The sequence below is a fragment of the Streptomyces sp. NPDC047981 genome, assembly GCF_040653315.1.
In the GTDB taxonomy this organism is placed as follows: domain Bacteria; phylum Actinomycetota; class Actinomycetes; order Streptomycetales; family Streptomycetaceae; genus Streptomyces.
In genome coordinates, this window is sequence record NZ_JBEZNQ010000039.1 from 1 (window position 1) to 57117 (window position 57117).

The 57117-nt window shown below is 70.8% G+C and carries 50 protein-coding genes and 1 tRNA gene (1 of these 51 only partly in view); 17 read left to right on the forward strand and 34 right to left on the reverse strand.

All coding sequences use genetic code 11. From position 1 onward, the window contains the following. Nucleotides 1-91: 91 nt before the first annotated feature. The 8 genes from AB0E14_RS22975 to AB0E14_RS23010 all read right to left on the reverse strand — a co-directional run bounded on the left by AB0E14_RS22975 (nt 92) and on the right by AB0E14_RS23010 (nt 6909). Complete coding sequence (locus AB0E14_RS22975; protein ID WP_362421091.1) at nt 92-289, reverse strand: hypothetical protein; 198 nt, start codon at nt 287-289, stop codon at nt 92-94. 35 nt (nt 290-324) lie between these two features. Then, nucleotides 325-588, reverse strand: a complete 264-nt coding sequence (locus AB0E14_RS22980) for a hypothetical protein (RefSeq protein ID WP_362421094.1) — start codon at nt 586-588, stop codon at nt 325-327. Between the two features lie 32 nt (nt 589-620). Then, the gene (locus AB0E14_RS22985) at nt 621-1577 is read right to left on the reverse strand and encodes a WYL domain-containing protein (RefSeq protein WP_362421097.1); all 957 of its coding nucleotides are present in this window, start codon (nt 1575-1577) and stop codon (nt 621-623) included. 17 nt (nt 1578-1594) lie between these two features. After that, complete coding sequence (locus AB0E14_RS22990) at nt 1595-2551, reverse strand: WYL domain-containing protein (RefSeq protein WP_362421100.1); 957 nt, start codon at nt 2549-2551, stop codon at nt 1595-1597. A 153-nt stretch (nt 2552-2704) separates the two neighbouring features. Further along, a complete protein-coding gene (locus AB0E14_RS22995; protein ID WP_362421103.1) occupies nt 2705-3085 on the reverse strand; it encodes an FKBP-type peptidyl-prolyl cis-trans isomerase in 381 nt (126 codons plus the stop codon). 61 nt (nt 3086-3146) lie between these two features. After that, nucleotides 3147-4085, reverse strand: coding sequence for an FKBP-type peptidyl-prolyl cis-trans isomerase (locus AB0E14_RS23000; protein WP_362421106.1), 939 nt, complete (start codon nt 4083-4085; stop codon nt 3147-3149). Between the two features lie 130 nt (nt 4086-4215). Further along, complete coding sequence (gene pafA, locus AB0E14_RS23005; RefSeq protein ID WP_137990376.1) at nt 4216-5577, reverse strand: Pup--protein ligase; 1362 nt, start codon at nt 5575-5577, stop codon at nt 4216-4218. A 9-nt stretch (nt 5578-5586) separates the two neighbouring features. Further along, nucleotides 5587-6909 (reverse strand): MFS transporter, encoded by a 1323-nt coding sequence (locus AB0E14_RS23010; protein ID WP_362421109.1) that lies wholly within the window; start codon nt 6907-6909, stop codon nt 5587-5589. 126 nt (nt 6910-7035) lie between these two features. Here AB0E14_RS23010 and AB0E14_RS23015 point away from each other — a divergent pair, with 126 nt between their 5' ends. After that, nucleotides 7036-8052 carry a LacI family DNA-binding transcriptional regulator gene (locus AB0E14_RS23015; protein ID WP_362421113.1) on the forward strand — a complete coding sequence of 339 codons (1017 nt, stop codon included), beginning with the start codon at nt 7036-7038 and terminating at the stop codon, nt 8050-8052. Between the two features lie 77 nt (nt 8053-8129). On the opposite strand, the gene prcA is transcribed toward AB0E14_RS23015, so the two are convergent. The 5 genes from prcA to arc all read right to left on the reverse strand — a co-directional run bounded on the left by prcA (nt 8130) and on the right by arc (nt 13867). Further along, on the reverse strand, nt 8130-8891 hold the full coding sequence (gene prcA, locus AB0E14_RS23020; protein WP_362421116.1) for a proteasome subunit alpha: 762 nt from the start codon (nt 8889-8891) through the stop codon (nt 8130-8132). 45 nt (nt 8892-8936) lie between these two features. Then, nucleotides 8937-9776, reverse strand: coding sequence for a proteasome subunit beta (gene prcB / locus AB0E14_RS23025; protein ID WP_362421119.1), 840 nt, complete (start codon nt 9774-9776; stop codon nt 8937-8939). A gap of 275 nt (nt 9777-10051) precedes the next feature. Then, nucleotides 10052-10264: a ubiquitin-like protein Pup gene (locus AB0E14_RS23030; RefSeq protein WP_175439096.1), complete on the reverse strand. Its 213-nt coding sequence runs from the start codon at nt 10262-10264 to the stop codon at nt 10052-10054. A 147-nt stretch (nt 10265-10411) separates the two neighbouring features. Then, nucleotides 10412-11923 carry a depupylase/deamidase Dop gene (gene dop / locus AB0E14_RS23035; protein WP_362421122.1) on the reverse strand — a complete coding sequence of 504 codons (1512 nt, stop codon included), beginning with the start codon at nt 11921-11923 and terminating at the stop codon, nt 10412-10414. Between the two features lie 177 nt (nt 11924-12100). After that, nucleotides 12101-13867 carry a proteasome ATPase gene (arc, locus tag AB0E14_RS23040; protein ID WP_362421124.1) on the reverse strand — a complete coding sequence of 589 codons (1767 nt, stop codon included), beginning with the start codon at nt 13865-13867 and terminating at the stop codon, nt 12101-12103. Between the two features lie 255 nt (nt 13868-14122). Between arc and AB0E14_RS23045 the strand changes: the two genes are divergently transcribed. Further along, nucleotides 14123-14434 (forward strand): ferredoxin, encoded by a 312-nt coding sequence (locus tag AB0E14_RS23045; protein WP_362421127.1) that lies wholly within the window; start codon nt 14123-14125, stop codon nt 14432-14434. A gap of 4 nt (nt 14435-14438) precedes the next feature. Here AB0E14_RS23045 and AB0E14_RS23050 read toward each other — a convergent pair whose 3' ends face one another. From AB0E14_RS23050 to AB0E14_RS23060, 3 genes are all read right to left on the reverse strand, one after another. Continuing rightward, nucleotides 14439-15011, reverse strand: coding sequence for a hypothetical protein (locus tag AB0E14_RS23050; RefSeq protein WP_362421129.1), 573 nt, complete (start codon nt 15009-15011; stop codon nt 14439-14441). Between the two features lie 200 nt (nt 15012-15211). Continuing rightward, nucleotides 15212-16099: a tRNA (adenine-N1)-methyltransferase gene (locus AB0E14_RS23055; RefSeq protein ID WP_019884997.1), complete on the reverse strand. Its 888-nt coding sequence runs from the start codon at nt 16097-16099 to the stop codon at nt 15212-15214. Nucleotides 16100-16117: 18 nt separating this feature from the next. Further along, nucleotides 16118-17368 (reverse strand): site-2 protease family protein, encoded by a 1251-nt coding sequence (locus AB0E14_RS23060; protein WP_362421131.1) that lies wholly within the window; start codon nt 17366-17368, stop codon nt 16118-16120. A 124-nt stretch (nt 17369-17492) separates the two neighbouring features. Between AB0E14_RS23060 and AB0E14_RS23065 the strand changes: the two genes are divergently transcribed. Then, complete coding sequence (locus AB0E14_RS23065; protein ID WP_362421133.1) at nt 17493-18419, forward strand: RecB family exonuclease; 927 nt, start codon at nt 17493-17495, stop codon at nt 18417-18419. A gap of 11 nt (nt 18420-18430) precedes the next feature. Then, a complete protein-coding gene (locus AB0E14_RS23070; protein WP_362421135.1) occupies nt 18431-19102 on the forward strand; it encodes a response regulator transcription factor in 672 nt (223 codons plus the stop codon). 113 nt (nt 19103-19215) lie between these two features. On the opposite strand, the gene AB0E14_RS23075 is transcribed toward AB0E14_RS23070, so the two are convergent. The 4 genes from AB0E14_RS23075 to metH all read right to left on the reverse strand — a co-directional run bounded on the left by AB0E14_RS23075 (nt 19216) and on the right by metH (nt 27258). After that, the gene (locus tag AB0E14_RS23075; RefSeq protein ID WP_362421137.1) at nt 19216-20796 is read right to left on the reverse strand and encodes an ABC transporter substrate-binding protein; all 1581 of its coding nucleotides are present in this window, start codon (nt 20794-20796) and stop codon (nt 19216-19218) included. Between the two features lie 74 nt (nt 20797-20870). After that, nucleotides 20871-22460, reverse strand: coding sequence for an ABC transporter substrate-binding protein (locus AB0E14_RS23080; RefSeq protein WP_362421139.1), 1590 nt, complete (start codon nt 22458-22460; stop codon nt 20871-20873). A gap of 442 nt (nt 22461-22902) precedes the next feature. Next, nucleotides 22903-23601 carry an HAD family phosphatase gene (locus AB0E14_RS23085; protein ID WP_362421141.1) on the reverse strand — a complete coding sequence of 233 codons (699 nt, stop codon included), beginning with the start codon at nt 23599-23601 and terminating at the stop codon, nt 22903-22905. A gap of 147 nt (nt 23602-23748) precedes the next feature. Continuing rightward, a complete protein-coding gene (gene metH / locus AB0E14_RS23090) occupies nt 23749-27258 on the reverse strand; it encodes a methionine synthase (RefSeq protein WP_362421143.1) in 3510 nt (1169 codons plus the stop codon). Between the two features lie 302 nt (nt 27259-27560). Here metH and AB0E14_RS23095 point away from each other — a divergent pair, with 302 nt between their 5' ends. From AB0E14_RS23095 to AB0E14_RS23115, 5 genes are all read left to right on the forward strand, one after another. Continuing rightward, nucleotides 27561-28328 carry an IclR family transcriptional regulator gene (locus AB0E14_RS23095; protein WP_362421250.1) on the forward strand — a complete coding sequence of 256 codons (768 nt, stop codon included), beginning with the start codon at nt 27561-27563 and terminating at the stop codon, nt 28326-28328. A gap of 276 nt (nt 28329-28604) precedes the next feature. After that, complete coding sequence (locus AB0E14_RS23100; protein ID WP_362421145.1) at nt 28605-29390, forward strand: MIP/aquaporin family protein; 786 nt, start codon at nt 28605-28607, stop codon at nt 29388-29390. Nucleotides 29391-29427: 37 nt separating this feature from the next. Next, on the forward strand, nt 29428-30954 hold the full coding sequence (gene glpK, locus AB0E14_RS23105) for a glycerol kinase GlpK (RefSeq protein WP_362421147.1): 1527 nt from the start codon (nt 29428-29430) through the stop codon (nt 30952-30954). A 6-nt stretch (nt 30955-30960) separates the two neighbouring features. Then, complete coding sequence (locus AB0E14_RS23110) at nt 30961-32565, forward strand: glycerol-3-phosphate dehydrogenase/oxidase (protein WP_362421149.1); 1605 nt, start codon at nt 30961-30963, stop codon at nt 32563-32565. 211 nt (nt 32566-32776) lie between these two features. Beyond that, entirely contained in the window at nt 32777-33850 is a 1074-nt protein-coding gene (locus AB0E14_RS23115; RefSeq protein WP_362421152.1) for a PAC2 family protein, read from the forward strand. A 64-nt stretch (nt 33851-33914) separates the two neighbouring features. On the opposite strand, the gene AB0E14_RS23120 is transcribed toward AB0E14_RS23115, so the two are convergent. The 5 genes from AB0E14_RS23120 to AB0E14_RS23140 all read right to left on the reverse strand — a co-directional run bounded on the left by AB0E14_RS23120 (nt 33915) and on the right by AB0E14_RS23140 (nt 40635). Continuing rightward, complete coding sequence (locus AB0E14_RS23120; RefSeq protein ID WP_362421154.1) at nt 33915-36986, reverse strand: NPCBM/NEW2 domain-containing protein; 3072 nt, start codon at nt 36984-36986, stop codon at nt 33915-33917. Between the two features lie 113 nt (nt 36987-37099). Beyond that, complete coding sequence (gene mshC, locus AB0E14_RS23125) at nt 37100-38329, reverse strand: cysteine--1-D-myo-inosityl 2-amino-2-deoxy-alpha-D-glucopyranoside ligase (RefSeq protein WP_362421156.1); 1230 nt, start codon at nt 38327-38329, stop codon at nt 37100-37102. Nucleotides 38330-38477: 148 nt separating this feature from the next. Further along, nucleotides 38478-39314, reverse strand: a complete 837-nt coding sequence (locus AB0E14_RS23130; protein ID WP_362421254.1) for an SCO1664 family protein — start codon at nt 39312-39314, stop codon at nt 38478-38480. Further along, on the reverse strand, nt 39278-39868 hold the full coding sequence (locus tag AB0E14_RS23135; RefSeq protein ID WP_362421159.1) for a DUF3090 domain-containing protein: 591 nt from the start codon (nt 39866-39868) through the stop codon (nt 39278-39280). The genes AB0E14_RS23130 and AB0E14_RS23135 overlap by 37 nt, the downstream gene beginning before the upstream one ends. 77 nt (nt 39869-39945) lie before the next feature. Further along, complete coding sequence (locus AB0E14_RS23140) at nt 39946-40635, reverse strand: histidine phosphatase family protein (RefSeq protein ID WP_362421160.1); 690 nt, start codon at nt 40633-40635, stop codon at nt 39946-39948. A 268-nt stretch (nt 40636-40903) separates the two neighbouring features. On the opposite strand from AB0E14_RS23140, the gene AB0E14_RS23145 reads away from it, so the two are divergent. Beyond that, nucleotides 40904-41896 carry a magnesium and cobalt transport protein CorA gene (locus AB0E14_RS23145; protein ID WP_362421162.1) on the forward strand — a complete coding sequence of 331 codons (993 nt, stop codon included), beginning with the start codon at nt 40904-40906 and terminating at the stop codon, nt 41894-41896. 27 nt (nt 41897-41923) lie between these two features. Here AB0E14_RS23145 and AB0E14_RS23150 read toward each other — a convergent pair whose 3' ends face one another. Both AB0E14_RS23150 and AB0E14_RS23155 read right to left on the reverse strand, forming a co-directional pair. Further along, the gene (locus AB0E14_RS23150) at nt 41924-42709 is read right to left on the reverse strand and encodes a ferritin-like domain-containing protein (RefSeq protein WP_362421257.1); all 786 of its coding nucleotides are present in this window, start codon (nt 42707-42709) and stop codon (nt 41924-41926) included. 211 nt (nt 42710-42920) lie between these two features. Then, nucleotides 42921-43970 carry an LLM class F420-dependent oxidoreductase gene (locus AB0E14_RS23155; RefSeq protein WP_362421164.1) on the reverse strand — a complete coding sequence of 350 codons (1050 nt, stop codon included), beginning with the start codon at nt 43968-43970 and terminating at the stop codon, nt 42921-42923. Between the two features lie 129 nt (nt 43971-44099). Here AB0E14_RS23155 and AB0E14_RS23160 point away from each other — a divergent pair, with 129 nt between their 5' ends. Both AB0E14_RS23160 and AB0E14_RS23165 read left to right on the forward strand, forming a co-directional pair. Continuing rightward, entirely contained in the window at nt 44100-45086 is a 987-nt protein-coding gene (locus AB0E14_RS23160) for an aldo/keto reductase (RefSeq protein WP_362421167.1), read from the forward strand. Beyond that, nucleotides 45083-47272, forward strand: coding sequence for a helix-hairpin-helix domain-containing protein (locus AB0E14_RS23165; protein WP_362421169.1), 2190 nt, complete (start codon nt 45083-45085; stop codon nt 47270-47272). Before AB0E14_RS23160 ends, AB0E14_RS23165 begins: the two co-directional genes overlap by 4 nt. 80 nt (nt 47273-47352) lie before the next feature. Here AB0E14_RS23165 and AB0E14_RS23170 read toward each other — a convergent pair whose 3' ends face one another. Next, nucleotides 47353-48000 carry a hypothetical protein gene (locus AB0E14_RS23170; RefSeq protein ID WP_362421171.1) on the reverse strand — a complete coding sequence of 216 codons (648 nt, stop codon included), beginning with the start codon at nt 47998-48000 and terminating at the stop codon, nt 47353-47355. Between the two features lie 47 nt (nt 48001-48047). On the opposite strand from AB0E14_RS23170, the gene AB0E14_RS23175 reads away from it, so the two are divergent. Further along, nucleotides 48048-48236 carry a DUF5703 family protein gene (locus AB0E14_RS23175; protein ID WP_005319466.1) on the forward strand — a complete coding sequence of 63 codons (189 nt, stop codon included), beginning with the start codon at nt 48048-48050 and terminating at the stop codon, nt 48234-48236. 50 nt (nt 48237-48286) lie between these two features. Here AB0E14_RS23175 and AB0E14_RS23180 read toward each other — a convergent pair whose 3' ends face one another. The 3 genes from AB0E14_RS23180 to AB0E14_RS23190 form a co-directional block, all read right to left on the reverse strand. Then, a complete protein-coding gene (locus AB0E14_RS23180) occupies nt 48287-49132 on the reverse strand; it encodes a chaplin (RefSeq protein WP_362421174.1) in 846 nt (281 codons plus the stop codon). 155 nt (nt 49133-49287) lie between these two features. Continuing rightward, the gene (gene chpH, locus AB0E14_RS23185; RefSeq protein WP_362004389.1) at nt 49288-49521 is read right to left on the reverse strand and encodes a chaplin ChpH; all 234 of its coding nucleotides are present in this window, start codon (nt 49519-49521) and stop codon (nt 49288-49290) included. A 154-nt stretch (nt 49522-49675) separates the two neighbouring features. Then, the gene (locus AB0E14_RS23190) at nt 49676-51001 is read right to left on the reverse strand and encodes a M20/M25/M40 family metallo-hydrolase (RefSeq protein ID WP_362421177.1); all 1326 of its coding nucleotides are present in this window, start codon (nt 50999-51001) and stop codon (nt 49676-49678) included. A gap of 208 nt (nt 51002-51209) precedes the next feature. Here AB0E14_RS23190 and AB0E14_RS23195 point away from each other — a divergent pair. Then, nucleotides 51210-51297, forward strand: a tRNA-Leu gene (locus AB0E14_RS23195). Between the two features lie 70 nt (nt 51298-51367). Next, nucleotides 51368-52300 (forward strand): RluA family pseudouridine synthase, encoded by a 933-nt coding sequence (locus AB0E14_RS23200; protein WP_362421179.1) that lies wholly within the window; start codon nt 51368-51370, stop codon nt 52298-52300. 63 nt (nt 52301-52363) lie between these two features. On the opposite strand, the gene AB0E14_RS23205 is transcribed toward AB0E14_RS23200, so the two are convergent. Beyond that, the gene (locus AB0E14_RS23205; protein ID WP_362421181.1) at nt 52364-53836 is read right to left on the reverse strand and encodes an amino acid permease; all 1473 of its coding nucleotides are present in this window, start codon (nt 53834-53836) and stop codon (nt 52364-52366) included. 194 nt (nt 53837-54030) lie between these two features. Further along, the gene (locus AB0E14_RS23210) at nt 54031-54732 is read right to left on the reverse strand and encodes an FCD domain-containing protein (RefSeq protein WP_362421185.1); all 702 of its coding nucleotides are present in this window, start codon (nt 54730-54732) and stop codon (nt 54031-54033) included. A gap of 137 nt (nt 54733-54869) precedes the next feature. On the opposite strand from AB0E14_RS23210, the gene AB0E14_RS23215 reads away from it, so the two are divergent. Next, nucleotides 54870-55394: a gluconokinase gene (locus tag AB0E14_RS23215; RefSeq protein WP_362421188.1), complete on the forward strand. Its 525-nt coding sequence runs from the start codon at nt 54870-54872 to the stop codon at nt 55392-55394. A gap of 176 nt (nt 55395-55570) precedes the next feature. After that, complete coding sequence (locus AB0E14_RS23220; protein WP_362421191.1) at nt 55571-56968, forward strand: gluconate:H+ symporter; 1398 nt, start codon at nt 55571-55573, stop codon at nt 56966-56968. A gap of 43 nt (nt 56969-57011) precedes the next feature. Here the strand turns inward: AB0E14_RS23220 and AB0E14_RS23225 are convergent, their stop codons facing one another. After that, nucleotides 57012-57117, reverse strand: the end of a protein-coding gene (locus AB0E14_RS23225; RefSeq protein ID WP_362421194.1) for a TIGR03619 family F420-dependent LLM class oxidoreductase. Its footprint extends 782 nt past the window's final position; only the last 106 of its 888 coding nucleotides appear in the window; its start codon lies beyond the right edge, outside the window — the gene reads right to left on this strand; it ends in the stop codon at nt 57012-57014.

Below are 57117 nucleotides of genomic sequence, written 5' to 3' on the forward strand. Positions count from 1 at the left end.
TCTCGATAGCGGAGCTATCGGGGCGTTTCGGCAACGCGGCGAGGTGCCGTGCCAGGCGCCGCGGCCCCGGTCATGATCCGCCGGACAGGCCCTAGCGCAGCGCCCCGCCGGTCCGGGTCAGGTCCGCGGCGGCCCGCTCCAGCTCCTCGGCGGCGCGGTTGATGCGCTCCGTGGTGTGGGTCACCTGGCGGCCGAGCCGCTGGGCTTCGATGAAGACCTTGATACCGAGGACGCCGAGGACGGCGATGCCGAGGAATCCGAGGGCGATGGCGAGCATGGGCCAGAACATGGGGTGAGCCTAGAGGGTGGGCCCCTGTCGGGGCGTCAGACGGTGGAGTGCAGGCGCAGCGTGCGGACGCCGCCGCCGGTGAGGAGTTCGACGATCCGCTCACCGGCGGGCTTGCGGACCGCGCTGCCGCACTCGGGGCAGGTGAACGAGTAGAAGGTCGTACGGCTGCTGGCGCCGATGGCCAGCCGCAGGGAACCCGCGGAGAGCTCGAAGCGGGCGCGGCACTCGGGGCAGGCGGCCTTGAAGAAGACCGGCGCGATCGAAGCAGTCATTCCGTGCATCACGGACATTTCCCTCATCTCTCTCCCCTGTCCCGTGTCCCCGCCGTGCCTCACGCCTGGCTCTCGTAGGCCGAGAGCGCCGCGGCCGCCGCCTCCCGCGCACTGTCGGCGAGCTCTTGCGGAGCCACGATCCGACCGTCGCTCCCCAGCCGCAGCGCCAGCCGGCGCAGCGAGGCCGGGGCGGGTGTCCGCAGCGTGATCCGCAGGCCCCCGTCGGGCAGCTCGTCGGCCCGGTCGTGCGGGTAGTACTCGGCGACCCAGCGGCCGCCGGGACCCACCTCGACGACGACCTCGGGATCCTCGGCGGACGGCTGCACCAGACCCTCCGACAGGTCCCGCAGCTCGATCTCCGGCGGCGCGGAGTGCTCGTCCAGGATCCGGATCTCGGCGACCCGGTCCAGACGGAACGTGCGGCGCGCCTCCGAGAGCCGGCACCACGCCTCCATGTACGTGTGCCCGACGGCGAACAGCCTGATCGGGTCCACCTCGCGCTCGGTCAGCTCGTCGCGGGCGGGCGAGTAGTACCGCACCCACAGCCGCCTGCGCTCCGAGATCGCGCGGTCCACCTCCGCGAAGACCCCGCCCTCGGACTCGAAGGTCACCGAGAGCCGCGCGCTCGCACCGGCGACCTCGCCGGCCGCCGTCTCCAGCTTCGCGGTGGCCCGCAGCAGGGCCTCCCGGTCGCCTTCCCGCAGCCCGGGCAGCGTCGCCACGGCCCGCGCGGCGACCAGCAGGGCCGTCGCCTCGTCGGCGGCGAGCCGCAGCGGCTCCGCGACGTCGTCCGGGTTGTGCCACCAGATCCGGTCACCGTCGGTGTCGATGTCGAGCAGGTCGCCACCGCGGAAGCTCGTGCCGCACATCGGCAGCACGTCGAGGTCCGAGATCAGCTCGTCCTCGGTGATCCCGAAGGCGCGGGCGACATCGGCGACATGCGCGCCGGGGCGTTCCCGCAGATACGTGACGAGGGAGAGCATCCGCCTCGTCTGGTCGATCGCGTTCGCAGCCATGCTGTACGTCTCCCCCTTCAGCCCTTGGCCACGGCGCGCAGCCGGTCCACCACGTCGGCCCGCAGGTCCGCGGGCTCGATCACCACGACATCGGGACCGAACTCCACGAGCCAGGCGTCCAGGCCGTGCCCGTACGGAATCTCCAGCTCGTCCCAGCCGTCGGCACCCTCCCGCACGGACTGGGCGCGGGCCCGCAGCGGGTAGCCGCTGCCGGCGCGCAGCCGGATGCGGGCGGACCGGGTGGCGGTCTCCCCCGCCCAGCTCTCCACGGTCTCCCGGACGGTGACGACGTCGGGCACGGGCGCGGTGAACGCACCGGCCCGGGAGCGGACCTTGCCGGTGATGCGGGAGAGCCGGAAGACGCGTTCGGCGCCCCGGTCGCGGTCCCAGCCCGCGAGATACCAGTGACCGCGCCAGCACTCCAGGGTCCACGGCTCGACCTGGCGCGTCTCGGGACGGGCCGCCGTCGCCTTGCGGTAGTCGAAGACGACCGGGCGACGGTCGCGGCAGGCCAGCATCAGGGGCTCGAAGGCCGCCTCGTGCACGGGGATGCGCGGTTCGAGGGCGCTGTGCTGAGCGTCGTACGCGTCCTCTGCCTCGGGCATGCCTGCGGCGCGGAGCTTCTGCAGGGCGCCGCTGGCGGCTCCGGCGAGCCTCGCCTGCTGCCAGACCTTGGCGGCCAGGCCGAGCGCCGCGGCCTCCTCGGCGTCCAGGGTGATGGGCGGAAGGCGGTTGGAGTCGCGGCGGGCCAGATAGCCCGTCTCGCCCTCCAGGTTCTCGACGGTCTCGATGACCAGGCCGAGTTCGCGCAGATCGTCCTTGTCCCGCTCGAACATCCGGTTGAAGGAGTCGTCCGTGCCGGCTTCCATGTAGGCCTCGATGGAGCCGCGCAGCTCACGCTTGCTGAGCGGTCTGCGGGTCCCGAGCAGACAGAGGGCCAGATTCATCAGCCGCTCGGCCTTGGCAATCGCCATCGACGCCCTGCACCTCTTCTGCCGGATTGACTTCGGGGACATCCGACCGTACCGCCCCGGGGTGTCGTGGCAAAAGCCGAGGGCCCGCGCCTGGACAGGCACGGGCCCTCGTTCGAGCAGATCCGGTCAGCGCGTACGCCGAACCGATCGGGTTCAGCGCTTCTTGACGCCGACCAGGTCGCAGACGAAGATCAGCGTCTCGCCGGGGGCGATGGCGCTGCCCGCGCCACGGTCGCCGTAGGCGAGGTGGGCGGGGATGACCAGCTGGCGGCGGCCGCCGACCTTCATGCCCTGCACACCCTGGTCCCAGCCCGCGATGACCTGGCCGACACCGAGCTGGAAGCCCAGCGCGCTGCCACGGTTCCAGGAGGCGTCGAACTCCTCACCGGTGGAGAAGGCCACACCCACGTAGTGGACCTGGACGGCGTCGCCGGCCTCGGCCACCTCGCCGTCGCCCTCCCAGATGTCCTTGATCTCCAGGTCCTTCGGCGGCTCGCCGCCGGGGAAGTCGACCTCGGGCTTCTCGATGCTCACTGCAGTGTGCTCCTCAGAACTCAGCAACCGCGCAATGGTGAACTGCGCGACGGGGACAGTCTTACATCTTCGCCAGAATGTCGACGGCGAACACCAGCGTGGAGTTCTTCGGGATGCCCTGCTGCTCCTTGTCGCCGAACGCCTCGGACGGCGGGGCGACGATCAGGACGCGGCTGCCGACCTTCTTGCCGGTGAGACCGTCCTTGAGACCCTTCAGGGTCAGCTGGGCCAGCGGGAAGTTCGCCGGCTTGCCCGTCTGGTACGTCGAGTCGAAGACCTTGCCGTCCTTCCACAGCGCGGCGACGTAGTTCACCACGACCGTGTCGGTGGCGGCGACGGTCGCGCCCTTGGACTCCAGGATGTAGTTGGAGACCAGCTTGGTCGGCGGATCGACCTTCGGCACGGTCAGCGAGGGGGCCTTGCCGTCGGTGTTCGTACCGACCTTGGGCAGGTCCTTGTTGTCCTGGGCGACCTCGGTGCCCTCGGCGGACTTCGGGATCGTCGTCGCCTTCAGGATGTCCACGACGAAGACGAGGGTGGCGTTCGGCTTGATGTCGCCCTGGCCCTGCTCGCCGTAACCGAGCTCCGGCGGAATGCCGATCTCGATACGGCTGCCGACCTTCTGGCCCTCCAGGCCCTGGTCCCAGCCCTTGATGACCTGGCCGGCGCCGAGCGTCAGGTCGAAGGGCTGCCCGCGGTCGAAGCTGTTGTCGAACGGCGTGGTGGAGTCCCAGGCCTGGCCCAGGTAGTTCACCTGGAGCGCGTCGCCCTTCTTCGTGACCGCGCCGTCGCCCTCGCTGATCACATTGACCTTGAGTTCCTTCGGCGGATCACCCTCACCCTTGGCGAGGGTGGGCTTCTCCCCGAACTTCTCGCCCGCGGTGATGGCGGGCAGTCCGTTCTTCATCGAGGCGTTATCGGAGCCCTTGTCGTCGCTGCCGCACGCCGCTGTCGACAGCAGCAGCAGTGGGACGACCAGTAGGCCGGCAAGTCGGCGCACGTGTTCCTCAGATCTCAGACGGCACAGTAGTTGCCCGACACTCTAGGGCCTTTCGCTGGGATCAGACCGGGCAGGCCAAGGGCCCCGCACGTCATACGCACGGGGCCCTGGCGCTTCGTACAGCGTCGTCCTACATTCCGGCGATCAGCTTTTCCACCCGGTCGTCGACCGACCGGAACGGGTCCTTGCACAACACGGTGCGCTGCGCCTGATCGTTGAGCTTGAGGTGGACCCAGTCGACGGTGAAGTCCCGCCGCTGCTCCTGCGCACGGCGGATGAAGTCGCCGCGCAACCGTGCCCGGGTGGTCTGCGGGGGCACCGACTTGCCCTCGAAGATCTTCAGGTCGTTGCAGATCCGGGCGGCCTGCCCCTTCCGCTCCAGGAGGTAGTACAGCCCCCGGCGACGGTGGATGTCGTGGTACGCGAGGTCTATCTGCGCGACCCTGGGGTGCGACATGGTCATGTTGTTCTTCGCCCGGTACCGCTCGATGAGCTTGTACTTCATGACCCAGTCGATCTCGGTGCCGATGCGGTCCAGGTCCTCGGCCTCGATCGCGTCGAGCGTGCGGCCCCACAGCTCCAGGACCTGGGCGACCGTGCCCGTACGGATGCCGCGGCGGTCGACGAAGTCGGCGGCCTTCTCGTAGTACTCCCGCTGGACCTCGAGGGCCGAGGCCTCACGGCCGCTGGCGAGCCGGACCTTGCGCTGGCCCGTGATGTCGTGACTGACCTCGCGGATCGCCCGGATCGGGTTCTCCAGTGTCAGATCGCGCATCACCGTGCCCGCCTCGATCATGCGCAGCACGAGGTCGGTCGCCCCGACCTTCAGCAGCATGGTCGTCTCGGACATGTTCGAGTCGCCGACGATGACGTGCAGTCGGCGGTAGCGCTCGGCGTCCGCGTGCGGCTCGTCACGGGTGTTGATGATGGGTCGGGAACGGGTCGTCGCCGAACTGACGCCCTCCCAGATGTGCTCGGCCCGCTGCGAGACGCAGTAGACCGCGCCCCGCGGCGTCTGGAGCACCTTTCCGGCGCCGCAGATCAGCTGCCGGGTGACCAGGAAGGGAATGAGGATGTCCGCGAGCCGCGAGAACTCCCCGTGCCGGGCCACCAGATAGTTCTCGTGGCAGCCGTAGGAGTTTCCGGCCGAGTCGGTGTTGTTCTTGAAGAGATAGACGTCGCCGGCGATTCCCTCCTCGTGCAGGCGGCGTTCGGCGTCGACGAGCAGACCTTCGAGAATGCGCTCGCCTGCCTTGTCGTGCGTGACCAGTTCGGTCACGTTGTCGCATTCGGGTGTTGCGTATTCCGGATGCGAACCCACGTCCAGGTACAGGCGGGCGCCGTTCCGCAGGAAGACATTGCTGCTGCGGCCCCATGACACGACACGGCGGAAGAGGTAGCGCGCCACTTCGTCAGGTGACAGTCGGCGCTGTCCCCTGAACGTGCACGTGACGCCGTACTCGTTCTCCAGCCCGAAAATGCGGCGGTCCATGTCTGAACATTACGCCTGACGGCCTGTGCTGAAACCGGGTTCGACAGCCCCGTTTCGATCATTTTCCGATGAGTGCGCGTTCCTTTCGGCGTGTCCGGCCTCACCGGCGCCCCCGCCGACGGCGTGTCGCACGGTGCGGCCCGGCACCCGCAGCACCCTGCCGGTCGCCAGGAGGACCAGGAGGGCCACCAGACCGCCGCCGCCCGCGACGGCGAAGCCCGCGGTCGTCCCGGCCAGTTCGACCGCCGGGCCCGCGACGGCGGAGCCGAGCGCGGCTCCCACGCCGAAGGTCGTGACGAGCCAGGAGAAGGCCTCGGTGACGGTACCGGTGGGCGCGTGCCGGTCGACCACGATGAAGCCGCAGGCGAGCGCCGGGGCGAGGAAGACGCCCGAGAGCGCGGCGAGGGCCGTCATCGGCAGCACACCGGGCGTGAGCATGAGGGGCAGGTAGCCGAGGGCCAGCAGGCCGACGATGACCGTGAGACGGCGCTCGGGCGGGCCCGACCAGCGGCGGGCGCCGTAGGCGACACCACCGATCAGCGCTCCGAGGCCCAGCGCGGCCATCAGCCAGCCGTACGCCGCCTCATGGCCCCGCTCGTCGGCGTAGGCGAGGGCCGAGACCGTGATCGAGCCGAGGGCGAGCCCGACGAAGAAGAAGGAGCCCAGCAGCGCCAGCAGGCCCGGCGAGCGCAGCGCCCCCAACCAGTGCGCCTCCCGGTGCGCCGACCGCCACGTGCGCGAGGGCTCGGACAGGACGACGGACAGGGCTCCGAGGACGCCGAGGACGTTGATGACCAGCAGGGCCGCGGCCGGCGACCACAGGGCCACGAACAGCGTCACCAGGAGCGGGCCGACCGTGAACATGACCTCCTGGGCCACCGCGTCCAGGGCGTACGCCCGGTGGACCCGGTCCTCGCGGCCCAGGACACTCGGCCACAGGGCGCGCAGCCCGCCTTCGAGGGGCGGGGTGAACAGCCCGGCGACGACGACCGCCGCGTAGGCGAGCACGAGGGGGCTGATTCCGGCCACGGCCAGGACGATCATGCCGAGGGCGGAGATCAGCGCGGCGGGCAGCTGGACCCGCGGTTGGCCCTTGAGGTCGACGGCGCGGCCGAGCAAGGGCTGGCCGATGGCGGTCGCGATGCCGTACGCGGCGGTGAGGCCGCCCGCCAGGCTGAAGCTGCCGCCCTCGGAACGGACGAAGATGACCAGGGCGATGGGCCCGGTGCCGTTGGGGAGCCGGCCGACCAGGGTGCCGGTGAGCAGTCGCAGGGCGTGCGGAGCCCTGAGTATGTCGAGATAGCCGCCGCTCTCCTTGGCCTCGGTGGCCATGTCCGTCTCCCTTCCCCCGGTACCCACCCCCGAGGTTTTACGTATAACTGCAGGCGTCATACGTACCATGGCCGCAACCCGCGGGTCCACCCCCGCGAACGGCGACCACCTCTCACGGAGGCACCAGTGCAGACCCCAGACTCCCCCGGAGCGGCCAGGCCCACCAGCCGGGACGTCGCCCGCACCGCCGGGGTGTCGCAGGCCACCGTCTCCCTCGTGCTCGGCGACAAGTGGCGCGGCAGGGTCTCCGAGCGCACCGCCGACACGGTGCGCGAGGCCGCCCGGACGCTCGGATACCGGCCGAATCTCGCCGCCCGCAATCTCCGCCTCGGCCACACGCGCACCGCGCTCCTCGTCGTGCCCGCCCTCACCAACGAGTTCTTCGCCCGCGTCTACACCGGCGCCGCCACCGTCGCGGCCCGTCACGGCTTCGGCGTCGTCCTCTACCCGTCCCCCGACGGCGTCGGCCCCGCCAAGGACCCCTTCGCCTCCGCCCGGGCAGCCCTCGACGGCATCATCGCCTCCTCCATGGCGACCGACGCCCTCAAGGCCTTCCACGGCACCGACCTGCCGCTCGTCATGCTGGACAGCGACCCCTCCGACACCGGGGCCGCGGCCCACGTGAACCTCGACATCGCCGACGGCATGCGCCAGGTCACCGCCCACCTGCTCGGCCATGGCCACCGCCGCTTCGTCCACCTCGCCTCGGCCGTGCCGTCCTGGACCTTCGACGTCCGCGCGGCGGCGCTCGCCGAAGCCCTCCGCGGCGTCGACGTGCGGACCGTCCGGGCACCCCTGGACGTCGACGGCGCCCGCGCGGCCGCCGAGGCCGCCCTCACCGGCCCCGGCCCCCGCCCCACCGCGCTCGTCTGCGACGACGACATCCTCGCCGCCGGCGCCTGCAAGGCCGCCCGCCGCCTCGGACTGCGCGTCCCCGAGGACGTCTCCGTCACCGGCTTCGACGACCTCGCCCTGGCCACCGCCGTCGAACCGGAACTCAGTACCGTCCGGCTCCCCGCCGAGCGGATCGGCGAGCGCGGCATGGACGCCCTCCTGGCCGTCCTCGCCGGCCGCACTCCCGAACCCGGCGACCTGCCCGTCACGCTCATGCCGCGCGACTCCTCCGGCCCCGCCCCCGCCTGACCGGGCACGACGAAGGCCCCGGTCCACCGCGATGGACCGGGGCCTTCAGGAAACGTTCTCGGCGGGGCTTGCTCGGACTACTCCTCCGAGTCCTCCGCGATCTCGTCGGACGGCTCGTCCGTCTTCGCGATCGCCGCGTTGTCCGCCTCGAGCAGACGCACCAGCTGACGGCCGACGATCCGCTTGAACTTGCGCTGCTGCGGACGCGTACGGTCCAGGACCGCCACCTCGAGCCGCTCCGCGGGAATCTCCCGCTCGCTGCCGTTGGTGTCCCGCGACAGCGCCTGCACGGCCAGCTTCAGCGCCTCGGCCAGGGACATCCCGTCACGGTGCCGCTGGTCCAGGAAGCCGCTGATCTGCTCGGCGTTGCCGCCGACCGCGACCGAGCCGTGCTCGTCCACGATCGACCCGTCGTGCGGCAGCCGGTAGATCTGGTCGCCCTCGGGCTCCGCGCCCACCTCGGCCACGACCAGCTCCACCTCGTACGGCTTCTCACCCGCACTGGAGAAGATCGTGCCCAGCGTCTGCGCGTACACGTTCGCCAGGCCCCGGGCCGTCACGTCGTCCCGGTCGTAGGTGTAACCCCGGAGGTCGGCGTAGCGCACGCCGCCGATCCTGAGGTTCTCGTACTCGTTGTACTTGCCGGCCGCCGCGAACCCGATCCGGTCATAGATCTCGCTGAACTTGTGCAGCGCCCGGGACGGGTTCTCACCGACGAAGACGATGCCGTCGGTGTACTGCAGGACGACCAGACTGCGGCCGCGGGCGATGCCCTTGCGGGCGTACTCCGCCCGGTCGGCCATGGCCTGCTGGGGTGAGACATAGAACGGAGTCGACACCGGCTACCCGTCCCTTTCTTCTGGGGAACTACGGACGACGAGGGATCAGAGCAGGGCCGCGCGCGGACCGTCGGGCTGCTCCAGGCGCCGATCGGTGACCGTACGGGCGAGCGCCGAGGACTCCTCCTCGGTGAGCCTGCGGAAGCCCTCGTCGGTGATGACGGTGACGATGGGATAGATGTGTCGGTACAGGTCGGGACCGCCGGTCGCCGAGTCGTCGTCGGCGGCGTCGTAGAGGGCCTGCACGACCAGCGTCGTCGCCTGCTCCTCCGTCAGATCCGGTCGGTACAGCTTCTTCATGGAACCCCGGGCGAAGACCGAACCCGAACCCGTCGCGGCGAAGCCGTGCTCCTCGGAGCGGCCACCGGTGACGTCGTAGGAGAAGATCCGGCCCTTCTCCTTGCCCTCGTCCCAGCCGGCGAACAGCGGCACCACGGCCAGGCCCTGCATGGCCATGCCGAGATTGCCGCGGATCATCGTGGACAGGCGGTTCGCCTTGCCCTCCAGGGAGAGCGTCGCGCCCTCCACCTTCTCGAAGTGCTCCAGCTCCAACTGGAACAGCTTGACCATCTCGACGGCGAGACCGGCCGTACCGGCGATGCCCACCGCCGAGTACTCGTCGGCGGGGAACACCTTCTCGATGTCGCGCTGCGCGATCATGTTCCCCATGGTCGCCCGCCGGTCACCGGCGAGCACGACACCGTCCGGGAACGTGACCGCGACGATCGTGGTGCCGTGCGGCGCCTCCACGACCCCCTCCGGCAGCTTCCGGTTCCCCGGGAGCAGCTCGGGCGAGTGGGCGGACAGGAAGTCCAGGAACGAGGACGACCCCGGCGTCAGGAAGGCCGCTGGTAGACGCCCGGTGCTACGAGTGTTGGCTTCCACGCGTGTCCCTCCAAGTATTGAGATGGCCGGACGCGGGCCACCGGGGTCGTCCCCCGGCAGCCCGTCGGCCTTGGCCGCATTGCGGTTGAAGCACGGTACGTCACGGACCCTACCCGGCTCGTGACGGTGATCCACATCGGCTTCGGGGACAGCGGCAGGACCTGCCGGCACCCGGCGTGACGCAGGAGACCGGACGGTGCGGACCACAGCGGCCCGCACCCGTCCAGTGACCTTTCACCACCCGCCCCCACCTTCGATTCGAAGGTCAAGCGACCTTACTGGCCACCCTTTTGCACGAAGGACCGCACGAAGTCCTCGGCGTTCTCCTCGAGGACGTCGTCGATCTCGTCCAGGACGGAGTCCACGTCGTCGCTGAGCTTCTCCTGGCGTTCCTTGAGGTCGGAGCTCGCCTCCGCGGTCGTCTCCTCGACCTCCTCCGTGGAACGCGTCGCCTTCTGCTGTCCGCCGCCGGTGTCCTTGGTCGCCATATCCCTCACCCCGCTCGAATCGGCCCGCTCGGTTGGGTCTCTCAAGATCAGACCCTACAAGCCAGGTCTGACTTCGGCCCCGCAGTTTGGTACAACGTCCGGGCACTAGTCCCATGATTCCCAGTGCCCGGGCATTTCAGGCGCGCCTCAGCCGCCGGAAAGGACGCGGACCAGTTCCTCCGCGGTCCTGCAGCGGTCCAGGAGTTCCTTGACGTGGTTCCTGGTGCCCCGCAGGGGTTCCAGGGTCGGTACGCGCTGGAGGGAGTCGCGGCCCGGGAGGTCGAAGATGACCGAGTCCCAGGACGCGGCGGCCACGTCGTCGGCGTACTGCTCCAGACAGCGGCCGCGGAAGTAGGCCCTGGTGTCCTCCGGCGGCTTCGTCTCGGCCCTCTCGACCTCGGACTCGTCCAGGAGCCGCTTCATGCGTCCCCGGGCCACCAGGCGGTTGTACAGGCCCTTCTCGGGGCGTACGTCCGCGTACTGGAGGTCCACGAGGTGGAGGCGGGCGGCGTCCCAGTCGAGGCCGTCGCGGCGCCGGTAGCCCTCCATCAGCTCCCGCTTGGCGATCCAGTCCAGCTCGCCGGCGAGGCTCATCGGGTCGTTCTCGAGCCGGTTGAGGGTGTCCTCCCAGCGGATCAGGACGTCCTTCGTCTGCTCGTCGGCGTCCACGCCGTAGCGCTCCTCCACGTACTTCCTGGCCAGCTCGAAGTACTCCATCTGGAGCTGGACCGCGGTGAGTGTGCGGCCGCTGCGGAGCGTGACGAGGTGCTGGAGGCCGGGGTCGTGGGAGACCTGGTGGAGGGTGCGGACGGGCTGGTCGACGGCGAGGTCGACGTTGATGAAGGAGTCCTCGATCATCGACAGGACCAGCGCGGTCGTGCCCAGCTTGAGGTAGGTGGAGATCTCCGAGAGGTTGGCGTCGCCGATGATCACGTGCAGGCGGCGGTACTTCTCGGCGTCGGCGTGCGGCTCGTCGCGGGTGTTGATGATGGGCCGCTTGAGGGTGGTCTCCAGGCCGACCTCGACCTCGAAGTAGTCGGCGCGCTGGCTGATCTGGAAGCCGTGCTCACGGCCGTCCTGGCCGATGCCGACGCGCCCGGCGCCGGTGACGACCTGGCGGGAGACGAAGAACGGGGTGAGGTGGCGGACGATGTCCGAGAAGGGCGTCTCCCGCTTCATCAGGTAGTTCTCGTGGGTGCCGTAGGAGGCACCCTTGTTGTCGGTGTTGTTCTTGTACAGGTGGATGGGCTGGGCGCCGGGCAGCTGGGCGGCCCGCTCGGCGGCCTCGGCCATGATCCGTTCGCCGGCCTTGTCCCAGAGCACGGCGTCGCGCGGGTTGGTGACCTCGGGAGCGCTGTACTCGGGGTGGGCGTGGTCGACGTAGAGCCTGGCTCCGTTGGTGAGGATCACGTTGGCCAGGCCGATGTCCTCGTCGGTGAGCTGGCTGGAGTCGGCGGCCTCACGGGCGAGGTCGAAGCCGCGGGCGTCCCGCAGCGGGTTCTCCTCCTCGAAGTCCCAGCGGGCGCGGCGCGCCCGGTGCATCGCCGCCGCGTAGGCGTTGACGATCTGGGACGAGGTGAGCATGGCATTGGCGTTGGGGTGGCCCGGAACGGAGATCCCGTACTCCGTTTCGATGCCCATTACTCGCCGTACGGTCATGCGGCCCTCCTTGCCCGGCGGCGCTCCCCATCGGGTGCGGCGCTGCGAGTACCGACGAGCCTAGAGCGACTCCGCGCCGGTGGGGAGATCGATTGCGTCATTCCCGCGGTGAGTCGCGGGGAAAAGCGGCCGGCTGCGGAGGTCCGTGGGTCCGGACCTCCGCAGCCGGTGTGCGACCTACAGGTACTGACCGGTGTTGGCCACCGTGTCGATGGAGCGTCCGGTGTCCGCGCCCTGCTTTCCGGTGACGAGGGTGCGGATGAAGACGATCCGCTCGCCCTTCTTGCCGGAGATCCGGGCCCAGTCGTCGGGGTTGGTGGTGTTGGGCAGGTCCTCGTTCTCCTTGAACTCGTCCACGCAGGCCTGGAGGAGGTGGGAGACGCGGATGCCCTTCTGGTTGTGGTCGAGGAAGGCCTTGATGGCCATCTTCTTGGCCCGGTCGACGATGTTCTGGATCATCGCTCCGGAGTTGAAGTCCTTGAAGTACAGGACTTCCTTGTCACCGTTGGCGTACGTGACCTCGAGGAAGCGGTTCTCCTCGGTTTCGGCGTACATCTGCTCGACCACGGACTGGATCATTCCGTGGGCCGCGGCCTCCTTGGAGCCCTGGTGCTCCGAGAGGTCGTCGGAGTGCAGCGGCAGGGTGGCGGTGAGGTACTTCGCGAAGATGTCCTTGGCGGCTTCGGCGTCCGGGCGCTCGATCTTGATCTTGACGTCGAGCCGGCCGGGCCGGAGGATCGCCGGGTCGATCATGTCCTCGCGGTTGGAGGCGCCGATGACGATGACGTTCTCCAGGCCCTCCACACCGTCGATCTCGGCGAGCAGCTGGGGGACGATCGTGTTCTCGACGTCCGAGCTGACACCGGATCCGCGGGTGCGGAAGAGGGACTCCATCTCGTCGAAGAAGACGATGACGGGGGTGCCCTCGCTCGCCTTCTCGCGGGCACGCTGGAAGACGAGGCGGATGTGCCGCTCGGTCTCGCCGACGTACTTGTTGAGGAGTTCGGGGCCCTTGATGTTCAGGAAGTAGGACTTCCCGGCGGGCTGTCCGGTCACCTCGGCGACCTTCTTGGCAAGGGAGTTGGCGACGGCCTTCGCGATCAGCGTCTTGCCGCAGCCGGGCGGACCGTAGAGCAGGATGCCCTTCGGCGGCCGCAGCTCGTGCTCCTTGAAGAGGTCGGGGTAGAGGTACGGGAGCTCGACGGCGTCGCGGATCATCTCGATCTGGCCGCCGAGGCCACCGATCTTGTCGTAGTCGACATCGGGGACCTCTTCGAGGACCAGCTCCTCGACCTCGCTCTTCGGCACGACCTCGTAGACGTAGCCGGAGCGGGGTTCGAGCAGGAGGGCGTCGCCGGGGCGGATGGTGATGTCCAGGAGCGGCTCGGCGAGCCTCACCACCCGTTCCTCGTCGGTGTGCCCGACCACCAGGGCACGCTCGCCGTCCTCGAGGATCTCCTTGAGGGTGACGATGTCCCCGGCACGCTCGAACTCCATGGCCTCGACCACGTTGAGCGCTTCGTTGAGCATGACTTCCTGGCCGCGCCGGAGCTCGTCGAGCTCGACGCTGGGGCTGACGTTCACCCGGAGCTTGCGGCCCCCGGTGAAGATGTCGCAGGTACCGTCCTCATTGGCCTGCAGGAAGACTCCGAAGCCGGCCGGCGGCTGGGCGAGCCGGTCGACTTCCTCCTTGAGGGCCACGATCTGGTCGCGGGCCTCACGGAGTGTGTTGGCGAGCCGCTCGTTCTGCGCGGACACGCCGGCCAGGTTTGTCTGCAGCTCGACGATCCGCTCTTCGAGAATCCTCGTGTGTCGCGGAGAGTCGGCGAGCTTGCGGCGCAGGACGGCGATTTCCTGCTCGAGATAGGCAACCTGGCCGGCAGGGTCTTCAGACCCCCGCCCCGGCCGGATGCCGCGGTTGATGTCGTCGTCGTGGGCTGCCACGGTCCTCACCTCCTCCAAGGGGAGCTGGACGCTTCCTGACCCTACCTGCGTGGGTGTCGATTGAAACCCCTAGATCACAAAGACTGTCGGGGTGTGTCCGATCTTCACCCTTGCGCTTCCCCTCACGCCAGGTGAATACCCACCCATCAACATCGGAAAGCGGGCGGTTGTATCGTCGTCAGTGGTCAACACCCGTCAGGCTTGACCGGACTTAGAAAAACGATCTTTTTTCGACGCTCAGGAACGGCAGGAGACATGACGGTGCAGAACGAGGCCCCGACGGACGGCGCCGGCGAGGCGCTGGAGGTCTGGATCGACCAGGATCTCTGCACCGGGGACGGGATCTGCGCGCAGTACGCTCCGGAGGTCTTCGAGCTGGACATCGACGGCCTCGCGTACGTGAAGAGCGCGGACGACGAACTGCTGCAGGAGGTGGGGGCGACGACTCCGGTGCCGTTGCCGCTGCTGCAGGACGTGGTGGACTCCGCGAAGGAGTGCCCGGGCGACTGCATCCACGTGCGCCGCGTTTCGGACAGGGTCGAGGTCTACGGCCCTGACGCGGAGTGACTGATCACACACTCCGCGCGTCGGCCTGGGCGGTGCGGACGAAGCTTCCGCTCTGCCAGCGCCAGCTCACGTCGTCCCGCTGGTCGGGACAGCAACTCGGTACGTCGGGGGACGAGTAGCCGAGCAGGGTGGCGGTGACCGCGCGGTCGCGCACGGCGAGACCGGTGACGTTCTTCTGCTGACCGGGTTCGACGAGAGTGGCGACCACGCGCGCGTGGTCGCCCTTCTTGTCGTGGGTGAGGACGTAGACGGCGTGCGGGGGTGTGCCGGAGCCGGCTTCGCAGTGTACGACTGCGACGGTTTCGGGGTTCCCGTCGCCGTCGAGGTCGCCCGAGGCGCTCTGGGCGACCTTGGTGGGGGCTCCTCCGCAGTCCAGGGGGTAGTCGGCCGTACCGGCGTCGGGCGCGGGGCGCGTGGTGGCCGGTTCGCCGCCGGGGGCGGCGGTGGTGGCGGTGGCCGGGCCGGGTTGCAGCAGGCCTGCGGCGGCGATGACGGCGGCCATGGCGGTCGCGGTGGCCAGCCAGTGCACCGGCCGGGCGTGGGTGTGCGCGAGGTCCGGGACGGCGGGGTGCTGCACGCGGGATGTCTCCTGTGAGGGTGGTGCGGAAGGAGTTGCGGGCATCGTGCCACACGTCACAGGCGGGTGGAACAGGTGGGGGTGGGGGCTCCGCGCAAAGATGCCGAACGTGAAGGTGCCGCCGTCGAGTTCCCTGCCCTGAGGGCGGAACTCGGCGGCGGCACGCGTCCGTTGTCGGGGCGTCAGCCCGCAGGTGGCGGTCAGCCCTTGTTGGGGCCTTCGTAGTCCTCGCCGTAGGCGCCCTTGGCGGGGCGACGGCGGCGCATCGGGGGCTCGACGCCGTCGGCGAGGCGCCGGGCGGTGACGAGGAAGCCGGTGTGCCCGATCATGCGGTGGTCGGGGCGGACGGCGAGGCCTTCGACGTGCCAGTTGCGGATCATGGATTCCCAGGGCTGCGGTTCGGCGTAGCAGCCGAATTCGCGGATGGACTCCACGGTGCGCGCGAGCTGGGTCGTGGTGGCGACGTAGCAGCAGAGGATGCCGCCGGGCACGAGGGCCTTGGAGACGGCCTCCAGGCACTCCCAGGGCGCGAGCATGTCGAGGATGACCCGGTCGACGTCGGTGTCGGACAGATTGTCCTGGAGGTCGCCGACGGTCAGCTGCCAGGCGGGGTGAGGCCCGCCGAAGTAGCGCTCGACGTTGCCCTTGGCGATCTCGGCGAAGTCCTCACGGCGCTCGTAGGAGTGCAGCATGCCGCTGTCTCCGATGGCGCGCAGGAGGAAGCTGCTGAGAGAGCCCGATCCGACGCCGGCTTCCACGACGCGGGCGCCGGGGAAGATGTCGGCGAAGGCCAGGATCTGCCCCGCGTCCTTGGGGTAGACCACGGCGGCGCCGCGGGGCATGGACAGGACGTAGTCGGGGAGCAGGGGGCGCAGCGCGAGGTAGGCGACGTTTCCCGTGGTACGGACAACACTGCCCTCGGGAGCACCGATCAGCTCGTCGTGGGGGAAGGAACCCTTGTGGGTGTGGAAGTTCTTCCCGGCCTCGAGCGTGAACGTGTAGTGGCGTCCCTTGGGGTCGGTGAGCTGGACCTGGTCCCCGACCTTGAAGGGCCCGCGACGGCGGGCGGCACCGGTCGGTTCGGACATGTGACCAGAGTACCGGGGTTATGCGGAGGGTCTTGCCATGGCCTTGACGAAGGCGCGTTCCACGTCGGCGGTGGAGAGGACTCCGTAGATCTCGCCGGTCTCCTCGACGACGAGGTACTCGGTGGCGGGGCTGGCGCGGAGGTGGTCGAGGAGGGGCTGGCCGGCGAGTTCGGCGGGGACCCGCATGCCGTCGGTGAGGTCCTGGGCGAGGGTGCTGATGGCGACCCAGGGGCGGCGGTGCTGGGGGACGCCGGCGATGGCGGTCTCCCGGACGAGGCCGGTGGGGTTGCCCTGGCCGTCGACGACGACGAGGGCGCGGGCCCCGGCTTCGTTGGCGCGGCGGAGGGCCTCGGAGAGGGGCGTGGCGGGCTCGACGGGGATGGCGCGCCGGGTGAGCGTGCGGGCCCGCAGTTCGGGAAGGTGCTCGCGGAGGCGGGCCATGCGGAGGCTGTTGCCCGCGCCGGTCCAGATGATGGCGGCCAGGATGGCGGCGAGCAGGGCGTCGGTGACCGTGTCCATGCCGCTGATCTCGTCGGTGGAGTTGCCGAGGAGGCCGGTACGGGTGAGCAGCGGGAGCCCGATGAGGACGGCGACGGCGAGGGCGCGGCCGACCCAGGCGGCGGCGACGGTGCCGGCCATGGGCTTGCCGGTGATCTTCCAGACGACGGCGCGCAGCATCCGGCCGCCGTCAAGCGGGAGGCCGGGCAGCAGGTTGAAGATCGCGACGATGAGGTTGGAGATCATCAGGCCCGCGAGGAGGACACCGGGGACCGTGCCGGGTTCGACGGCGTACATCGTGAGGTAGAAGACGCCGGCGAGGACGAGGGAGAGCAGGGGGCCGACGAAGGCGAGGACGAACTCGCGGCCGGGGGTCTCGGTCTCCTTCTCGATCTCGGAGACTCCGCCGAAGAACTGGAGCTGGATGCGGCGCACCGGGAGCTTGAAGCGGAGCGCGGCGATGGTGTGGGCCAGCTCGTGGACCAGGACGGAGGCGTAGAAGGCGATCGCGAAGAAGAGGGAGACGAGGTAGCGGGCGGCGCCGAGGTCGGGCAGGACGCGCTGGATCTGGTCTCCGAAGACCCAGGTGATGAGGGCGGCGACCAGGAACCAGCTGGGGGCGACGTAGACGGGCACGCCGAAGGGGCGGCCCATGAGGATGCCTCCGCCGGGTTCCTCCCCGCGCCGGGCGCGCGGGTCGGAGCCGGCCGGCGCTTCCGGGTCGCCGGACCGCGGCCGCTGGTTCTCGCCGCGCTCGTCGTCCTGGTTCACGGGTTCCTCTCGTCGCCTTCCGCTCGACCCCTGTCGTGCGTCACTCTTCGATCATGCAGCGTGACGGGGTCCGGCGTCGATGGTATTCGGCTCGCTGTCGGTGGCGGGTCGTAGGGTCTGTGTCATGAGTACGAGCGAGCAGCCGCCGGTGGGGCCCAGGGCGCCCATGTCGTTGTCGCCCTCGCGGGCGAGCGACTTCATGCAGTGTCCCCTGCTGTACCGGTTCCGAGTGATCGACAGGCTGCCCGAGAAGCCGAGCGAGGCGGCGACCCGGGGGACGCTGGTGCACGCGGTGCTCGAGCGGCTCTTCGACGCTCCGGCCGTGGAGCGGACGGCCCCGCGGGCGAAGGCGCTGATCCCGGGGCAGTGGGACCGGCTTCTGGAGTCGAAGCCGGAGCTGGCCGAACTGTTCGCGGAGGACGCGGACGGGGAGCGGCTTGCGGGCTGGCTGGTCCAGGCCGAGCAGCTGGTGGAGCGCTGGTTCACGCTGGAGGATCCGACGCGTCTGGAGCCGGCGGAGCGCGAGCTGTTCGTGGAGACGGAGCTGGATTCGGGGCTGCGGCTGCGCGGGGTGATCGACCGGGTGGATGTGGCGCCGACGGGCGAGGTGCGGATCGTCGACTACAAGACGGGCAAGGCGCCGCGGCCGGAGTACAGCGAGGGCGCGCTGTTCCAGATGAAGTTCTACGCCCTTTTGGTGTGGCGGCTGAAGCAGGTCGTGCCGCGGCGGCTGCAGCTGGTCTATCTGGGCAGCGGCGATGTACTGACGTACGACCCGGTGGAGGCGGACCTGCTGCGGGTGGAGCGGAAGCTGCTCGCGCTGTGGGAGGCGATCCGGCTGGCGACGGAGACGGGCGACTGGCGCCCGCGCCCGACGAAGCTGTGCGGCTGGTGCGATCACCAGGCGGTGTGCCCGGAGTTCGGCGGGACTCCCCCGGTGTATCCGCTGGAGATCCGCCCGGAGCTCCGGGCGGAGATCGTTTCCGCGCGCCCGCCGGAGTCGGACGATTCGGGGCAGGGCAGAATGGGGCCGGTCCAGCCCGCGCCGTGAAGGAGTTCTCCGTGGCTATCCGCGTCCTACTGGTCGACGACCAGCCGCTGCTGCGCACCGGTTTCCGGATGATCCTGGAGGCGGAGCAGGACATCGCGGTCGTCGGCGAGGCCGGGGACGGCCTGCAGGCGCTGGAGCAGGTACGGGCTCTGCAGCCCGACGTGGTGCTGATGGACATCCGGATGCCCCGGATGGACGGGGTCGAGGCGACGCGGCAGATCACGGGTCCGGGCCGGGACGGTCCGGCGAAGGTCCTGGTGCTGACGACGTTCGATCTGGACGAGTACGTGGTGGAGGCGCTGCGGGCGGGGGCCAGCGGCTTTCTCCTGAAGGACGCGCCGGCGAACGAGCTGGTGCAGGCGATCCGGGTGGTGGCGGCCGGTGAGGCGATGCTGGCGCCGTCGATCACGCGCCGTCTGCTGGACAAGTACTCGGCGCATCTGCCGTCGGGCGACGAGCAGGTGCCGGACACCCTGAACACCTTGACCGAGCGCGAGGTCGAGGTGCTGAAGCTGGTGGCGCGCGGTCTGTCGAACGCGGAGATCGCGGCGGATCTGTTCGTCAGCGAGACGACGGTGAAGACGCATGTGGGGCATGTGCTGACGAAGCTGGGGCTGCGGGACCGCGTGCAGGCGGCGGTGTACGCCTACGAGAGCGGTCTGGTGCGCCCCGGGGCGCAGTAGGCCCGCGGGTACCGGTCTCCGGCCTTCCGAGCAGCCCGCAGGGGCCCGGCGCGCGTGTCGCGTGCCGGGCCCCTTCGTCATGTGCCGGGCCCCCGTGGGGCGTGGTCGGCCCGTCAGCTCTTCTTGAGCTCCCAGAAGCGGAAGACGGTCGAGGCGTCGAGGGTCCATTCGAGGCCGGTGACACCGTCGTGGGCGACGGCGTACTGCTTGCCCTGCCACAGCGGCAGGAGCGGCAGCTCCTCGGCGACCAGGTCCTGGAGCTTGCCGAAGTCCTGGTCGGTGCCGGTGCGGTCGGCGGCGGCCGAGGTCTTGGGCAGGAGGGTGCCGGTGATGGTGGCGTTGGTGTAGTTGTTGCCGAGGACGTTGCCCTCACCGAAGAAGGGGGCGGTGAAGTTGTCGGCGTCGGGGTAGTCGGGGACCCAGCCCTTGACGTACACGCCGTACTTGCCGGCCGCGATGTCCTTCTCGTACTGCTCGAACTCGACGGACTTCACGTCGGCGTCGAACAGGCCGCTGGTGTTGAGCTGCTCGGCTATCGCCTTGAGCTCCTGGTCGGTGGAGGGGCCGTAACGGCTGGGGGTGGACCAGAGGGTGAGCTTCACCTTGTCGGTGATGCCGGCCTTGCGGAGCGCCTTCTTGGCCTTGGCGGCGTCCGGGCGGTCGCCGTAGGTGTCGACGAAGGCCGTGTTGTGGCCGGCGATGCCCGCGGGGACGATCGAGTACAGCGGCGTGGCGGTCGACTTGTAGACGTCCTGGACGAGCGCCTCGCGGTCCACGAGGTGGGCGATGGCCTGGCGGACGCCGAGCTTGCCGACGACGGGGTCCTTGACGTTGAAGACGAGGTGCTGGACCTCGGCGCTGGTGCCCTGGATGACGTCGACGCCCTTGTCGTCGGTGGTCGCGGCGGTTTCCAGGGCGGCGATGTCGTCGGCGGCGAGGCCTCGGTAGGCGATGTCGACGTCGCCGGCGGCGAAGGCCTTGGAGAGGGCGGCGCGGTCGCCGCCGTACAGCTTGAGGGTGACGCCACCGTTCTGCGGCTTGGCGCCGCCGGTGTAGCCGCCGTTGACGGAGAAGACGGCCTCGGTCTCACTGAGGGACTCGAGCTTGTACGGGCCGGAGCCGACGGCCTTGCCGTCGGTGCGCAGCGCGTCCTCGGAGTACTCGCGGTGGTCGACGATGGAGCCGGCGCCGGAGGCGATCTTGCTGGGGAAGGTGGCGTCGGGGGTCTTCAGCCGGAAGACGACGGTCTTGTCGTCGGGGGTCTCGATGGACTTGATCGAGGACAGCAGCGGCGCCGGGCCGGCCGGGTCGGCGATCTTCAGCGCGCGGTCGAAGGAGAACTTGACGTCCTTGGAGGTCAGCGGGTTCCCGTTGGAGAACTTCAGACCGTCGCGCAGGGTGCACCGGTAGACCGTGCTGCCGCCTTCGAAGTCGCACTTCTCGGCGGCCTCGGGCTGGGGTTCGGTGCCGCCCTTGGGGAAGGCGAGCAGGGACTGGAAGACGTTGTTGAACAGCAGCCAGGAGCCGGGGTCGTAGCCGGCGGCCGGGTCGGTCGCCAGGACCTCGTCGGACATGCCGACGACGACGTTGTCGCCGGAGCCGGCGCCGCCACCCTGCTGGGTGCCGCAGCCGCTGAGCAGGGCGGCGGACAGGCCCGCGGCGAGGGGTGCCGTCAGCCACTTGTTGTGCTTCACAGAACGTGCCTCTTGATCTCTTGCCGGACCGTCGCGCGCGGTGCGCGGCCGGTGGAGCCGAACTGGTGGAGGGGTCAGGCGTTCCTGCGGGCCAGCTCCCACAGGAGCAGGTCGGAGGAGGTGTTCAGCGCCCATTCGACGCCGGTCACGTCGTCGCGGGCGGCGACGTACTGCTTGCCCTGCCAGAGCGGCAGGACGGGGACGTCCTGGGCGACGATCTTCTGGATCTGCCCGAAGACGGGGCCGGCGGCGGTGCGGTCGGCCGACTGGCGCGAGCGCGGGATCAGCTGGTCCCGTACGGAGGTGTTGACGTAGGGGGTGTTGAGGAAGTTGTCGGCGTCGAGGAAGGGGGCGACGTAGTTGTCCGGGTCGGGGAAGTCGGGGAACCAGCCGAGGCCGTAGACGGGGAAGTCGCCGCGCTTCTGCGCGGGCCGGAAGGAGGACCACTCGCTGCCCTCGACGGTGACCTTGAAGAGTCCGGTGGCGTTGAGCTGGTCGCGCAGCGCCTCGAACTCCTGCTTGGTGCCGGAGCCGTAGTGGTCGGTGGTGTAGTGCAGGGTGAGCGCGACGGGCGCGGTGATGTCGGCCTTGCGCAGGATGTCGGCGGCCCGGGTCTTGCTGGGCTCGCCGTAGGCGTCGAAGAAGGCCGTGGAGTGGCCGGTGACGCTGGAGGGGATCAGCGAGTAGAGGGGCTGCGCGGTGGGGCCGTAGACGGCGTTGACGATCGCGCCGCGGTCGACGACGGCGGCGATGGCCTGCCGGACGGCCTTGTCCTTGACGGACGGGGCGTCGGTGTCGAAGGCGAGGTAGCGGATCTCCAGGCCGGGGACCTCGGTGAGGTCGATGCCGTCCTTGGGCTTCTCGGTGAGCGTCTTGACCTGTTCGAGCGACATGGCGCGGGTCATCATGTCGATGTCGCTCTTCTCCAGGGCCTGGCCCATGGAGTCGGCGTCGGCGAAGGAGCGCAGCTCGACCTTGTCGTTGCGGAGCTTGATGTCGCCCTTGTACGCGGGGTTCTTGGTGAAGACGGCCTTGACGAAGCGGTCGCCGTCGCGCTCGGTCTTCATCGTGTACGGGCCGGAACCGTCGACGTCGAAGCCGTCACGGAGCTTCTTGCCGTCGTACTTGTCCTTGCTGAGGATGCCGGCGACGGGGGTGGAGAGCTTGTACGGGAAGGTCGCGTCGGGCGTCTTGAGGTGGAAGACGATGTCGCGCTCGCCGGTGGTCTCGATGGTGTCGATGTTGGCGAGGAGCGCGGAGGTTCCGTTGTCGGACTTGATCGCGAGGACGCGCTCGACGGAGAACTTGACGTCGGCGGCGGTCAGCGGCGTGCCGTCGGCGAAGGTGAGTCCCTCGCGGAGGGTGCAGCGGTAGCTCTCGCTGACCCGGTCGCTGAAGGAGCAGCTCTCGGCGGCCTCGGGGACGGGCTCGCCGCCGCCGCGCGGTACGTGCATCAGGGTCTGCACGGTCTGCCGGAGGATGTTCCAGCTGCCGGTGTCGTAGGCGAAGGCCGGGTCGAGGGGTGCGGGGGCGTCGCTGGTGGCGACGAACTGGTCCGTGGTGCCGACGACGATGGCTCTCGACTCGTCCGCGCCGCCACAGGCGGTCAGCAGGGGGGCGAGCAGGCCGGCTACGGCCGGCAGGGCCAGGGTCTTGCGGCGCATCAGGGACTTTCTCCTCATCCGGCACGGGGATACGGCGGTGTGCGGACACTCCGCCGCTGCCGCCCGTTCGGGGCGGGCGATCGGGTCGGGATGGTGAGCGATCGGTCCTGCGTTCGCGGCGTCGTGGATGGGCGCCGTTGCACGCGGAAAGCGCGGCGAAGTCCTCCGAAAGATTAGTGCGAGACGCCGTGGCGGCTGACCGCCGAGCAGCCGCTCCGGATGCGGATAGTGATCATGAATACGGGGGGCTCGATAGTCATGCGCGGGCATGAAAGAGCAAGGAAGGCGCGAAACGGGACAGATGTCGATCCGCATTCCCGGCCTTACGGACATCGGGCGCGAGGCGGCCGCCCGAGGTCAGGCACGCTGCGTGACGAAGCTCACGCGCGTGGTCCGTTCCAGGGACGGCCGTCTGTCTGGTCGGGGTCCGGTGCCGAACCGGTCAGGGTCCGGTGATCAGCGTGCGCAGGAAGGGCACGTCCACGTCCTCGAGGGACCGGACCACGACCCGGCCCGGGGAGGGGGCGATCGGGGCCACGGAGGGTACGGCGACGACCCGGCAGCCGGCCGCCTCGGCGGACGCGACGCCCGTCGCGGTGTCCTCGATGACGGCGCACAGCGCCGGGTCGGCGCCGACGCCGCTCGCCGCGGTCAGGTAGGGCTCGGGGTGCGGCTTGGTGCGCCGCACCTCGTCGCCTGCCACGGTGAGCGCGAAGCGGTCGCGGCCCAGGGTGGCGAGGATCCGGTCGATGATGCGTCGGTGCGAGGCGGAGACCAGGGCGGTCGGGATGTTGTGCCGGGCCAGCTCGGCGAGCAGCCGCTCGGCGCCGGGCATCAGCGGGACGCCCCGGCCGATGCGGTGCTCGAACTTCTCGTTGAGCAGGACGGTGAGCTCGGCGAGGGTGATGTCGGCGCCGGTGGCCTCGATCAGGTAGCCCGCGCTGCGGGTCATGGGGCCGCCGACGACGATGTCGCGCCAGGACTCCTCCAGCCGGTGTCCGAGGTCCGCGAAGACCTCCACCTCCGCGTCCCACCAGAAGCCCTCGGTGTCGACCAGGGTGCCGTCCATGTCGAGGAAGACCGCTTGCAGCGCGGAGCTTCCGTTGGCGCGGACAAGGGACGCGGGGACCGTACTGGTCATCCGGCACACCTCCATGGAGGGACGAGAAGGCCGGTCTCCCTCCCCGGTACGGGGAGGGGCGACCGGCCTGCACTGGACCGACCAGTGTACGTCCGGATGACGCGAGGTGCGCGGATTTACTCCCGGGGCGGGTGCCGACGGGGGTGACTACCGTGCGTTGAAGTACTTCGCCTCGGGGTGGTGGATGACGATGGCGTCCGTGGACTGCTCGGGGTGGAGCTGGTACTCCTCCGAGAGGTGGACGCCGATCCGCTCCGGCTGGAGCAGGTCCGCGATCTTCGCCCGGTCCTCCAGATCGGGGCAGGCGCCGTAGCCGAGGGAGAAGCGCGCGCCCCGGTACTTCAGGGCGAACATGTCCTCGACGTCGGACGGGTCCTCGCCCGCGAAGCCGAGTTCGGCGCGGACGCGGGCGTGCCAGTACTCGGCCATGGCCTCGGCGAGCTGCACGGACAGACCGTGGAGCTCCAGGTACTCACGGTAGGAGTCGGAGGCGAACAGCTTGGCCGTGGCCTCGCCGATCTTCGAGCCGACAGTGACGACCTGGAGGCCGACCACATCGGTCTCGCCGGACTCCTCGGCGCGGAAGAAGTCCGCGAGGCACAGGCGCCGGCCGCGGCGCTGGCGCGGGAAGGTGAAGCGGGTCCGCTCGTTGCCGGCGTCGTCGAGGATGATCAGGTCGTCGCCCTTGGACACGCACGGGAAGTAGCCGTAGACCACGGCGGCTTCCAGCAGGTTCTCGGTGTGCAGCTTGTCCAGGAGGCCGCGCAGCCGGGGCCGGCCCTCGGTCTCGACGAGCTCCTCGTACGTCGGGCCGCCCGCGCGGGCCTGCTTCAGCCCCCACTGGCCCTTGAAGAGGGCGCCCTCGTCGAGCCAGGAGGCGTAGTCCTTGAGCGGGATGCCCTTGACCACGCGGGTGCCCCAGAACGGCGGCGTGGGGACCGGGTTGTCGACGGCGACGTCGGAGCGGCCGCCCGGCTCCGGCTCCTCCACCTGGAGGACCGGCACGTCGCGCTTGGCGACCCGGCGCTGCTTCAGCTCGGGCAGTTCGGCGCCGGGGACGCCGCGCTTGACGGCGATCAGCGCGTCCATCAGCCGCAGGCCCTCGAAGGCGTCGCGGGCGTAGCGGACCTCGCCCTGGTAGATCTCGTGCAGGTCCTGCTCGACGTAGGCGCGGGTGAGCGCGGCGCCGCCGAGGATCACGGGGTACTTGGCGGCCAGCTCGCGCTGGTTCAGCTCCTCCAGGTTCTCCTTCATGATCACCGTGGACTTCACCAGCAGGCCGGACATGCCGATGACGTCGGCGGAGTGCTCCTCGGCGGCCTCCAGGATCGCGGAGACCGGCTGCTTGATGCCGAGGTTGACGACGTTGTAGCCGTTGTTGGACAGGATGATGTCGACCAGGTTCTTGCCGATGTCGTGGACGTCGCCGCGCACGGTGGCCAGGACGATGGTGCCCTTGCCCTCGGCGTCGGACTTCTCCATGTGCGGCTCGAGGTAGGCGACGGCCGTCTTCATGACCTCGGCCGACTGCAGGACGAACGGCAGCTGCATCTGGCCCGAGCCGAACAGCTCGCCGACGACCTTCATGCCGTCGAGGAGGGTGTCGTTGACGATGTCCAGGGCGGGGCGCTCCTGGAGCGCCTCGGCGAGGTCGGCCTCCAGGCCGTTCTTCTCGCCGTCGATGATCCGGCGCTTGAGGCGCTCCTCCAGCGGCAGGGCGAGGAGCTCCTCGGCCTTGCCGGCCTTCAGTGACTTGGCGGTGGCCCCCTCGAAGAGCGCCATCAGCTTCTGCAGGGGGTCGTAACCCTCCGAGCGCCGGTCGTAGATCAGGTCGAGGGCGGTGGTGACCTGCTCCTCGTCGAAGCGGGCGATCGGCAGGATCTTGGAGGCGTGCACGATCGCCGAGTCGAGGCCCGCCTTGACACACTCGTCGAGGAAGACGGAGTTCAGCAGGATACGGGCGGCCGGGTTGAGGCCGAAGGAGATGTTGGACAGGCCGAGCGTGGTCTGGACGTCCGGGCGGCGGCGCTTGAGTTCGCGGATGGCCTCGATGGTGGCGATGCCGTCCTTGCGGGACTCCTCCTGCCCGGTGCAGATGGTGAAGGTGAGCGTGTCGATGAGGATGTCCGACTCGTGGATGCCCCAGTTGCCGGTCAGGTCCTCGATGATCCGCTCGGCGATGGCGACCTTGTTCTCGACGGTGCGGGCCTGGCCCTCCTCGTCGATGGTGAGCGCGATGAGCGCCGCTCCGTGCTCCTGGGCCAGCCGGGTGACCTTCGCGAACCGCGACTCGGGCCCGTCGCCGTCCTCGTAGTTGACCGAGTTGATGACGGCCCGGCCGCCGAGCTTCTCCAGGCCCGCCCGGATGACGTCGACCTCGGTGGAGTCGAGGACGATCGGCAGGGTGGAGGCGGTGGCGAAACGGCCGGCCAGCTCCTCCATGTCGGCGACTCCGTCGCGGCCGACGTAGTCGACGCAGAGGTCGAGCATGTGCGCGCCCTCGCGGATCTGGTCGCGGGCCATCTCGACGCAGTCGTCCCAGCGGGCGTCCAGCATGGCCTCGCGGAACTTCTTGGAACCGTTGGCGTTGGTGCGCTCGCCGATCGCCATGTACGAGGTGTCCTGGCGGAACGGGACCGTCTGGTAGAGCGAGGCGGCGCCGGGCTCGGGGCGCGGGTCGCGGACGGTGGGCGTGAGGTCGCGCACCCGCTCGACGACCTGGCGCAGGTGCTCCGGGGTCGTACCGCAGCAGCCGCCGATCAGGGAGAGCCCGTACTCGCGGACGAAGGTCTCCTGGGCGTCGGCGAGCTCTCCGGCGGTGAGCGGGTAGTGCGCGCCGTTCTTGCCGAGGACGGGCAGGCCGGCGTTGGGCATGCAGGACAGCGGGATGCGGGAGTGGCGGGCGAGGTAGCGCAGGTGCTCGCTCATCTCGGCCGGTCCGGTGGCGCAGTTCAGGCCGATCATGTCGATGCCGAGCGGTTCGAGCGCGGTGAGCGCAGCGCCGATCTCGGAGCCGAGGAGCATGGTGCCGGTGGTCTCGACGGTGACGGAGACGATGAGGGGCACGTCGACGCCCAGGGAGTCCAGGGCCCGGCGGGCGCCGATGACGGACGCCTTGGTCTGCAGGAGGTCCTGGGTGGTCTCCACGAGCAGCGCGTCGGCGCCGCCGGCGAGCATGCCCTCGGCGTTCTGCTGGTAGGCGTCGCGCAGCAGGGTGTACGGGGCGTGGCCGAGGGTCGGCAGCTTGGTGCCGGGGCCGATGGAGCCGAGGACCCAGCGCTGCTGCCCGGTGGAGGCGGTGAACTCGTCGGCGACCTCGCGGGCGATCCGGGCGCCGGCCTCGGACAGCTCGTACACCCGCTCGGGGATGTCGTACTCCCCCAGGGCCGCGTGGTTCGCGCCGAAGGTGTTGGTCTCGACGCAGTCGACGCCGGCGGCGAAGTACTCCTGGTGCACCGAGCGGACGATGTCGGGCCGCGTGACGTTGAGGATCTCGTTGCAGCCTTCGAGGTTCTGGAAGTCCTCGAGGCTGGGGTCCTGTGCCTGGAGCATGGTGCCCATGGCTCCGTCGGCCACGACGACCCGGGTCGCGAGTGCCTCGCGGAGGGCTGCGGCGCGGGTCCGGCTGTCAACGGAAGGGGTCGGCGACGAGGCCATGGATGAGCTCCCTGGGATGCGACGGCTGTCGGCTTTGCACGCTCGGTGGAGGGTGCACGGGGCCAGCGTAACCGCGTGGACGCCGGGGTGGACATCGCGTTTCACAGGGCGGACGGCATCCTGTCTCCCGGGGACTCCCGGTCGGACCCGTTCATGACCGACACTGTGTAGGTAACGCACGGTCGACATCGACCGATAGTGTTCAGCATTGTCGAACAGCATGATCCACGCGATCCTGTCCTTCAGGATCCACTGGGAGACCCCGCGGTCGTGGACACATGGACAGGGAGAAAGGCCGGGCGATGGCGAAGAACATCCAGTCGCTTGAACGGGCGGCGGCGATGCTGCGACTGCTCGCGGGCGGCGAGCGCCGGCTCGGCCTCTCCGACATCGCCTCCTCCCTGGGCCTGGCCAAGGGCACGGCCCACGGCATCCTGCGCACCCTGCAGGCCGAGGGCTTCGTGGAGCAGGAGGCCGCCTCGGGCCGCTACCAGCTGGGCGCCGAGCTGCTGCGCCTGGGCAACAGCTATCTGGACGTGCACGAACTGCGCGCGCGGGCCCTGGTGTGGACGGACGACCTGGCGCGCTCCAGCGGCGAGAGCGTCCATCTGGGCGTCCTGCACCAACAGGGCGTGCTGATCGTGCACCACGTCTTCCGCCCGGACGACAGCCGGCAGGTCCTGGAGGTGGGGGCCATGCAGCCGCTGCACTCCACGGCCCTCGGCAAGGTCCTCTCGGCGTACGACCCGGTGGCGCACAGCGAGGTCCTGGAGGTGCCGCGCGAGGGCTTCACGCCGCGTACGGTCACGGACCTGACGGAGTTCGAGACGCTGCTCGACGTCACGCGGGCCAAGGGCTGGGCGTCGGACGTGGAGGAGACCTGGGAGGGCGTGGCCTCGGTGGCCGCGCCGATCCACGACCGGCGCCGGATGCCGGTGGGCGCGGTGGCCATCACGGGCGCGGTGGAGCGTGTTTGCGGCAACGGCGGCGAGCTGCGCTCCGAACTCGTCGCGGCCGTACGGGACTGCGCCCGCGCCGTCTCCCGCGACCTGGGCGCGGGGCGCTTCTGAGCCGCTGAGCCGGGGCGTCCGCCCAGGCAGGAGTACCTGATCAACCCGCCGGTAACGATCCCGTTATCGGCGGGTTTTTCGTTCCCCGAGCCCTTGACGCGCTGTTAACCAGAGGGCAAAACTTCCGTGCATCGGTCGGCATTGCCGAACACCTACCGGCAATAGGCGCTAGAGTGTGGCAGTGCCAAGGGCCGGCAACGCCCTCATAGGAGGGCGCGGACCACCGGAGGGACCCGGGGTTCGCCTTCCCCTGGACGAAGGACAAAGGAGTCGCGGGTGTCCAGCTCCGACATCTTCATCGGCGAGATCATTGGTACCGCCGTACTCATTCTGCTCGGCGGCGGCGTCGTCGCCGCCGTGGTGCTCAAGCGCTCGAAGGCTCAGAACGCCGGATGGCTCGCCATCACGTTCGGCTGGGGCTTCGCGGTCATGACCGCCGTGTACATGACGGGTACCCTCTCGGGCGCCCACCTGAACCCGGCCGTCACCGTCGGCATCGCCCTCAAGGACGGGGACTGGAGCAACGTTCCGGTCTACTTCGCGGGCCAGATGCTCGGCGCCATGCTCGGCGCGGTCCTGGTGTGGATCGCCTACTACGGACAGTTCCAGGCCCACCTCACGGACCAGGAGATCATCTCCTCGCCGCACGAGGAGGGCATGGTCGACCAGAAGGCCGCGCCGAAGGCCGGTCCGGTGCTCGGTGTCTTCTCCACCGGGCCCGAGGTCCGAGTGGTCTGGCAGAACCTGGCCACCGAGATCATCGGCACGGTCGTGCTGGTCCTCGCGGTGCTCACCCAGGGCCTCAACGACAGCGGCAAGGGGCTTGGCGTCATCGGCGCCCTGATCACCGCGTTCGTCGTGGTCGGCATCGGCCTCTCGCTCGGTGGCCCGACCGGTTACGCGATCAACCCGGCCCGTGACCTCGGCCCGCGCATCGTGCACGCCCTGCTGCCGCTGCCGAACAAGGGCGGCTCCGACTGGGGCTACGCCTGGATCCCGGTCGTCGGCCCCCTGGTGGGTGGCGCGATCGCCGCGGGTATCTACAACATCGCGTTCGCCTGAGCCGTCCTTCTTCCAGACTTCTCCCTTGGAGCACACCATGACCGACGCACACACCGCCGGCCCGTTCATCGCCGCGATCGACCAGGGCACCACCTCCAGCCGCTGCATCGTCTTCGACACCGACGGCCGGATCGTCTCCGTCGACCAGAAGGAGCACGAGCAGATCTTCCCGAAGCCGGGCTGGGTCGAGCACGACGCCTCCGAGATCTGGACCAACGTCCAGGAAGTGGTCGCCGGGGCGATCAGCAAGGCCGGCATCACCGCCGCCGACGTCAAGGCCGTCGGCATCACCAACCAGCGTGAGACCACGCTGCTCTGGGACAAGAACACCGGCGAGCCCGTCCACAACGCCCTCGTCTGGCAGGACACCCGCACCGACGCCCTCTGCAAGGAGCTCGGCCGCAACGTCGGCCAGGACCGCTTCCGCCGCGAGACCGGTCTGCCCCTCGCCTCGTACTTCTCCGGCCCGAAGGTCCGCTGGCTGCTCGACAACGTCGAGGGCCTGCGCGAGCGCGCCGAGCGCGGCGACATCCTCTTCGGCACGATGGACTCCTGGATCATCTGGAACCTCACCGGCGGTGTCGAGGGCGGCCGTCACGTCACCGACGTCACCAACGCCTCGCGCACCATGCTGATGAACCTGCACGACATGGCGTGGGACGAGCGCATCGTGCAGTCCATGGACATCCCGGCCGCCGTACTGCCCGAGATCCGCTCCTCCGCCGAGGTCTACGGCTCCGTCAAGGGCGGCGTCCTGGACGGCGTCCCGGTCGCCTCCGCGCTCGGCGACCAGCAGGCCGCCCTGTTCGGCCAGACCTGTTTCGCCGAGGGCGAGGCCAAGTCCACGTACGGCACCGGCACGTTCATGCTCATGAACACCGGCGACAAGATCATCAACTCCTACAGCGGCCTGCTGACCACCGTCGGCTACCAGATCGGCGACGCGAAGCCGGTCTACGCCCTGGAGGGCTCCATCGCCGTCACCGGTTCGCTGGTGCAGTGGATGCGCGACCAGATGGGCCTGATCAAGTCCGCGGCCGAGATCGAGACCCTCGCGTCCTCGGTCGAGGACAACGGCGGCACCTACTTCGTGCCGGCCTTCTCCGGTCTGTTCGCCCCGTACTGGCGCTCCGACGCCCGCGGTGTGATCGCCGGCCTCACCCGGTACGTCACCAAGGCGCACATCGCGCGTGCCGTCCTGGAGGCCACCGCCTGGCAGACCCGCGAGATCACCGACGCCATGACGAAGGACTCCGGCGTCGAGCTGACCGCGCTCAAGGTCGACGGCGGCATGACCTCCAACAACCTGCTGATGCAGACCCTCTCGGACTTCCTCGACGCGCCGGTCGTGCGCCCGATGGTCGCCGAGACCACCTGCCTCGGTGCCGCCTACGCCGCCGGCCTGGCCGTCGGCTTCTGGCCGGACACCGACGCCCTGCGCGCCAACTGGCGCCGCGCGGCGGAATGGACCCCTCGCATGGACGCCGACAAGCGTGAGAGCGAGTACAAGAGCTGGCTCAAGGCCGTCGAGCGGACCATGGGCTGGATCGAGGACGAGGAGTAGATCGACATGACCACCCTGCAGAGCGTCCCCGCCCTGGGGACGCGACCGGCTGCCGGTTCCCTGCCGAGCCGCGCCGAGACTCGGGAGCAGCTTTCCAAGGCGACGTACGACCTCCTGGTGATCGGCGGCGGCATCCTGGGCATCTCCACCGCCTGGCACGCCGCGCAGTCGGGCCTGCGGGTGGCCCTGGTGGACGCCGGCGACTTCGCCGGCGCCACCTCCTCCGCCTCCTCCAAGCTGCTCCACGGCGGACTGCGCTACCTGCAGACCGGCGCGGTCAAGCTGGTCGCGGAGAACCACTTCGAGCGTCGTGCGGTCTCCCGCCAGGTCGCGCCGCACCTCGCCAACCCGCTCACCTTCTACCTGCCCGTCTACAAGGGCGGCCCGCACGGCGCCGCCAAGCTGGGCGCCGGTGTCTTCGCGTACTCCGCGCTCTCCGCCTTCGGTGACGGCGTCGGGCACCTGCTCAGCCCAGCCAAGGCCGCGCAGGACGTGCCGGAGCTGCGGACGGACAACCTCAAGGCCGTGGCCGTGTACGGCGACGACCAGATGAACGACGCCCGCATGGCGCTGATGACGGTCCGCGCCGCGGTCGACGCCGGCGCCGTCGTCCTCAACCACGCCGAGGTCACCGGGCTCCGCTTCACCCGCGGCCGGGTCACGGGCGCCGAGCTGAAGGACCGCACGAGCGGTGAGGAGTTCGGCGTCACCGCCCGCCTGGTGCTGAACGCGACCGGCCCGTGGGTCGACCACCTGCGGAAGATGGAGGACCCGAACGCGGCGCCCTCCATCCGGCTCTCCAAGGGCGCGCACCTGGTCCTGAAGCGGACCTCGCCGTGGAAGGCCGCGCTTGCCACCCCGATCGACAAGTACCGCATCACCTTCGCCCTCCCCTGGGAGGACATGCTGCTGCTCGGCACGACCGACGAGGCGTACGAGGGCGACCCGGGCCAGGTCGAGGTGACCGAGAAGGACACCGCGCAGATCCTCGACGAGGCCGCGTTCTCCATCCGCGACCAGCAGCTCTCGCGCGATCTGATCACCTACGCCTTCGCGGGTCTGCGGGTGCTGCCGGGCGGTCCCGGGGACACCTCCAAGGCCAAGCGCGAGACGGTCGTCACCGAGGGCCGCGGCGGCATGCTGTCGGTGGCCGGCGGCAAGTGGACGACCTTCCGCCACATCGGCCGTACGGTCATGAGGAAGCTGGAGTCCCTGCCGGGGCACCCGCTGGGCGAGGACTACGAGTCGGTGACGACGCTGCCGAAGCGGCTCCCGCTGCCCGGCATAGCCAACCCGAACGCGGTCGCGCACCGGCTGCTCGTCGACGGCCCCGCCCCCGGTCCTCGGATGGCGGCCGACACGGCCAAGCACCTGGCGACCCACTACGGTTCGCTCGCCTTCGACATCGCGCGGATGGCGAACGAGAACCCCGAGCTCGCCCGGCGTGTCCACCCGGACGCGCCGGAGATCTGGGCGCAGGTCGCCTACGCCCGGGACCACGAGTGGGCGGAGACCGCCGACGACGTGCTGCGCCGCCGTACGACGCTCACGATCCGGGGTCTGGCCACGGACGAGATCCGCGGTCAGGTCGACGCGATGCTGCGCAAGTGACGCGCTGATCCTTTGAGGTGAGGGGCGGTCTCCCTGGAGACCGCCCCTTACCCGTTCGTGTGCCGAGGGGAGTTCCTGGGTAGTCGATCAAGGCCGCGCGTGGCCTTCGGTGGTGCGCGAGGGCTGCGGACGGGCCCCCGGAAAGCCGTAAGGTTGGTCCGTACGACGAGGAACGACAGGTACGGCAGGAACGTCGAAAAGGAGGCGCTGGGTGATCGAGCTCGAGGGGGTTCCCGAGCTGATCGACCCGGTCATGGTGGCCGCGTTCGAGGGCTGGAACGACGCCGGCGACGCCGCCTCCACCGCGGTCGCCCATCTGGACCGGGAATGGAAGGGCGAGGTGTTCGCGGCGCTCGACGCCGAGGACTACTACGACTTCCAGGTCAACCGGCCCACGGTCTGGCTGGACAACGGCACCCGGAAGATCACCTGGCCGACGACCAGGCTCTCCGTGGTCAGGGTCGGCGGCGACAAGCCGCGCGACCTGGTGCTGGTGCGCGGGATCGAGCCGTCGATGCGCTGGCGCTCGTTCTGCAACGAGATCCTGGGCTTCGCCCATGAGCTGGGCGTGGAGATGGTGGTGATCCTGGGCGCGCTGCTCGGCGACACCCCGCACACCCGGCCCGTGCCCGTCAGCGGGGTCACCTCCGACCCGGACCTGGCGCGGACGATGGACCTGGAGGAGACCCGGTACGAAGGGCCGACGGGCATCGTCGGGATCCTCCAGGAGGCCTGTACGCACGCGGGCGTGCCCGCGGTCAGCCTCTGGGCGGCCGTGCCGCACTACGTCTCGCAGCCGCCGAACCCGAAGGCGACCCTGGCGCTCCTGAACCGCCTGGAGGACCTGATCGACCTGCGCATTCCGCTGGGCGAGCTGCCCGAGGACGCGCGGGCGTGGCAGCTGGGCGTGGACCAACTCGCCTCCGAGGACAGCGAGGTGGCGGAGTACGTCCAGACGCTGGAGGAGGCGCGGGACACGGCGGAGCTGCCGGAGGCCTCGGGCGAGGCCATCGCCCGCGAGTTCGAGCGCTATCTGCGGCGCCGTGACGGCGGCCCCGGGCAGGGCCCGGGCCAGGGCGGCCCGGGCGTCGCCACGGAGGGCGGGGACACCTCGTACCTGCGGGACACCGGCGGGGGCAGGACCCGTCCGCCGAAGCCGGAGCAGCCGGGACCGGAGGCACCGCCCGAGGCGCAGGACGCCCCCGATGCCCCGGACGCGCCCGATGCCCCGGAGGCGCAGGACGCTCCGGAGCCCTCTTCCGAGGACCGCGACGACGACGAGTGAGCCGTACGGGAAAGGGGGCCGCACCGGTCATGGTGCGGCCCCCTTCGCGTACCCGGTCCGCCCGTCAGGCGCAGGCGAAGCGGGCTGCCGCCCAGTCCCCGTGGTCACCGCTCTTGGAGCCGTTGGTGTCGGTGATCCGCAGCCGGACGTGCCGGGCGCCGGTCACGTCCACCTGGACGGGGAGCGTCGCGGACGCTCCGGTCAGCTTCGGCGAGGTCCACAGGACCGTGCCGTCGGCCTCGACCGAGAAGGCCACCTCTCCGTAGCCGTTGATCTCGTCGTCGATGCCGACGTCGGCGGTGAAGGAGGTGCAGCGGCCGCCGAGGTAGACCTCGATGTCGGAGTCGGCGTGGGCGCCGATGCCCTTCTCGTAGGTGGTGCCCGCGAGGGTCAGGGTCCGGCCGTCGCTCGCGCCCGACTCGCCGTTGGAACGGTCGCGTTCGGGCGGCCCCCAGCCGTTGGTGGACTTCAGCCAGGTCAGGTCGCTCGCCCAGACGGCGGTCGAGGGCGGCTCGGGCATCACCCCGACGGCGAAGCGCTGGACCGCGGTCCGGTCCTGGTTCGCGGCGCGGTGGCGGACGCTCGCGGTGAGCGTGGCCTCGCCCGGCTTCGCGTCCTTCGCCGGGGTGACCGAGACCTCGACCCGCCGGGTGGTGCCCGCCGGGATCCGCGCGACCGGGGCGGCCGGGGTGACCTGCCAGCCGGCCGGGGCGGTGAGCGACACCTCGACGCCGGTGGCGTCCCTGGTCCCGGCCGTCACGTCGACGGCGACGGTTCCGGGGGCTCCCGCGCCCAGTTCCTGGCCGGCCGGGACGGCGACGGTGGCCGCGGCGCCCGGGACCGCTCCGCCGACGGCGCTGGTGTCCTCCAGTTCGAGGGTGAAGGCGCGGTCGGTGGGCTGGGCGGCGGTCTTGACCTTCACCACTCCCCCGCGGTCGTCGCGGTCGTACCACCAGCCCTGCCCCGCGGCCTCGTAGGCTGCCTTGGAGGTGAGGCGCGGCAGTGCGCGCCCGCCCAGCGAGACCTTGCTCGGGGCGTCGCCGGTGTGGACGGTGAACTGGTAGGGCCTGGCGGTGGACTTGCCCGCGAAGGAGCCCTTGCTCGCGCCGATCCGTACCGTCACGTCGCCCGCGCCGCGCTGCGGCGCGTGGACCTCGGCGGTCTGGGTGGCGTACTGGCCGGTGCGGTGGGCGCGGGTGACGCCGTCGTCCTCGTACAGCTCGAAGGACGAGGTGCCCTGCGGGTAGATGTCCCAGGCGAGCGCGGAACCGGGGGTGCGCTCGGTGTACGAGCGGATCCCGCCGGGCCACATCGGGACGGCGGCGCCGGCCCGGACGAAGAGCGGCAGGGTGTCGAGCGGGGCGCTGTAGTCGTCGACGGTGACCGGGCCCTGATGGGTGCGGCCGCTCCAGTAGTCGATCCAGGTGCCCTCGGGGAGGTAGATGCCGTCCCGCTCGACGGCGTCCTGGTAGACGGGGGCGACGAGGAAGTCCTCGCCGCTGAGGAACTCGTACTTGGCCGTGTCGGAGGCGGCCTTCGGGTCGTTCGGGTACTCCAGGACGAGCGGCCGGGCGAGGCCGACGCCGGTCTTCGTGGCCCGGTGCGCGTGCGAGTAGATGTACGGCAGCAGTGACTCGTGGAGCTTCAGGTAGTCGCGGTTGATGGAGGTGTACGGCTCGCCGTAGCGGAAGGGCTGCTTGTCGTTGGCGGCCCAGCCGTCCATCGTCATGGTGACCGGCAGGAACATCTTCCACTGGAGGTCACGGGTGTAGGTCTTGGCGCTGCCGCCGAAGATGCCGTCGACGTCGCCGGTGGTGTACGCGAGTCCGGACATGGAGGCGCCCGCGTAGGTGGGGATCTGCCAGCGGATGTACTCCCAGGTGCCGGACTGGTCGCCGGACCACTGGACACCGCAGCGCTGCGCGCCGGACCAGCTCTCGGGGGCCCAGGTGAAGCCGCGGGCGTCGGAATGGGCCTCGATGCCGGCGTAGGCGTCCTTGCAGCCGTCGAGGGCGAACTTGTAGCCGGGGCCGACCCAGGCGACGTCGAGCTTGGCGACCCGCTGCCCGGCCTTGACCTGCTCGCCGAGCTTGTCCAGGCCGTCCTCGGTCCACAGGCCGAGCTGCATGCCGCGGTCCTTGAGGCCGTTCGCGGTGTCGGCGAGGTCCTCGTAGCCGCAGCCGTAGCCGTCGTTGACGAGCATCCAGCCGTTGGGCATGTCGTTCTGGACGTAGCCGTCGGCGACCTTCAGCGCGTCGAGGGTGTGGCGCTCACCCCGGTTGGCGTTGTGCAGGTAGCAGTCGGCGTCGCCGATCTCCAGGCCGTAGACGGGCGGCAGGAACGGTTTGCCGGTCAGGTTCGTGTACTGGCCGATGACGTCCTTGAGCGCGTCGGAGCCCGAGCCGGTGAAGTAGTAGGCGTCGAAACGCTGTTCCTTCGCGCTCGTGGTGACGGGCTCGCCGAAGGCGTAGGTGTTGGGGGCGTAGGTGTTGCGGTAGACGCCGTAGCCGGCCGAGGAGAGGTAGAACGGCACCGAGTTGGGGTGGCCGCCGTCGTTCCAGTTGTAGTCGACGCCGACCTCGACGGTCTTGCCGCGGTGCGAGGTGTTGCCGCGGCCGTTCTGCATGCCGGCGCCGTAGAACTGCTCGTCGGCGCCCCGGGCCAGGGACTGGGTGGTGCGCTCCGGGGTCCAGCTGAGGCCGGTGGTCTCGGACCAGAGCGGGGTGCCGTCGGCGCGGTACGCGGCGAAGCGCAGCGGCGCCTTGTAGGCCCGCAGGGTGACCCGGGCGGTGCTGAGTTCGTAACGGTCCCCGCGGTCGCGCCAGTTGGTGCGGGGCGGGGCGCCCTGCGGCTGGACGATGTCCTGCCCGGTGGGGTCGGTGAACGTGCCGTCGGGGGCCAGTTCGATGCGGAAGGTCTCGTCGGTGACGAAGCTGACGCGGGCCTGGGCGGTGCCGGCGGTCAGCCGGTAGACGGCGCCGTCGGCCTGGAAGCCGGTGACGTCCCCGACGGTGGTCGGCGCGGGCTCGGCGGCGGGGGGCTCTGCGGACTGGGCGCTGCCGGGGCCCGCGAACACCGCGAGGAGCCCGAGCACGGCGCCGGCCAATGCAGCCTTCATGCGCAATGTTGATTGCATGGTGGGTATTTAGCGCAGAAACGAGCACCAGGGCCAGGACAAAACGGAACCGCCCTCGGACTTCGTGAGAAGTCCAAGGGCGGTTCCCTTGAAGGGAGTTGTACGGGAGCGGGCTACAGGGCCACTCCCAGCAGGGCGTCCACGGTGCGGGAGACGAGGCCGGGCGCGGACTCGTCCGTACCGCCCTCGGCGTGCTGCAGCTCGGCCCACCGGTCGACCGCGGCGAGCGCGGCCGGCGCGTCCAGGTCGTCGGCGAGCGCCTCGCGGACCTCCTCGACGAGCGCGTCGGCGGAGGGGCCGTCCGGCCGCGAGACGGCGGCGCGCCAGCGGTCCAGGCGCGCCACGGCGTCCTGGAGGACCTGGTCGGTCCACTCCCAGTCGGCGCGGTAGTGGTGCGAGAGCAGCGAGAGCCGGATGGCCGCCGGGTCGACGCCCTGGCGGCGGAGCGCCGAGACGAAGACGAGGTTGCCCTTGGACTTGGACATCTTCTCGCCGTCCAGGGCGACCATGCCGGCGTGCACATAGGCCTTGGCCATGGGGAACTCGCCGGTGAGCGCCTGTGCGTGGGAGGCGCCCATCTCGTGGTGCGGGAAGATCAGGTCGGAGCCGCCGCCCTGGACGTCGAAGCTCATGCCGAGGTGGTCGAGGGCGATGGCGACGCACTCGATGTGCCAGCCGGGGCGGCCGGGGCCGAGGCTGCCGCCGTCCCAGCTCGGCTCGCCCTCTCGGGCGGCCATCCAGAGCATCGGGTCGAGCGGGTTCTTCTTGCCCGGGCGGTCCGGGTCGCCGCCGCGCTCGGCGGACAGGTGGCGCATCAGCTCGGTGTCGTAGTTCGACACCTGGCCGAAGTGCGGGTCGGCCTCGACGGAGAAGTAGATGTCGCCGTCGAGCTCGTAGGCCGCGCCGGAGTCCCGCAGTCGCTCGACGAGCGGCACGATGCCGGGTATGGCCTCGACCGCGCCGATGTAGTGCTGCGGGGGCAGCATCCGCAGAGCGGTCATGTCCTCGCGGAAGAGGGCCGTCTCGCGCTCCGCGAGACCGACCCAGTCGACGCCGTCGCGGATCGCGCGCTCCAGGAGCGGATCGTCGACGTCGGTGACGTTCTGGACGTAGTGGACCTGCCGCTTGGTGTCGAGCCACACGCGCTGAACGAGGTCGAACGCGTTGTAGGTCGCCGCGTGACCCATGTGGGTCGCGTCGTACGGCGTGATGCCGCAGACGTAGATACGGGCGACGGGGCCGGGGGCGAGGGTCACTCGTCCGCCGGTCGCGGTGTCGTGGATCCGGAGGTCGCGGCCCTTGCCGGGCAGGGCGGGGACCTCAGAAGCGGGCCAGGCATGCATGACCTGAGCGTAACCGGACACGCGTTCCGGATACGAACCGGATCCGGGATCTTGGCCGAGGAGGCGCTCTTGCAGCTCGCAGCGGTTCATGCATACCCCCAGGGGGGTGCGGCGACCGAGGGGCGTTGGCCGAAACCCGTCGGTCCGGTCAGACCGGAGGCCAGGGGATCGCCGGCCACTGCCCGGAGGGTTCCGGGTGCCGGCCGGTGGTGCGCAGGGCGCTGACGCGGCCGCGCAGGGCGTCCACCTCGGCCGCGGTGAGCAACTCGGCCAGTCGGGTGGCGAGCGGGGTCCCCGGGGCGAGGGAGCCGTCGAGCCGCTCCAGGACGGCGGCGGCCTCGGCGGGCAGCTCCTCGCCCGCCCAGCCCCACAGCAGCGTGCGCAGCTTGTCGTCCACGTGGAAGGTCACCCCGTGGTCGATGCCGTAGAGGCGCCCGTCCGGCGCGGGCAGCAGGTGCCCGCCCTTGCGGTCGCCGTTGTTGATGACGGCGTCCAGGACGGCGAGCCGGCGCAGTTCGGGGCGGTCGGCGTGGACGAGCAGGGCCGTGCGGTCCTCGCCGACCTGGGCGGGTCCGACGGCCTTCCAGCCCTCCGCCGCCTCCTCGTCCTCGGTGAGGGCGAGCAGGCTCGCCCCGGGGTCGGCGTCGATCCACAGCTGGACCATGCCCTCGCCGTACGGGCCGTCCCGCAGCACGGTGGGCGGTACGAGACCCCAGCCGGTGGCCTCGGAGAGCTCGTAGGCCGCGACCTCCCGCTGGGCCAGGGTGCCGTCGGGGAAGTCCCAGAGGGGCCGCTCGCCGGCGACGGGCTTGTAGACGCAGTCGGCCTCGGCGCCGTCGAGGGAGACGGAGCAGACGAGCACCGCGTTGGAGGCCTCGCGGACCTGGCCGCGCACGGTCAGCTCGCCCTTGGTGAGCAGGTCGACGACCGCCCGGTTGTCGAGGCCGCTCATGCTCCGCGCCGGTATCCGTTCTGGCGGGGGCAGACATGGCCCTCGGGGTCGAGCGGGAGGCTGCACAGCGGGCAGGGCGGCCGGCCGGCGTTCACCACGTCGAGGGCGCGCTTGGCGAAGGCCCTGGCCTGCGCACCGGTGAGCCGGACGCGCAGCATCGGCGGCCCGTTCTCCTCGTCCTGGAGCAGCCGTTCCTCGGCGGCGGCGAGGTCCTCCTCGGACTCGGCGTCGAGTTCGACGAGCGCCTGCGCCTCGACGATCATGCGCTGCTCCTCGCCGTCCCAGGCGAGCGCCATGGTGCCGACCCGGAACTCCTCCTCGACGGGCACGTCGAGGGGCGCGGTGTCCGCGATGTCGGCCGGGGCGACGGCCGGGACCGGGGCGTTGCCGCCGGTGCGCCGGACGACCTCGTCGAGGAGTTCGTCGATGCGTTCGGCGAGCGCGGCGACCTGGGTCTTCTCCAGGGCCACGCTGGTGACCCGGCCGGCCGCGGACGCCTGAAGGAAGAACGTACGGCGGCCAGGCAGCCCGACCGTACCGGCCACGAAACGCTCCGGTGGGTCGTAGAGGAACACCTGACGGGACACGTCCCTGACTCCCTTGGGTCTCGGCAGTGGTGGAGGCCCGCGCTACAGCGGCCCGTCCACCCTACTGCGCGGATGGATCACGGTGCGCCCGCACCGCCCCCGACCTCGGCGGCCCCGCTGGGATCGGGGCTCGCCTTGGGGGCGAGCGCGGCGAAGTCGCCGGTGTCGCCGAGGCGTACGAGGAAGGGGCGCAGCCGGGTGTAGCGGATGACGGTGACCGAGCAGGGGTCGACGTGGATGCGCTGGAAGAGGTCGAGGTGCATGCCGAGGGCGTCGGCGACGATCGACTTGACGATGTCGCCGTGGGAGCACATGGCGTAGACGGCGTCCTCGCCGTGTTCGGCCTCCACGCGCGCGTTCCAGTCCCGGACGGCGTCGACGGCCCGTGCCTGCATGGCGCGCATCGACTCGCCGCCGGGGAAGGCGGCGGCCGAGGCGTGGGCCTGGACGACCTCCATGAGGGGCTCGTCGGCCAGTTCGGCGAGCTTGCGTCCCGACCAGTCGCCGTAGTCGCACTCGCTGATCCGCTCCTCGGTGTGGAGCGGCAGGCCGGGGCGGGCGTCGAGGAGCGGCCGTACCGTCTCCTGGCAGCGCTGGAGCGGGCTGCTCACGACGGCGGCGAGCGGCACCCCGGCCAGCCGCCCCGGCAGCGCGGCGGCCTGCGCGAGCCCCCGCTCGTCGAGGGCGACCCCGGGCAGCCGCCCGGCGAGGACACCCGAGGTGTTGGCGGTGGAACGTCCGTGCCGGACGAGAATCAGCGTGGCCATGGCGGCTAGAGTAGGGGGTGTCCTGTGGGCCAGGCCGGAAAAGCGAGCGGCGTCTGGTGCGTGCGATCGCAAGGCGGAGGAGGGAGTCGACGCGGAGCGTCGGCGAGTGACGACAACGCGGCGTGGGGGTCCCCCCTGCTCGAAGAGCTTGGGGGAGTGCGTGCCAGACGCCGTGAGCCCGGCATGGGCCCACAGGACACCCCCTGCGACACCCCCACGCGCGCGCGGGGGTGTCGCGGGGGTGCGGGCGGACCGTGGAGACGGGAGAATGCGGCGGGTGATCGTGGACTCCGCCATCTACCGGGACGGGCACCGCACGGAGGGGCCCGCCGATCTGTCCGACGCGCTGGCTCAGGCGCGGGCGAGCGGGAACGCCTTCCTCTGGGTCGGGCTCTACGAGCCGACGGAGGCCGAGTTCGGTCATGTCTCCGACGAGTTCGCCCTGCACCCGCTGGCCGTCGAGGACGCCCTGAAGGCCCATCAGCGCCCCAAGCTGGAGATCTACGACGACTCGCTCTTCGTCGTCCTCAAGCCGGTCGTGTACGAGCCGGAGAGCGACCGGGTCTCCTCGGACGAGCTGATGCTCTTCGTGGGCGACTCCTTCGTCGTCACCGTCCGGCACGGGGAGGGGGCGCCGCTGGCGGCCGTACGGCGCCGTCTGGAGGCCGAGCCGGAGGTCCTGAGGCACGGCCCGACGGCCGTGCTGTACGCGGTGAGCGACGCGGTCGTGGACCACTACATCGACGTGGCCGCCGAGCTCCAGGTCGACCTGGAGGAGCTGGAGACGGACGTGTTCGCCCCGGTGGGCGTCGGCGCGTCGCGAACGGCCGAGCGGATCTACACGGCCAAGCGGCAGGTGCTCGAGTTCCGGCGGGCGGCCGGGCCGCTCGCCGGGCCGATGGCCCGGCTGGCCGCGGGTGACGTGCCGTTCGTGCACGAGGGCTCGCAGCCCTTCTTCCGGGATGTCGGCGATCATCTGATCCGTGCCAACGAGCAGGTGGAGGGGCTCGACCGGCTGCTGTCGGACGTGCTGTCGGCGCATCTGGCGCAGATGGGCGTGCGGCAGAACGACGACGTGCGGAAGATCTCGGCGTGGGCGGCGATGGCGGCCGTTCCCACGATGGTCGCGGGGATCTACGGCATGAACTTCGAGCACATGCCGGAGCTGACCTGGACCTGGTCGTATCCCGTCCTGATCCTGCTGCTCGTCGCCGTCGAGGTGGGTCTGTACCGGCTGTTCAAGCGCCGGGGCTGGCTGTAGCCCCGGCGCGGGTCGGTTCCGGCCGGGTCAGAACGCGGGCGCCGGGGTCGCGGGTCCGCCCAGCGCGTCGCGGCGCTCGGGCATCTTGAGGTCGACCATCTTGTGCCAGCCGGCGAGGCGTTCGTACCCGTACATGCCGTGGATCCCGGCGGCGAGCGCACCCGCCTTGGCCTTCGGCCACTTCAGGATGCGGCCCATGTGGCCCATCACGGCGAGGCTGACGTCGCGGTAGACCTTGATCTCGGCGAGCGCCGACTCGCGCAGGGTGCGCTGGATGAGCCGGCCGTGCCCGGCGTACGCGAGGCGCAGCAGTTCTTCGTGGCAGTACGCGAGGTGGTTCGCCTCGTCGTGGTCGATCATGTGGATGGCCTTGCCCAGCTCGGGGTGGTCCCCGAAGTAGGTGACCAGCATGTCCATCTGGTCGGCGGCCCGCTGCTCGGTGACCCGGCTGTGCGCGAGGTAGACGATGATGTCCTCCTCGCTGAGCGGCTCGTCGCGGCGGAGCTTGTCGTGGGCGAGGCCGATCCCGCCCTGCTCCAGGAGCATCGTGTAGTCGGTGTCGGGAGGCACCGGCACGGGTTCGAGGCCGCGCTTCCTCAGCAGGGCGTTGAAGATCCGGCCGTGTTTGTCCTCGTCGGCGCCGTGCCGGGTGATCTTGGGGGCCAGGTCCCGCATGCCGGGGGCGACCAGGGCCGCGATCCGCGCGTTCTCCCAGCCGCCCTGGGACTCGCCGCTGGCCGCGATGGAGCAGAAGAGCTGGAAGGACTCGTCGTTGTCGATGATTTCCTGGAACAGGCTCTTGGCCGTGAGCATTGCTGCCACCTCCATGCGGGCGTCCGCACGCCGCACGTCCGCAGAGAACGAGTCAAATGCGGTACGGCCGGGTGGGCAACAGGAGGGGCGGGCCGTTCGGCTGAAAGAAGGAGCGTTCCGCCAGTAACCGCGCGCCCCCGTCGAGCGTTGTGCTGCGTGACGGCCGTGGCGGGGAAGACCCCCCGAGCCCCCACCACGGCCGCAGACTTCTCTAGGCGAGGCCCGCGTGCTCCAGGGCCTCCGTGCCCGCCCTCAGCGCCGCCAGCCGCTCGTCGAGCGTGAAGCCGGCCGGGGCGAGGGTCAGGGTGGTGACCCCGGCCTCGGCGTAGGCCTTCATCCGGTCGGCGATCCGCTCGACGGAGCCGAGCAGCGTGGTCTGGTCGATCAGCTGGCGCGGGACCGCCGCCGCGGCGCCCGCCTTGTCGCCGGACAGGTACTTGTCCTGGATCTCGACGGCCTGCTTCTCGTAGCCCATGCGCTGCGCGAGCTGGTTGTAGAAGTTCTGCTTCCGGCTGCCCATGCCGCCGACGTACAGGGCGGTGTACGGACGGAAGATGTCGGCCAGGGCGTCGATGTCGTCGCCGAGGGCGATCGGCAGGGTGGGGTGGACGTCGAAGCCGTCCATCGTCAGACCGGCCTTCTCGCGGCCCGCGCGCAGCGGGCGCAGCGCGGTCTCCTCCAGGTGCTCGGCGGAGGGGAAGATCAGCAGCGCGCCGTCGGCGATCTCGCCGGTCTGCTCCAGGTTCTTCGGGCCGATCGCGGCGATGTAGAGCGGGATGTGCTCGCGCTCCGGGTGGACGGTGAGCTTGATCGGCTTCCCGGGGCCGTCCGGCAGCGGAAGCGTCCAGTGCTCGCCCTCGTACGTGAGCCGCTCGCGGGACATGGCCTTGCGGACGATCTCGACGTACTCGCGGGTGCGCGCCAGCGGCTTGTCGAACTTGACGCCGTACCAGCCCTCGGAGACCTGCGGTCCCGAGACGCCGAGGCCGAGGCGGAACCGGCCGCCGGAGAGCGAGTCGAGGGTGGCGGCGGTCATCGCCGTCATCGCGGGCTGGCGCGCCGGGATCTGCATGATCGCCGAGCCGATGTCGATCCGCTCGGTCTTGGCGGCCACCCAGGAGAGCACCGTGGGCGCGTCGGAGCCGTAGGCCTCGGCGGCCCAGCAGACGTCGTAGCCGAGGCGGTCCGCCTCCTGGGCGACGGCGAGATTGTCGCCGTCCATGCCCGCGCCCCAGTAGCCGAGGTTGATGCCGAGCCTCATGACCACACCCTCTTTACCGATCAGTAACGTCTCTTGGGCCGGACTCTAGCGCGCGGGTCACGGATCCGTCAGGGGGAGGTTGTCCACAGGCTCTCTCCGCGTGGGGTCTTGGCCAGTAATCTCGCGCCCATGGAGCAGAGGCATCTCGGACGTACCGGCCTGCGCGTGTCCCGGCTCGGGCTCGGCACCCTCACCTGGGGCCGGGACACCGACGAGCACGACGCCGCCGACCAGTTGAAGGCGTTCTGGGACGCGGGCGGCACACTCGTGGACACGGCGGACGTGTACGGCGGGGGTGAGGCCGAGTACGTGCTCGGGCAGCTCATGGAGCGGCTCGTGCCCCGCCGGGATCTGGTCATCTCCACCAAGGCCGGCAGCGTGCCCGACCCGTACCGGCGGACGGACGCCTCGCGCGGCCACCTGCTGGCCGCCCTCGACGCGTCCCTGGCCCGGCTCGGCACGGACCACGTGGACCTGTGGCAGCTGCACGCCTTCGACCCGGACACCCCGCTGGAGGAGTCCCTCCAGGCCCTGGACATCGCCGTGAGCAGCGGTCGCGCGCGGTACGTGGGGGTGTCCAACTTCTGCGGGTGGCAGCTGGCGAAGGCCGGCACCTGGCAGCTCGCCGCGGCCGGCGCGGGACGGACCCGGCTCGCGGCGACCCAGATGGAGTACTCCCTGCTCCAGCGGGGCGTCGAGCGGGAGGTGCTGCCCGCGGCCCTGGACCTGGGCATAGGTCTCCTGCCGTCCTCGCCGCTCGGGCGCGGGGTGCTCACGGGCAAGTACCGCACCGGGACGCCGGCGGACTCGCGGGGCGGCTCGGAGACCATGGCCCCCTTCGTGGAGCCGTATCTGGACGAGGCCGCGAGCCGGATCGTGGACGCGGTCGCCACGGCGGCGGACGGCCTGGCGACGACGCCGCTCCAGGTGGCCCTCGCCTGGGTCCGCGACCGGCCGGGCGTCACCGCCCCGGTGATCGGCGCGCGCAACGCGCAGCAGCTCACGGCCGCTCTGTCAGTGGAGAGCCTTAGTCTTCCTGACGAGATCTGCCGGGCCCTCGACGATGTGTCGGCGCCCCTGCACCGCTATCCGGACCAGGACTGGAGCACCTTGTGACCGAGCCTTCGCGGGAGACCCCGCCCGAGGCCACCGAGCCCGAGCCGGGCGGGACCGACGAGGCCGCGGCCGAGCACGACGCCCAGGAGGCCGCTGACGGCGCCGAGGGCCCCGAGGGCTCCGAAGGCACCGAGGCCGCGACGGCGGATGCCGAAGGGGAGGCGAAGGCCGCCGAGGGGGCCGAGGTCTCGGAGGCCCAGGCGGAGCTGGCCGCGCAGCGGGAGCTGCGGGCGCGGATCGAGCAGCGCAAGGCCGAGCGGGCGGCGCCCGTGGACGCGGGCGGGAAGCTCAGCGGCACGGCGGCCGATCTGCTGGCGGCGGTCCGCGCGGTGGAGAGCGGTACGAAGGCGGGCAGCGCGTTCTTCGACGCGCCGCAGCCGGCCCCCGCGCCCGCTCCCTCCTCCGCTGCCGAGCCGCGCCGTGCCGCACCGGTCCCCGCGCCCGCCGCGCCGGTCCCTGCCGGCTCCGTGGTCCCGGTAGGCCAGGCACGGCCGGCCGCACCGGAGACGCTGGCGGCCGCCCGGGAGGTCCTCGCGCGCGGCGGGGCGCCGGAGTCGCTGACCGGCCAGGTCGCCGCCGCCCTGGGCGAGGGCGCCGCGGAGGCGCTGCGGGAGGACCCCTGGCAGCTGCTCGCCGTGACCGGGGTGCGGCCCGAGCAGGCCGACGGCTTCGCCCGCGCTCTGCTCGGCGCGGAGTGCGGACCCGACGACCCCCGCCGGGCCGTCGCCCTGGTGACCTGGCTGCTCGAACGGGCCGCGCTGAAGGGCCACACGGCCCTGGAGGACGGCGCCCTGCGGTCCGGCCTCACGGGCCTGTCGGTGCCCGACCCCGACGAGGCCATGCGCGCGGCCGCCGCCGAGGGCGCGGTGCTGCTGTTCCAGGAGGAGGAGCAGGCCCCCGAGGAGACCGAGGACGAGGAGGGCACGGAGGGCGCGGAGGCCCCTGAGGACGAGGCGCCCGACGTGCCGGCCCTCCTGGGGCTCGACCGGTACGCCCTGGCCGAGGAGAGCCTCGCCGACGGCCTTGCCCGGCTGGTCAAGACCGTCTCGGCGGAGGAGTGGGAGGGCCATGAGCTGGTCCGCGCGGCCGGTGCCCACGGCCTGGTCCTGCACACCGGAGGCGAGGCCGCCCGCCGCGAGCCCGCCGCGCTCGCCGAGGACGCGCGGGAGCGGGGCCTGCGGGTCGCGGTGGCCGTGCACAGCGAGAACGGGGTGGACCGCCTCGGCGCGCAGGCCGTGACGGTCGACGCCCTGGTGTCCGGCGCCGCCGGTCCCGGCCGGGACGAGGAGGGTTCGCTGGCCCTGGACCTGCTGGTCGTCCTGGACGCGCCGCAGTTGGACGTCGAGAGCGCGACGACGCTCGTCGAGTCCCTGCCCGACGGCTGCCGTCTGGTGCTCAGCGGGGACCCCGGCGTCCTCGGCTCGGCGGGCGCGGGCCGCGTGTTCGGCGATGTGCTGGCGGCCCGGGTGTGCCCGACGGTCGCCTCCCGCCTCCCCGACCCCGGCCCGATCGGCGAGCTGGTCTCCGGGATCGGCATCGGCGAGCTGAACCAGGTGGAGGCGCCCGGCAAGGAAGTCGTGATCGTCCCGGTCCGGGACGCGGGCGAGGCGGTCCATCGCACGGTCCAGCTCGTCGCCGACTCGATTCCCCGGGCGTTCGACGTGCCGGCCGGACAGACCCAGGTGATCACGGTCGGCCACGGCGGCTCCGCGGGCACCCGCGCGCTCAACGCGGCGCTCAAGGAGCGGATCAACCCCGGCCCCGGCCGCTTCGGCGGCTTCGACCCGGGCGACCGGGTGGCCTTCGTGCCGGCCCCGGGGCGCACGGTGACCGGGACGGTCGTGGGCGCCGACGCGGAGGGCCTGCGCCTGGAGTGCGCGGGCGAGCCGCTCGTCGTACCGAAGGACCGGGTGGAGTCCGCGCTCCGGCACGGCTGGGCGCTCACCGCCCACCAGGCCGCGGGGATGCGCTGGCCCGCCGCGGTCGTGGTCCTGCCGGGCGACGCGGCCCAGGGCCTGAGCCGGCCCTGGGTGTACACGGCCTTCGGCCGGGGCGAGCGCCATCTCTCGGTCGTCCACGGCGTGGACCAGGCGCTGCCCCGCGCGGTGGCGGAGGGCGTGCCCCCGGAGCGCACGACCCGGCTGAGGCCGCTTCTGGAGGCTCTGTTGGCGCCCTCGGAGGTCTGACAGCGAATCCGGACCGTACGACGCGGGAGGGCGGGGCACCCCACGGGTGCCCCGCCCTCCTTCGCACTCGGTACGGACGCTCAGGCGTCCTGCTCCTCCAGGTCGTCGTCGAGCTCGTCGTCGAAGACCGCGCTGACGTCGAAGCGGCAGACGATCCGCTCCGGATCGGCCTGCTCGAAGGGGGCGTTCAGCCACTCCCCCGCTTCCGGCAGCTCCTCCGCGGCCGAGACCCAGAGGGTGGAGTCCCCCTCCTCCAGACCGAACTCCTTGTGCCGCGAGGCGATTTCGTCCGGTTCGTACTCTCCGAAGAGCACGCCGAGCGCGGCGTGCGTACTGCCACCGGCGGTGGGAACCGCGTCCGGCCCCTCCTCGTCGCCCTCCAGGTCGGCGATGCGCTGTGCCTGAGCGAGCAGCCGCTGCGGTTCGACGACGGCGTAGTCGCGGCGGATCAGGACACTGAGGGCGTGCGGCTCCTCGGGCCCGGCGTAGGGCGGGAGCGAGTCGTCGGCGCCCGGGATCTCGAAGGGGGTGACCTCGTCGTAACGGTCGTAGAGCCGCTCGTCGTAGGCTTCGGCCGCCGCGGCGAGGGCGTTGAAGGCTTCGTAGACGGCCGGGTCGTCGTCCCCCGAACGACGTTCGACCGCCTCGAGGTGACGGTCCAGTGCGGCTTTGACCGCCTCGGCGGCGGCACGTACCTCGGCAGCGGTGGGCTGCGCAGCATCAGACATGGGACGCACGCTATCCGTACCGGGCGTGTGCCCGCACAATAGATGCGATGCCGGAATACGAATTTGTCGACGTGTACGTGCCGCGCGGTGTCTCCCGCAAGGAGGCGACGCGGCTCCTGACCGACCATGCCGAGTACGGTCACTGGGAGTTGGACCGCCTGAGCCTGCACCGGGACGGCAGCCGCAGGGTGCGGCTGCGCCGGCGCATCATCCGTCAGGTCCGCGCCACCTGGTGACATGAGAAGGGGCCCCGCGATGCGGGGCCCCTCTGCGTCCTGCCGTCGCCCTAGGCGGACTGGCGGGCGCGGCGGTAGAGCACGGATCCGGCGAGCAGCAGGGCGGCGCCGGCCGGGACGGCCACGCCGAGCGGACCGGAACCGGTCTGCGCCAGCTCCTCGGTCGCCTCGGGCTGCGTGATCGTGTGCGTACCAGGCGTGTTCGGGCCGTTCGGCGTCCCGTTCTCGCCGGAGTCACCCGGGTTGCCGGGCGTACCGGGGTTACCGGGCGTGCCCGGGTTTCCGGGCTCACCCGGGTTGCCGGGGTTCCCAGGGTTGCCGGGGTTGCCCGGGTTTCCGGGGTTGCCCGGGTTCCCAGGGTTGCCCGGGTTCCCAGGGTTGCCCGGGTTCCCAGGGTTGCCCGGGTTGCCCGGGTTGCCCGGGTTGCCCGGGTTCCCCGGCTCGCCGGGGTGGCCCGGGTGCGTGGGCTCGATGCCGTTGCCGCACTCGTTGCCGAACGCGGGGTTGATGGCGCCGATGACCGAGACGCTGTTCCCGCAGACGTTCACGGGGGCGTCGACCGGCACCTGGACGGTGTTGCCCGAACCGACGCCCGGGGAGCCCTTGCTGCCGCCCTCGGCCGAGGAGCCGCGGTGCTTGCCCGTGCCCGGCTTGGAGACATTGGCGCACTTGTTGCCGAACGACGGGTTGAGCAACCCGACGCCGTTGACGGTGTTTCCGCAGACATTGACCGGCGCGTGCACCGGAACCTGCACGGTGTTCCCGGACGCGACGCCCGGGGAATTCGCGGCCGCGCCGTTCGCACTCGAATCGGCATTCGCATAACCACCGCCGAGGGCGATGACTCCGCCCGCCGCCGCGACGGTGATCAGGCCCTTGCGTGTGACCTGTCGCATAGCTTGTTCCCTGCCTTCTCGGCTTCTGCCTTCTGGCTTCAGAAGAGGGGCCACCGGATCGAAACGCCCGGGGCGGAATGCCCGCCGGCCCCGGAGTGCATGGCACGCACTCCGGGGCCGGCCTGGCTCAGACCCTCACGGGTCGAGGCACAACGTCAGGCGTTGACGCAGGTGTTGCCGAAGGTGGGGTTCAGCAGCCCGATCACGGAGACCGTGTTGCCGCACACGTTCACCGGGACGTGAACCGGCACCTGGACGACGTTGCCCGAGAGCACGCCGGGGGAACCGATGGCGGCACCCTGGGCACCCGAGTCGGCAACGGCCATGCCCGCACCCGCGAGAACGAGACCGCCGGTGGCAGCCGCAGCAGCGACGACCTTCTTGATCATTATTCCTCCTTGTTGGCAATGCGATCCCAGCCGCGGACCGCACCACCTGTAACGAGGGGGAAGTAATGGGGCTACGAGCCTATGAGTGCATTCACTCTTTCCGGTCAAAGGCGCACGGGCGGTCGATTATCGGAGGCAGGTGAACGAGATCCGCTCAGGACGCGTCGATGAACCGGTCGAGGACGCGGACGCCGAACTTCAGCCCGTCCACCGGCACACGCTCGTCCACGCCGTGGAACATCCCGGCGAAGTCCAGCTCGGGCGGCAGCTGGAGCGGCGCGAAGCCGAAGCAGCGGATGCCGAGGTCGTCGAAGGACTTGGCGTCGGTGCCACCGGAGAGCATGTACGGCACCGCCCGCGCGATCGGGTCCTCGGCACGGAGGGCCAGCTGCATCGCGTCCACGAGGGCGCCGTCGAAGCTGGTCTCCAGGGCCTTGTCGCCGTGCACGTCCTCGCGCTTGACCCGCGGTCCTAGGATCCGGTCGAGGTCGGCCAGGAACTCCTGCTCGTAGCCCGGCAGGAACCGGCCGTCGACGTGGGCGGTGGCCTGGCCGGGGATGACGTTGACCTTGTACCCGGCTCCGAGCATGGTCGGGGCGGCGGAGTTGCGCAGGGTGGCGCCGACCATCTTGGCGATGCCGCCCAGCTTGGCGAGCGTCGCCTCCATGTCCTCGGGGTCGAGCGGGGTGCCCAGCGCGTCCGAGAGTTCATCCAGGAAGGACCGTACGGTCTTGGTGACCCTCACCGGCCACTGGTGGCGTCCGAGCCGGCCCACGGCCTCGCAGAGCTCCGTGATGGCGTTGTCGTTGTTGGTCATCGAGCCGTGCCCGGCCGTGCCCTCGACGGTCAGCCGCATCCAGTGCATGCCCTTCTGGGCCGTCTCGACCAGATAGAGCCGCAGGTTCTCGTTGACGGTGAAGGAGAAGCCGCCGACCTCGCCGATCGCCTCCGTCACGCCGTCGAAGAGGTCCCGGTGGTGGTCGACCAGGTGCCGGGCTCCGTAGGTGCCGCCCGCCTCCTCGTCGGCGAGGAAGGCGAGCACGATGTCGCGCGGGGGCTTGCGACCGCTGCGCATCCGGTCCCGGACGACCGCGAGGGTCATCGCGTCCATGTCCTTCATGTCGACCGCGCCCCGGCCCCACACGCAGCCGTCGGCGACCTCGCCGGAGAAGGGGTGGTGGGTCCAGTCCTCGGCGTTGGCCGGCACGACGTCGGTGTGGCCGTGGATGAGGAGGGCGGGCCGCGACGGGTCCTCGCCCTCGATCCGGGCGACGGTGGACGCCCGCCCCTTGTGCGACTCGATGATCTTCGGCTCGAGACCGACCTCGGCGAGCTTCTCGGCGACGTACTCCGCCGCCGCCCGCTCGCCCGGGCCCGAGTGGTCGCCGTAGTTGCTGGTGTCGATGCGGATGAGGTCACGACAGAGGTCGACGACCTCGTCCTCGCCGGTGATCTTCCTCGCCGTGTTCGACTCGCTCACGCTGCTTCCTCCCACTACGTGCCCCACGTGCTTGCTGGTGGACTCCCCCATCCTCGCGCGCCCGGCCCCCGGGACCCAAGGGCGGCCGTCGGCCGACATCCGCCCGTCACACGGTCCGGCCCGAAAGGGGGTGGTGATCGACCACCTCCAATGTTTGCTATGGTTTTCCACGTCGGAACGGCCGAGCGGCCGGAAAGACAGACACCTTGTCCGGGTGGCGGAATGGCAGACGCGCTAGCTTGAGGTGCTAGTGCCCTTTATCGGGCGTGGGGGTTCAAGTCCCCCCTCGGACACCAGCGAAGGACCCCACGTCACGTGGGGTCCTTCTTGCGTTGCCGGACATGACGTTACGGATCGGTGGGAGCTGTGAGACGCAGGACGAAGCGGCCGGTGGCGCCGCTCCCCCAGCGGGACGGGATCGATCCCGTGCGGCTGCGGCTGCCCGAGGAGGCCGCCGGTGACGGGTGGGCCACGGTCGGGGAGTACCTGCGGGCGCGGTTCGGCGGGGCCGTCGGAGACGCCCGCGTCCGCGCGATGGTGCGGGACGGGCGGTTCGTGGGCGGGGACGGGCGGCCGGTCCGGGAGGACGAGCCGTACGCGGCGGGGACGTACCTCTGGTACCACCGGGACTTCCCCGCCGAGGAGCGGGTGCCCTTCGAGATCGGGGTCGTGCACCGGGACGAGCGGATCGTCGTCGTCGACAAGCCGCACTTCCTGGCCACGATGCCGCGCGGGCGGCATGTGACCGAGACGGCCCTCGCACGGCTGCGGCGGGAGCTGGGGCTGCCTCAGCTGCAGCCCGCGCACCGGCTCGACCGGCTGACGGCCGGGCTCGTGCTCTTCGTGGTACGGCCCGAGGACCGGGGCGCGTACCAGACGCTGTTCCGGGACCGGCTGGTCGGCAAGGAGTACGAGGCGGTGGCTCCGTACGACCCCGGGGTCGCCCTGCCGGTGACGGTGCGGAGCCGGATCGTGAAGGAGCGCGGGGTGATCGCCGCGCGCGAGGAGCCGGGCGAGCCGAACAGCGAGAGCCGGATCGAGCTGGTGGAGCGGCGGGGCGGTCTCGGACGGTACCGGCTGCTGCCGAGGACCGGGCGCACCCATCAGCTGCGGGTGCACATGAACAGCCTGGGGCTGCCGATCCTGCACGATCCGGTCTATCCGGTGGTCCTGGAGGACGGCCCGGAGGACTACGCGCGGCCGCTGCAACTGCTCGCACGCGTGCTGGAGTTCACCGACCCGGTCACGGGGGCGCCGCTGCGCTTCGAGAGCGGACTGCGGCTGAGCGGGACGGACTGAGAAAAGCGGGAGACCCCCGCAGGCCGCCGCCTGCGGGGGTCTCGTCGCCCCGTGGGGGGTCTGTCAGTCCTGGTGCTCCGCGGCGGTCGCGCGGACCCGCTTGCGGACCAGGAACCAGCCGCCGACGAGGGCGGCGGCGATCAGCGGAAGGCAGTTCACGGTGGTGCGGCTGATGCCGCCGTCCATCCACATCAGGACCAGCACCGAGCCGAGGAAGACCAGGGTGACGATCTGCGTGTACGGGGCCCACGGCAGCTGGTAGGAGGGGCGGGTGACCCGGCCGTCCTGGGAGCGCCGCACGAAGAGCAGCGAGCAGACCATGATCATGCCCCAGGTGCCGATGATGCCGATGGAGGCGAAGTTCAGCACCAGCTCGAAGGCCTCGCCGGGCATGACGTAGTTCAGGCCGACGCCGAGGACACCGAAGGCGGCGGTCAGCAGGATGCCGCCGTAGGGGACGCCGCCCTTGTTCATGACGCCGGTGAACTTGGGCGCGGAGCCCGCCAGCGACATGGAGCGCAGGATCCGGCCGGTGGAGTACAGACCCGAGTTGAGGCTGGAGAGCGCGGCGGTCAGGACGACCAGGTTCATGACGCCCGCGGCACCGGGGATGCCCAGCTTGTCGAAGACGGTGACGAAGGGGCTCTGGTCGCCGGAGTAGGCGGTGTAGGGCAGGAGCAGCGCGAGCAGGATCACGGAGCCGACGTAGAAGAGGCCCACGCGCCACATGATCGAGTTGATCGCGCGCGGCATGATCTTCTCGGGGTTCTCGGTCTCACCGGCGGCGACGCCGCAGAGCTCGACGGAGGCGTACGCGAAGACGACGCCCTGGATCAGCAGCAGCATCGGCATGACACCGCTGGGGAAGATGCCGCCGTTGTCCGTGATGGTGGAGAAGCCCGGGGTGTGGCCGCCGACGTCGTGCGAGGTCGCGACCAGGAAGATGCCGATGAGCATGAAGGCGACGAGGGCGCCGACCTTGATGATCGCGAACCAGAACTCCATCTCGCCGAAGTACTTCACGGAGATGAGGTTGGCGGCGAGGACGACCGCGAGGGCGATCAGGGCGAGGATCCACTGCGGGACGTCGCTGAACATGGCCCAGAAGTGGGCGTAGGTCGCGGCAGCGGTGATGTCGGCGACGGCGGTGGTCGACCAGTTGAGGAAGTAGAGCCAGCCGGCCGTGTAGGCGCCCTTCTCGCCCATGAACTCACGGGCGTAGGAGACGAAGGCGCCGGAGGAGGGGCGGTAGAGGACCAGCTCACCGAGGGCCCGCACCACGAAGAAGGCGAAGACGCCGCAGACGGCGTAGGCGATGAAGAGGGACGGTCCCGCGTTGGCCATGCGGCCGCCGGCGCCGAGGAAGAGGCCGGTGCCGATCGCGCCGCCGATGGCGATCATGTTGATGTGCCGGGACTTGAGGTCCTTGCGGTATCCGGCGTCACCGGCGTCGACGTGGGGGGACGCCCCGGCGGCCGGCGCCGGAGGCGGCGTGGCGGACAGCGTGTCGGCCGCAGAGGGGGTGCGGTCACTCATGGAGTTGTTCGCCTTCGTGAGGGAGAGGGTCTGTGCGGTACCCGGCCGCGCGCGTGGAGGTCGTCCACGGCACGCGCGGCCAGCGCACATCGTCACGGCACGACGGCGTTTCGGCAGTGGCCAATGTCACTGAACGCCCTTATTTGAGCTACTTCTGAGGTTGCTCGCGGGCGAAGTGCGGGGGTCCGCCGGGTTTACGGCGCGAGGACGTCCAGTTCCTTGAGGGCGCCGACGGCGATCTGGCGGGTCAGCTCCTCGGCGCGGGCCGCGTCCCGCTCGCGGACCGCCTCGGCGACCTGGACGTGCAGGGTGACGGCGGCCGGGTCGGGGTCCTCGAACATCACCTGGTGGTGCGTGCGGCCGGTGAGGACCTCGGCGACCACGTCGCCCAGCCTGGCGAACATCTCGTTGCCGGATGCGTTCAGGACGACCCGGTGGAAGGCGATGTCGTGGACGAGGTACGCCTCCAGCTGCCGGCCGCGCGAGGTGGCGACCATGCCGAGCGCGTGCTCGGTCAGTTCGCGGCACTGCTCGGGCGTGGCGTGGGCGGCGGCGAGTCCCGCGGCGACGGGTTCGACCGCGGAGCGCAGCACGGTGAGCGAGCGCAGCTGGCGGGGGCGGTCGGCGCCGGCCAGGCGCCAGCGGATGACCTGGGGGTCGTACACGTTCCACTGCGCCGTCGGCAGGACGATCACGCCGACGCGGCGGCGGGACTCGACGAGGTGCATGGACTCCAGGACGCGGACGACCTCGCGGACCACGGTGCGCGAGACGTCGAAGCGCTGGGCGAGTTCGTCGGTGCGCAGCACGCTGCCGGGCGGGTACTCACCGGCGGTGATCGCGAGACCCAGGGTGGCGAGGACGTGCGGATGAAGCCCCTGGGCCGGTGTCGTCATGGGGGTCAGCCTACGCGGCGACCAAGATCGGGAACAAAAAGTATGACTTTAATGTCACAGACCCTTGAATACGTCGTACCCAATGGGTTTCATGAGCGCGACGGATCGATGTCGAAGAAGACAGCGAGGCACCACCCATGAGCACCACCTCCCCGACGGTCCCCCGGGTCGTCGTCGTGATGGGCGTCGCCGGCACCGGCAAGACGACCATCGGCCCCCTGGTCGCGGACGCCCTCGGCGTGCCCTACGCCGAGGGCGACGACTTCCACCCGGCGGCGAACGTCGCCAAGATGTCCGCCGGCGTCCCCCTGGACGACGCCGACCGCGGCCCCTGGCTCGACGCGATCGGGCAGTGGGCGCACGGCCGGGAAGGGCTCGGCGGGGTGGTGAGCAGTTCCGCCCTCAAGCGGATCTACCGGGACCGGCTGCGGGCGGCCGCCCCGGGCGTGGTCTTCCTGCATCTGACCGGCGACCGCGCGCTGATCGAGCGGCGGATGACCGAGCGCAAGGGGCACTTCATGCCGACGGCCCTGCTCGACTCGCAGTTCGCCACGCTCCAGCCGCTCGGGGACGACGAGGCGGGCGTCGCCGTCGACGTCTCCGGCTCGCCGCAGGAGATCGCGGCGCGCGCGGTCGACGCGGTGAGCCGACTCGTCGGCTGACGGCGCGGTTCCCGGTACGTCGTCCCCGTCGGCGTCCACCCGCCCTCCAGTGAGCGGACGCCGGTCCCCCGTCGCCCCCGCTTCGTGGGCCCGCTCCCCGGGCCCGCGGCCACGTCGGTCCCTCGGCGTGACCCCCTCGTTCCCCGCCCCTCACCCCCGTCCCCTAAGGAACCACCGTGACCAGTCTCAGCGTCGAGATGCTGGCAGCGGACGCCGTCGAGCCGATCACCTCGGCCGGCAACGCCCAGCTCGGCTTCGCCGTGCTCGCGGGCATCGCCGTCATCGTCCTGCTGATCACCAAGTTCAAGCTGCACGCCTTCCTCGCCCTGACCATCGGCTCGCTGGCGCTCGGCGCCTTCGCCGGTGCGCCGCTCGCGGCGACCATCGACTCGTTCACCGTCGGTCTCGGCAAGACCGTCGCCGGTGTGGGCGTGCTGATCGCGCTCGGCGCGATCCTCGGCAAGCTGCTGGCCGACTCCGGTGGTGCCGACCAGATCGTCGACACGATCCTCGCCAAGGCGAGCGGGCGGGCCATGCCCTGGGCGATGGTGCTCATCGCCTCCGTCATCGGGCTGCCGCTCTTCTTCGAGATCGGCATAGTCCTGCTGATCCCGGTGGTGCTGCTCGTCGCCAAGCGCGGCAACTACTCGCTGATGCGGATCGGCATCCCCGCCCTCGCCGGTCTCTCGGTGATGCACGGACTGATCCCGCCGCACCCCGGCCCGCTGGTCGCCATCGACGCCCTCGGCGCCAACCTCGGTGTCACGCTCGCGCTCGGTGTCCTGGTCTCCATCCCGACCGTGATCATCGCCGGTCCGCTGTTCTCCCGGTACGCGGCCCGCTGGGTCGACATCCCGGCCCCCGAGAACATGATCCCCACGCGTCCCTCCGAGGACCTGGAGAAGCGGCCCGGCTTCGGCGCCACCGTCGCGACCGTGCTGCTGCCCGTCGTCCTGATGCTGGTCAAGGCGCTCGTCGACATCGTCGTGGACAACCCCGACAACGCGCTGCAGAAGGTCACCGACGTCATCGGCTCGCCGCTGATCGCGCTGCTCGCGGCCGTGCTGGTGGGCCTGTTCACGCTGGGCCGCGCGGCCGGGTTCACCAAGCAGCGGCTCTCCACCACCGTCGAGAAGTCCCTCGCCCCGATCGCCGGCGTGCTGCTCATCGTCGGCGCGGGCGGCGGCTTCAAGCAGACCCTGATCGACGTCGGCGTGGGCCAGATGATCCTGGACTTCTCCAAGAACTGGTCGATCCCGGCCCTGCTGCTCGCCTGGCTGATCGCGGTGGCGATCCGCCTCGCGACCGGCTCGGCGACGGTCGCGACCATCTCGGCGGCCGGGCTCGTGGCCCCGCTCGCCGAGGGCATGGGGACGACCGAGACGGCGCTGCTCGTCCTCGCGATCGGGGCCGGCTCGCTCTTCTTCAGCCATGTGAACGACGCCGGTTTCTGGCTGGTGAAGGAGTACTTCGGCATGAACGTCGGCCAGACGATCAAGACCTGGTCGGTGATGGAGACGATCATCTCGGTCGTCGGCATCGTCTTCGTCCTGCTGCTGTCGCTGGTGTTGTAGCCGCCGCGCCTCGCTCCGTCCGGGACCGGGTCGGGACCGCCGCTCAGGCGTTCCGGACCCGGTCCCGTGCGTTCCGGCCCAGTTCCAGCGCCTCGGCGGGCTCGCGGGTGGCCCGCTGGAGGTCGAGGAAGCAGGAGTCGGCTCCGGTC

Coding starts and splice junctions, on each gene's coding strand:
- AB0E14_RS22975 (WP_362421091.1), bottom strand. CDS start 289: ATGTTCTGGCCCATGCTCGCCATCGCCCTCGGATTCCTCGGCATCGCC.
- AB0E14_RS22980 (WP_362421094.1), bottom strand. CDS start 588: ATGAGGGAAATGTCCGTGATGCACGGAATGACTGCTTCGATCGCGCCG.
- AB0E14_RS22985 (WP_362421097.1), bottom strand. CDS start 1,577: ATGGCTGCGAACGCGATCGACCAGACGAGGCGGATGCTCTCCCTCGTC.
- AB0E14_RS22990 (WP_362421100.1), bottom strand. CDS start 2,551: ATGGCGATTGCCAAGGCCGAGCGGCTGATGAATCTGGCCCTCTGTCTG.
- pafA (WP_137990376.1), bottom strand. CDS start 5,577: ATGGACCGCCGCATTTTCGGGCTGGAGAACGAGTACGGCGTCACGTGC.
- AB0E14_RS23010 (WP_362421109.1), bottom strand. CDS start 6,909: ATGGCCACCGAGGCCAAGGAGAGCGGCGGCTATCTCGACATACTCAGG.
- AB0E14_RS23030 (WP_175439096.1), bottom strand. CDS start 10,264: ATGGCGACCAAGGACACCGGCGGCGGACAGCAGAAGGCGACGCGTTCC.
- dop (WP_362421122.1), bottom strand. CDS start 11,923: ATGACCGTACGGCGAGTAATGGGCATCGAAACGGAGTACGGGATCTCC.
- AB0E14_RS23045 (WP_362421127.1), top strand. CDS start 14,123: ATGACGGTGCAGAACGAGGCCCCGACGGACGGCGCCGGCGAGGCGCTG.
- AB0E14_RS23055 (WP_019884997.1), bottom strand. CDS start 16,099: ATGTCCGAACCGACCGGTGCCGCCCGCCGTCGCGGGCCCTTCAAGGTC.
- AB0E14_RS23065 (WP_362421133.1), top strand. CDS start 17,493: ATGAGTACGAGCGAGCAGCCGCCGGTGGGGCCCAGGGCGCCCATGTCG.
- AB0E14_RS23080 (WP_362421139.1), bottom strand. CDS start 22,460: ATGCGCCGCAAGACCCTGGCCCTGCCGGCCGTAGCCGGCCTGCTCGCC.
- AB0E14_RS23085 (WP_362421141.1), bottom strand. CDS start 23,601: ATGACCAGTACGGTCCCCGCGTCCCTTGTCCGCGCCAACGGAAGCTCC.
- metH (WP_362421143.1), bottom strand. CDS start 27,258: ATGGCCTCGTCGCCGACCCCTTCCGTTGACAGCCGGACCCGCGCCGCA.
- AB0E14_RS23095 (WP_362421250.1), top strand. CDS start 27,561: ATGGCGAAGAACATCCAGTCGCTTGAACGGGCGGCGGCGATGCTGCGA.
- glpK (WP_362421147.1), top strand. CDS start 29,428: ATGACCGACGCACACACCGCCGGCCCGTTCATCGCCGCGATCGACCAG.
- AB0E14_RS23110 (WP_362421149.1), top strand. CDS start 30,961: ATGACCACCCTGCAGAGCGTCCCCGCCCTGGGGACGCGACCGGCTGCC.
- AB0E14_RS23120 (WP_362421154.1), bottom strand. CDS start 36,986: ATGCAATCAACATTGCGCATGAAGGCTGCATTGGCCGGCGCCGTGCTC.
- mshC (WP_362421156.1), bottom strand. CDS start 38,329: ATGCATGCCTGGCCCGCTTCTGAGGTCCCCGCCCTGCCCGGCAAGGGC.
- AB0E14_RS23140 (WP_362421160.1), bottom strand. CDS start 40,635: ATGGCCACGCTGATTCTCGTCCGGCACGGACGTTCCACCGCCAACACC.
- AB0E14_RS23145 (WP_362421162.1), top strand. CDS start 40,904: ATGCGGCGGGTGATCGTGGACTCCGCCATCTACCGGGACGGGCACCGC.
- AB0E14_RS23150 (WP_362421257.1), bottom strand. CDS start 42,709: ATGCTCACGGCCAAGAGCCTGTTCCAGGAAATCATCGACAACGACGAG.
- AB0E14_RS23155 (WP_362421164.1), bottom strand. CDS start 43,970: ATGAGGCTCGGCATCAACCTCGGCTACTGGGGCGCGGGCATGGACGGC.
- AB0E14_RS23160 (WP_362421167.1), top strand. CDS start 44,100: ATGGAGCAGAGGCATCTCGGACGTACCGGCCTGCGCGTGTCCCGGCTC.
- AB0E14_RS23170 (WP_362421171.1), bottom strand. CDS start 48,000: ATGTCTGATGCTGCGCAGCCCACCGCTGCCGAGGTACGTGCCGCCGCC.
- AB0E14_RS23175 (WP_005319466.1), top strand. CDS start 48,048: ATGCCGGAATACGAATTTGTCGACGTGTACGTGCCGCGCGGTGTCTCC.
- AB0E14_RS23180 (WP_362421174.1), bottom strand. CDS start 49,132: ATGCGACAGGTCACACGCAAGGGCCTGATCACCGTCGCGGCGGCGGGC.
- chpH (WP_362004389.1), bottom strand. CDS start 49,521: ATGATCAAGAAGGTCGTCGCTGCTGCGGCTGCCACCGGCGGTCTCGTT.
- AB0E14_RS23205 (WP_362421181.1), bottom strand. CDS start 53,836: ATGAGTGACCGCACCCCCTCTGCGGCCGACACGCTGTCCGCCACGCCG.
- AB0E14_RS23210 (WP_362421185.1), bottom strand. CDS start 54,732: ATGACGACACCGGCCCAGGGGCTTCATCCGCACGTCCTCGCCACCCTG.
- AB0E14_RS23215 (WP_362421188.1), top strand. CDS start 54,870: ATGAGCACCACCTCCCCGACGGTCCCCCGGGTCGTCGTCGTGATGGGC.